Raw genomic sequence first — 57,671 nt, forward strand, 5'->3', positions numbered from 1 at the left:
CGTTTTGAGTCGCTTTAGCGTCTCAAGGGATGCGAATAATACACCCTTTATTTTTCGAGTCAACACTTTGTTTTAAACTTTCTTTTTAGAAGATTTAAAACCGAAGTTTTATTTAACTCTCTGAGCAGTTCGTGCCTCGCTATGCGTTGTCCGCTGCGCGTCGCCATATCCCGTCTCAGTGGGGTCGCATTATAGGGAGCGGCGGATTTTACGCAAGCGTTATTTGCATAAAATAGTAATTAAAATTAAGTCCCAAGCAAGCGCACACGATAAACACAAGTTACCCACAAAACCCTGTTGATAACTCTTGTTTTTACATAGCTAAACCATACTAAAGCTATTAATTAAAACCTTAAAAATGCAAAAAGCACCTTATTTAGGTGCTTCTCAAAAGTAATAGTTATTAGAATCTAGGGTCTGTTTATCTTTCAAGGTTAAATTTGCAGCAGCCTGTTTGGTATTCAGGCAAGGCAGAGCCTATGTAGTGTGGTTACTCCCCATAAATAGGCGATAACGTAGCATTAATGCCAAACAGGCGCTGCCCAAAGGGTTCTTCCTAGGGGCTATTTACTCTTTGTTACTCGGTTTTTACTTAGCCCACTAGGTTACAAATCTCGCGCCGCGATTAAACACCCCCTAGTTTGAACAAATTTTAATCCGCAAAGAGCAACAGACCCTAGTATAAAAGACTATATAACTTGCGACGATACTTAGCTGCGAGTGCGTCGCCATCAGGTAAAGAGGCAATAATGGCTAAAAAGCTTGGTTTTGCTTCGTTGAAGTTCAGATCTTTTTGTAGAACTGTAAACAGTACATCCAATGCTTCTTCTTTTCTGCCTGCTTCATTAAGTAAAATACTGAGCTCTTCTTTTAATTCTAAGTCATTTGGATACTTTTCTACTTGTTGTTGCTTTTCTTTAATCTCTGGTGAATCTTTTGCTTCAAGCGCGGCTTCGCATTTTGCTTTTATATTATTAAAGTAAGCATCTTGCTCTTGTGCATCTATTGTATTTATAAGCGCTTGCGCTTCATCTACCTTGTGAATTTGAATACATATGTCTGCTAGCACTAACTTGATACGTGCATTACCGCTGTCTATTTCATAAGCTTGCTTTGCATAATTAAATGCAGCATTTAAATCTGACTTTAATAACGCTTGCTTTGCTTGCTCTAATAGTAAGTCTTGTTGCGCAGGTAAATGCTTTGCTAGGGATTCGCGTATTTGCGCTTCGCTTTGAACACCTGCAAGTAAATCTACTGGTGCGGAGTCTTTTAATAATACAAGCGTAGGCAGTGTTTGCAGACCAACTTGTTGCGCAAGTTGAGAAGCGAGTGCTTGTTCTGCATCGCAATCTAAGTTTGCTACTACTATATAGCTTGCATATTCTGCTGCTACTTTATCTAAAATTGCAGCCTGTCCAATGCAGTCAGGACTTTGAGGAGAGAAAAAGTTAAGCAACACCAATTTTTGTTGTGATGTTTCACCGAGTACTTGTTGAAGGTTTTGCGCATTAATACTAACTATGTTGCTCATTGAATTGATTGCCATATTCGTCTATTTAGGTTTTTATATGGTGGTGAACATAATAATTACAAGTCATATACCTAAATCACTCGGTATACATATTCAACAATAAGGGAAAATATGAAATTAACTTACCTAAGTGCAATACTTTTATTAGCAAGCCCATTAGTACAAGCAAATGGACTCGATTTGAATTTAAGCAAAGCCATGCCAGCTATTGAAAAGTTTTACCTCGACTTACACCAATCCCCAGAGCTTTCTTATCACGAACAAAAAACAGGTAAAAAGATAGCAGATAGATTAACTCAGCTGGGTTTTAAAGTAACAAGTAATGTAGGTGGCTTTGGTGTAGTTGGTATTTATAAAAATGGTGAGGGGCCGACAGTAATGATCCGCACTGATACTGATGGCTTACCTATTATTGAGCAAACAGGAAAATCCTATGCCTCAAAAGTCAAAGTAATAGATGAGCACGGTGCAAAAGTAGGTGTAATGCACGGCTGTGGCCACGATATCCACATGAGCTCTTTTATTGGAACTGCAGAGCAGTTAATTGCTCATAAAAAACAGTGGCAAGGTACATTAATGATGGTTGCACAGCCTGCAGAAGAAGTAGGTGGGGGTGCTAAAGCGATGTTAAGCGAAGGACTATTTAGTAAATTTGCAAAACCTGATCATATAATTGCTTTACATGTAAGCGCTAGCGTCCCCGCTGGTAAGGTATCAATGAAAAATGAATACACGATGGCAAGTGTAGATTCTGTCGATATTACAATTATAGGTAAAGGTGGTCATGGTGCTTATCCGCATACAACTATAGACCCAGTGGTTATAGCTGCACGCACTGTACTTGCTTTGCAAACAATCACAAGCCGAGAGCTTTCACCGCTTGAGCCTTCTGTTATTACAGTGGGGTCTATTCATGGTGGTTCAAAACATAATGTGATTTCGGATGAAGTAAAACTACAACTCACTCTTAGAAGCTATAACCCCGATGTAAGAAGCGCTCAAATAGCTGCTATCAAACGTATTACAGCTGGGATAGCACAAAGCGCTGGATTGGATGAATCAAACTACCCTGTAGTATATGTACATGAAGATGAATCGATTCCATCTACTTATAATAACCCTGCACAAACAGACATTGTTAGAAATTCTATTGCCAGCGCAATTGGCGATACTAATGTACTTGAAACACAAGCTGTAATGGCGGGTGAAGATTTTGGCCTATACGGGCGCACCGATGAAAATATCCCTATCACCCTCTTTTGGCTAGGAGGCGTAAACCAAGCACAATATGCCGATTCAATAAAAACAGGTGAGGTACTCCCTTCTCTACACTCTAGTAAATTTGCACCAGATTATAAAGTTGCTATTCCTACTGGAATAAAAGCAATGAGTAACGCTGCTGTTGCTTTATTTAATAAGTAACCTGAATTCTGGATAATAAATCTATCTCAAACAGAGTTCAGGTTAAGTAATATGGTTTAATAAAAAAGCTCTGTTGCTAACTAGCAACAGAGCTTTTTTTATAACTCGACTTTTTAAAGGTCGCTTTTCCACCTCGTTTAGCAAAACGTTTTTTAGGTGAGCTTTTTGGTAACTTCGCAAATGCATTGCTATCGCAGTTTGCTGCTAATTGAACAAACCCATTTAGGTCAGCAAGTAAAGGCTGTAAAAATTGCTGATAACTCATTGCCTGCTGTGCAATATCACCTAAGCTCGACTCCCACTTTGCGGTTAAATCAGGACTCGCTAAACCTTGTGGTAATACGCTAATAAGAGCAAGTCCCGTTTCGGTCGCTCTAATTGACTTACCTTCACGTTTTAAAAAACGCCGCTTAAATAGCAACTCGATTATTCCCGCACGTGTTGCCTCCGTACCTAAACCATCAGTGTCTTTTAATACTTTTTTAATTTGTGGATCTTTAACATAACGGCTAATGCCCGTCATCGCAGCCAATAATGTGGCATCGGTAAAATAAGCTGGGGGTGATGTATGCTTTTCGACTACTTCGCCTTTATCACAAAAAAGAGGCATACCTTTTGTTAAAGGAGGTAGCGAGGCTTCATCTTTTAATTCAGATTTACCCATTAACACCTTAAAACCCAAGCTTACATCTTGCTTTGCATTTGCCTTAAAAAGCCCACCAGCAATAATTACCTCAGCTTTAGTTTCGTTATATATATAGTCGGGATAAAACTGAATTAAGTAATGACGGCTTATTAATTGATATACTTTTACTTCGTCACCGCTCAAACTCGCTGACTTTAACTGCTTAGCCGTAGGCACAATGGCATGATGGGCAGCTACTTTTGAATCGTTAAAACATTTACTACCCTTTTTCACATCTGCCCCGTTTACTAATTCACTGCTTTGCCCCCCATTTGCACTTATTGCCTTTAAAATAGCAGATGCATCTTGATGGTGATCTTTAGGTAAATAACGATTATCTGAGCGTGGGTAAGTAATTAGTTTATGACGTTCGTAAAGTATTTGGCAAATATCCAATACTTTTTGAGCTGGCATACCAAATGTTTTAGCGGCATCTATTTGCAGAGCAGATAAATTATAAGGTAATGGAGCACTTTGCTTTTTTTGTTTTTGGTCGAGTAAAGTAAGCTCAGCACTTTGCTTTGTAATACGTGAAGCAACATTTTCTGCAAGAGCTTTGTTAAGTATTCGCCCTTCTTCATCTTGATGTGGCTCACATGCTTTGCTTGGAACCCACTTAGCTATGAATGGTTGATTATCAGGAGTAAGCAAATGCGCCAATACATCGTAAAAAGGCTTAGATACAAAGTTCGCTATTTCGTTATCTCTATTAACAACAAGACCTAAAATAGGGGTTTGTACTCGCCCTACCGAAAGTACATTACCAAACCCTGCTTTTTGCCCTGCTAACGTATATGCACGCGTTAAATTCATACCAAATAGCCAATCAGCACGAGAGCGCGCTAAAGCAGATACACTTAACGGAATAAAATCTCGATTAGAACGCATAGTACCCAGTGATTTTTTTACTGCGGACAAATTTAAATCACTAATGAGTAAACGTTGCGTACTTTGCTTTTTAGCCTGACTTATTTTGGCTTCTTCTATTACTTGATCGACTAGTAGCTGGCCTTCACGGTCTGGATCGCCAGCGTGAATAAGTTGCGAGGCCTGTTTAATTAATTTTTTTAAAACAGTGAGCTGTTTGCGAGTTTTGGTTTTGGCTTTTAACTTCCACTGTTCAGGTATTATAGGTAAGTGTTCAAACTGCCATTTTTTAAAGCGCTCATCATAGTCATCGGGTTCTGCTTGTTCTAGCAAATGCCCAATACACCACGATACACAATCGCCATTAGCGACTTCTATATAACCATCATGTTTTTTATGTGGTTTTGGTAAGGCATCAGCAATTGCTCTGCCTAGTGATGGTTTTTCTGCAATGTAGAGTTTCATGGGAGTCGCTCACTCACTGTTTATATAAACAGTAGTTTAGCACAGCTATTTTGAAGGTGGGGAGTTTTCTATTTTTGACTTTACACTACCTTGCTTAGTGAAAAGGATAATTAAAGGTAAATAGCATACAACCACCGTGGCAATATTGATAAATGGCATTAGGGTCTGATAAATAACGGTACTGTAAGCTAAATCCCACAAATGGCGGTCAACTAATCGGAATAGTTGTAATATAGGTGCGCCAATAACAACTAGTTGCCCAATAACACATTGCCATAAATAAACTTTATCCTTTATACCCCAGTAAGCTATAAGTGCCATCCAAATAATATCTGTGATCGCCCAAACTAAATAACGATAAATATAAATGTCATCAAACACTCGTAGGCTTGAAGCAGTTAGGTTACCAAAGAGGAAAAAAGCTGCGGTAAGTAATACAAATCGAAAGGCTAGGCGATCTTTAAATACAAAAAATATAAAAATAGCCGGACTTAGCATTAAAACCCAGCTTTTGCTTAAAATACTAACAATATATAAAAACCATTCAGGCAAAATACTCTGCCCTATTTTGTTTTTTTATCGTCATCAGTACCATCACCATTACCCGGCATGTCGCAATATTTATTGATTATTTTCACAGGCACTCCATTACATATGTTAAGGAAATGTACTGTAAGCTAAAATGACGAAATTGCCAAGATACTTAAGGCAATTAAGTACCTTAAATAAAAACAAACATAGTGAAATATAACACAAGCAATAACTTAGCGCACATCAATAGGAGCAGACTCTTTAGCCTTACCTTGCAGGATTGATATTTCTACTCGACGGTTTCTTCGGCGATCTTCATTTGAATCGTTTGGAACAAGTGGACGAGTATCAGCTCGCCCCACTACCATCATGCGGTTTTTATCAAACCCTTGCACCGTTTGCAGCTCGCTTGCTACAGCTACAGCTCGCTTTGACGATAAGTCCCAATTATTAATATATAGCTCATTCGATACCTGAAAATCGTCGGTATGGCCAGATACAGTTATTTCGCCAGGTACATCTTTTAACAGTACACCAATATCTTGAATTATGGGTTTAAACTTAGGTTGTAAAAATGCACTACCCGAAGGAAATGAACCATTCTCTCTAATACGAATAATTATTTGCTGCCCTAAAGATTCAAGCTCAATTGCACCATCTATTATTTGCTTTTCAAGCTGCTGCGCGATTTTTTTAACGAGCTCGTTAGTTTGTTCCTGATCGGCCGCTGAAGTTGCTTGCTCTGACGATTGCTCTTGAGAAGTACTACGAGATTCGCCACCACGTTTGTCCCCGCGTTGTTCTTGCCTGCCGCCAGCTGAGCTTTCATCTCCAGCCTGAAACTCTAACATTTGTTGAGTCATTTCGACTGTTTGCTGCTGAATGGTTTCTATTGGGGTTGGCTCTGGTTTGCCTGGGGTAAACTCCATAGCAATAACAGAGGTACCTTTAGGGATATCTTTTACTTCAATTTTATTCTGCACACCAAAAGCAAACTTCATAGAGCCCGCAATTTGTTTAAACTTAAGTACATCCATTTCTGAAAACGCAAGCAAGAGTACAAAAAAGCACATTAACAGTGACATTAAATCGGCAAACGTTCCCATCCATGCTGGTAGGCCTGGTGGTGGGCATTTGCACTCTTGATCAGACATAATTACTCCTCGGTATCTACTTTGCGTTTAGATTCAGCTAAGTAATTTTTCAAAATACCTTCGATAACTTTTGGATTTTGGCCATCTTGTATACCTAAAATAGCATCTAAAATTAAACGCTGATTCATAGCTTCTTCGTCTTTACGCAGTTCAAGTTTTACCTGAATAGGAATTGCCACAACATTGGCTAAAAAAGCACCATATAAAGTTGTTAAAAGCGCTACCGCCATTGCCGGGCCAATTGCTTTTGGGTCATCCATGTTAGATAACATTGCAACTAAGCCAATTAGAGTACCAATCATTCCCATTGCTGGTGCAATATCGGCTAATGACTTAAATAAGCCTGCGCCCATTTCATGTCGAGTAGTGGTTAAAGAGATATCTTTTTGAAGTGTGGCGCGAACAACATCTGCGTCATGGCCATCAACAAGCATGTCGACGCCTTTGCGCATAAATGGATTTGGGATTTCAGCTTCTTCGAGTGCTAAAAACCCCCCTTTACGAGCTGAATCAGCAAGTTCTACTGCTTTTTCAATAAGCTCTTCTGGCGTTTCAATTTTAAACATAAACGCTTTAGCAACAACTTTACCTATACCCAAAAACTGCGACATGGTGAAATTTGATAAAACAATGAAAAGTGAACCACCAAATACAATTACACTAGAAGGAGCATCGGCAAACATAGCCATTTCACCGCTACTACTCATAAACATAGACATGACAATTAAGCCAATTGCGCCTAGGATCCCGATTATGGTTGCTAAATCCACATTTCCTCCAGAAGTTTCATGCTTAATGGCCTTATCATAAACTTTTATTATTAACTGCTTATCGGCAACATATTGAATTGCTTAAGCCATTTTTATAAATAAACATAAAAAGCAGCCTTTAGCACTATTTTAGATCAAGTTATAAGGGCTACCTAATTATCAATTGATTTATTAAACTAACAGACCGCTATTAAGGCTTTATTAATACACTTGAAATATAATTTAACGTTATAAAGGTAAAAAACCAATATCATCCTTTGACCTAGTTTAGCATTCCCCCTAAAATTGACCCCTAAATTTATTATGTAAGCTGAAATAAAGATGGCGACTAAAAAACCTGAAAACTTAAGTTTCGAACAAGCACTAGAAGAATTATCTACAATCGTTAGTGACATGGAACAAGGTGACTTATCGCTTGAGCAATCGTTAAAGCAATTTGAGCGTGGAATTGCATTAGCAAGTGCTTCATCAGGTAAATTACAGCAAGCAGAACAAAAAGTATCAATTTTGATGGGGAATGGCGAAAAGTCAGTTCTTACGAATTTTGATAATGATATGGAATAGCTGTGAGCATAAATAATTATATCGAACGTGCTCAAAAAGATGTAGTAGCGACCTTACAACAGCATTTTAAACAGCCTCTCGATACTGAAGAAACAGTCAAGAACGCCACCCAGTATGGATTATTTAATGGCGGTAAAAGATTACGTCCATTTTTAGTTTATGCCACAGGTAAAATGCTCGGTGCAAACCAGCAAGACTTACATGTACTTGCAGCTGCAATTGAGTGTATCCATAGCTATTCGCTAGTTCATGATGATTTGCCCGCTATGGACGATGACGACTTACGCCGTGGCCGCCCTACTTGCCATATAGAATTTGGCGAGGCAAATGCAATTTTAGCCGGTGATGCCCTACAAACACTCGCCTTTGAGCTTATTGCGAATCACAAATTTACATGCTCGTCGCAAACACAAGTAAAAATGATTGCTACGCTTGCCAACGCATCAGGCCTTGAGGGCATGGTAGGCGGACAAGGTCTTGACATAGCAGCAACAGATAAAGTAATTACCGTACAAGAGCTTGAGCGAATACATAAGCTAAAAACCGGAGCTTTAATTAATTGTGCAATTACACTTGGTGCACTGTGCAGTGAAAAGGCAGATCAACAAACCTTAGAAAATTTAAGCATTTTTGGGTATGCTATAGGGCTGGCGTTTCAAGTACACGACGACATTTTAGATGTTGAAGGCGATACGGTTACTTTAGGTAAACCACAAGGCTCCGATATTGCCGCGAATAAAGCGACATATCCGGCGTTATTAGGTATGCTAGGCGCTAAAGAAAAGGCGCAAAATTTAATACAACAAGCCCATGAAGCGTTGGCAAATATAGATGCTGACACAGCACTTCTTGCGTCGCTAGCAAATTACCTAATTGAGCGTGACCACTAATTTTTGCTCATACGTATTGCAATTAGCACTGACATTATTACTCAACATTAATTATTCGTAAAAGCTTTGAATGAATTAATGTTAGCGAAGGATATATATAAAACCATGACACTTGATAGTAACAAGTATCCATTACTTAATTTGGTTGACGAGCCAGCCCAATTGCGTGACTTAGCGCAAGACAAACTCCCTGCATTTAGCAATGAGCTGCGCGATTATTTACTCAACTCAGTATCGCAAAGTAGCGGTCATCTAGCGTCTGGTTTAGGGACGGTTGAACTAACCGTTGCGCTACATTATGTTTATAACACTCCAGACGATCGCCTAGTTTGGGATGTGGGTCACCAAGCTTATCCACATAAAATCCTTACAGGTCGTCGCGACCAAATGCACACTATTCGCCAAAAAGACGGTTTGCACCCTTTTCCTTTTCGCGATGAAAGCCAATACGATACGTTTAGCGTAGGTCATTCAAGCACCTCTATTTCAGCTGCCTTAGGTATGTCTATTGCCGCCCAAAAAGAAGGCAAAGGTCGAAAATCTGTAGCCATTATTGGTGACGGAGCTATCACCGCAGGCATGGCATTTGAAGCGATGAATCATTTAGGCGATGTAAAATCAGACATGCTTATTATTTTAAATGATAACGAAATGTCGATTTCAGAAAATGTTGGCGCATTAACAAATCACTTTGCCCGAATTTTATCAGGTAGCTTTTATACTAACATTCGTGAAGGCAGTAAAAAGTTACTCTCAGGTGTGCCTCCGGTAAAGCAACTTGCCAGTAAAATGGAAGAGCACATTAAGGGCATGATGATCCCGGGGACCTTCTTTGAAGAATTAGGCCTAAATTACATAGGCCCAATTGATGGTCACGATGTAAACATGCTTGTAGATACATTGCGTAATATGCGTAATTTAAAAGGCCCACAGCTTTTACATATAAAAACGCAAAAAGGTAAGGGCTACAAACCGGCTGAAGCCGATCCTATTGGCTACCATGGAGTACCAAAATTCGATCCGAGCACAACTAGCCTGCCTAAATCTAAACCTAGCGCTGCTACTTTTTCAAAAGTTTTCGGCGATTGGTTATGCGACATGGCAAAGCAAGACAGCAAGTTAATGGCTATTACGCCAGCAATGCGCGAAGGCTCTGGCATGGTACGTTTTTCTAAAGAGTTTCCAGATCAATACTTTGATGTGGCCATTGCAGAGCAGCATGCTGTTACTTTAGCAGCTGGTTTTGCTTGTGAAGGTTTAAAACCAGTTGTTGCTATTTACTCGAGCTTTTTACAACGTGCGTATGACCAATTAATACATGATGTTGCACTGCAAAACTTACCTGTATTATTTGCCATTGACCGCGCTGGTATTGTTGGAGCCGATGGTGAAACTCACCAAGGTGCGTACGATTTAAGCTTTATGCGCTGTATTCCAAATATGGTAATTATGGCACCAAGCGACACCAACGAATGCCGCCAAATGCTATACACCGGTTATAAAGAAAACTGCCCTGTTGCAGTTCGTTACCCTCGAGGTAGCGCAGGTACTGCAGACATTGAAAGCACTATGCAACTGCTCGAAATAGGTAAGGCAGATACAATTAAGAAAGGCAGTAAAATTGCCATTTTATCGTTCGGTACATTACTTGAAAACGCCCAGCTTGCAGCTAACGAATTAGATGCAACGCTTGTTAATATGCGTTTTATTAAACCACTTGATACTGCACTTTTAAATGAGCTTGCTACTAGCCACGATACCTTTGTTACGCTTGAAGATAACGCGATTGCTGGCGGTGCCGGCTCTGCAGTTAATGAATACTTGGCAACGCAAAAAGCTGATATTAATATCCTTAACTTAGGTATTCCTGATGAGTTTATTAAACACGGCACGCAAGATGAAATGCACGATGAAATGGGATTAGGCGAGCAAGGAATATTAAACACTATTAAGGCGTTTATCGCTTAAGCTATTTACTTAGTTTATTAAAAAGGAGCCTCAAGGCTCCTTTTTTTGTTTTTAATTTTAACTTTTTTGCATCCAGTTTCATTTTATAGCCGTTATTGATATGAGGTTAACATGTAAATAATCAGTGCCGCTTAGTCTATGCCTTATGAGCAAGCGCGTTATTTACCTACATTTGATGGAATATTTAAAAGGTAAAAATGATGAATAAAGCTAATTTAACAACTCATTCAACACAAAAAAACACACTTAAACACACGCTTAGTTTTTCAGCTTTAACACTTGCAGTATTAATCGGCATTACAGGCTGTAGCTCAGACGATGGTGAAAACGGCGTAGATGGTATTGCAGGCACCGATGGACAAAACGGTACCGACGGTACAAATGGCAACCCTGGTTTTGCATCAGCCACATTAATTTTGGCAAACAATGGCGAGAGCAATACAGGCACTATCGATTTAATTAACCAAAACGCCTCTAAACTAAAAACCTTTAATACAACAGCTAACGAAGGCGTTGCATTTGATAGCTTAGGTAATTTATTGCAAGCAAGCGACAGCGAAAATGGCAGTATTAAAACTATTTGCCAGCTTGCAAATCGTAGTGACGGCGCAACCTATACAGCTAATACAGATCGCGAAATAACAGGTACTAACACAACACTGGTAAACCCTAAAGGAATAGCTGTAGCACAAAAGAGTGGCCTTGTTTTTATTGCTGACTTTGGCGCTATGCAAGTAACGACTTTTGGCGCTACAGCCGCGGGCGATGCAGCGCCTTTAGGCACAACTATTACAGAAGCGGCGCCGTGGGATGTTGATTATGATGAATCTAACGACCGCCTTTATGTAGCACTAACAAATGGTGATGTAGCCGTTTATGATAATTTTGTTGGTGGTGAATTTGCCGCAATGCCAAGCCGCACAATTACTCCAAGTAATAATGATGGCACGCAAATATCTGTAAATATTCACGGCATTGTTTATGACTCAAATACTAATAAACTTGTTTTGTCTGATGTAGGCAGTGCCTCAGACGCAACCGATGGTTCGTTATTTGTAATTAATAATGCTTCAACTGCAGAGGGCTTAGTAAGCGTTGCACGAAGTATTGCCGGTCCAGCAACAATGCTTGGTAACCCAGTTGATATTAGCCTTGAAGGTAGTGACTTACGTGTAGCTGAAAAATCAAATGATGCTGTTCTTGTGTTCAGCAATATATTTTCAGGTGAAAGCGGCGATATCACTCCTGATTTAGTTACCTCAACAATTAAACCTGAGTCAATTACTAAACTGGGTATACAAAATGAGATGGCTGATATTTCAGATAGTGATACCGCTAATATGGCGCTGCTAGGTGTTGCTGTAAGTAGTAATCCGGGCACTGCAGGTGAAACAACTGGGCAAATTAGTCGATTAAGTTCACAACTTAACACAGAAATTGGCAACTATAATGCAAGTCAAACTATCGAAAGTGTAACTTTTGATAAAGCGGGTAATAGTTATACAACGTTCGATAACAGTACAACCTCAATTGGCGGTATTGTTATTTCAAATAAAGTGGCAATAAACAGAGATGGGCAAACTTATAATACGAACCAAGACAGCATTATTACTGGTTCGAATACAGGCCTTATATCTCCTAAAGGTCTTGATGTGGCTTCTGATAGCGGTATGATTTTAGTTGCAGAAAATAATGCAGATACTCCAAGTATTTCAATATTTTCAACTTGCACCACAGGGGATGCAAGCCCATTAATGACGCTTACGTTTGCAAACGATGCTCGCCCTTGGGATGTTGATTACGATGCAAACACTGATCGAGCTTTTGTAGCACTAACAAATGGAACCGTTGCTGTATTTGACGAAGTTAAAAGCAAACTAATGGCTGGTAGTACTAATATTGCAGTTGAGGATAGGCTTATAACGCCAGCAAATGCAGGTACAGCAGTAGCAGCACCAAGCAACATGCACGGCATCGACTACGACTCGCTAAGTGGCTCGCTAATACTCTCTGATGTTGGTAGCGCAGCAGTTGCTGACGATGGCAAAATATACGTATTGAATAACGTAGCAACTGCATCGGGCTTGGTAAACATAAGTACCACTATTAGCGGTCCAAATACCCTACTGGGTAACCCTGTTGATATTATGTATACCGGAACAGATTTATACGTAGCTGAGAAGTCAAATAATGTGGTTATGCGATTTAATAATATTTTAAGCAGTGCAGGCGGTGATATAAGCGCCGATACCAGTACGGCATTTACAGCCCCTGAGTCGATTGCAATATTACCAGCTTGGCTTAACAAATAGAGTTAACCTCACCATGCCTGACCAATAACCTTGGTCGGGCATTATCGCATCCACACTTTTATATCTGCCAAGCCATTACTTTGTAAAATACCTAATTGCTGATCAACATTAGAGTTTTGTTCAAACTCAAATGCATCGAGCTGATCATCAAACGTAATATTAGCCACACCATCACCACCGCGCTTTTTAACTTGATGCAGTGCTATATCTGCTAAGTTAATAGAGGTTTCCCAGCTAATTACCTGTCCGCCTAGTAAAGGTAATGGATAAAATGACCAACCAATTGATGCCGTGATATTAGTTGTTTTTCCATTTGGTAATTGGAACGAATTAGCAGCTATTACTTTACAAAGTTCTGAGGCATAGCTATCTATTTTATTGCATTTAAAGTCACGTAATAATAATAAAAACTCATCACCACTCCAACGTGCCACATAGTCAGAGCCCTGCGTACGCGAATTTAACAATGCAGCCATTTGCTGTAAGCAGCTATCACCTGCAATTGGGCCATACGCATCGTTAATACGGCTGAAGTTATCAAAGTTAATAATTACCAGCACCAGTGACTTACCTTGTGCCTGCAGCGACTGTGAATTACGTTGAAAGTGCTCAATATCTTTAGGGAGTTGATCAAACAAAAAGCGGCGGCTACGTAGCCCTGTTAGCTCATCTGAGTGACTCACTAATTTAAGCTGTGAATTCACTTGGCCTAATTTATCATTAGCTTGGCGAAGCTCTAAGGTACGCTCAGTGATTAAGCCCTCTAATGCTTCTTGTTTTCTGCGTTCTTGTGCTCTAAACACCCAAAAAATGAGATAAAAAAGCAAAATAAAACCACTGGTAATTAAAAGCCTAAAGTAAATTGTTTCGTCAAAGCGCTCAGGCACTACAAAACCGTATTCTACATCTTGCGCTTTAGCCCAGTCTTCACCTTGGCGCTTAGCTTCTAATTGAAACAAAAACGAGCCAGGAGGCAAGTTAGTATAAATAGCTTCACGTCGCGTATTTGCATAGCGCCAGTCACTATCTAAGCCACTTAGTTTATATCTAAATTCAATGCTGTTTGGTGCATAGTAATCAATAGCTGTGTAAGTTAGCGTTATATCACGCTCGTCTGTTTCTAATGATGGTTTTTTACCAAGCGCAGCGGTAGTTAAATGACGAAGTGGCGTTATTATTGTCTCTATTGTTGGCTTTAATGCAAGCACACCAAATAGCTCTACATTTTTAGGTATTTCAACAACACCTTGTAAGCTTGGGTACCAAATAGAATTTCCGGTGTCTGCTACCGCATCATGCCCAAGTCCACTACAACATTGATTCGCTTTACCATCAAGTTGACGGTCAAAAGATGAAATTACTTCTTCAACTTTTAGGCTTTTTATTTCTGTTTTAAATTGCTCTACAGGCATTCTGTAAACACCTTTCATGGTGCTTACCCAAACATGCTTTAACTTTTCATCATATTCTAGGCTAAATATAGAACCATACGGTAAACCATTAGCTGCATCGAGCTGACGCCATTGCCCTTGCGTACTTCTGTAAAAAAGCCCGTCGTTAAGAGAGCCGATTAAAATACCCACGCCATCTATATGTAGCACGCTAGTTACGTATGCGCTTTCAAGTGTTGTTTGGTCGCCAATTTTTTCAATGCCACGGTCTGTAAAGTAATATGCGCCCTTACTAGTACCAATAACACCAAAGTTTGTTTTATCTAATACGTAGGTAATAAACTTACTACCTAAAAAAGCGTTATAGGCAAAAGGCGTTAAACCAGCATAATTTAATCGATATAAACCGCGTCCGGTACCAATCCAAAAGCCGCCTTTACTAGAGCGACTTATTGCAAATACCGGATTATCGCGAAGTGCTCGACCAGGGACGGTGTAAAGTGTCTTGTTTTCAAAAACAAATAAGCCGCGCCCTGTGGCTATATATAATCGCTCACCATCAAATTGTAGATCGTGTACTGATGCGTATCCATATTTACTACTTGGGACTAAATTAATAAAACTTTTATCTAAATCGAAATAACCAATGCCGCTTTTATTCGCAACCCACAGTTTACCATCGGGTGCTTGGCTAATAGCCATAACAGATTCGGTCATATTTGAAACTGCTGAATGCCTTTCGACTCGCCCTTCATGAGCAAGCCACAAGCCTTCACTAAAGCTTGCTAACCAAACGTTATTTTTATCATCTCTAAAAATATCAGCAAACCATATACTTTGATCGAGTTGGCTAGGCTCTACCCATTGCCACTCACCGGTTTTATCTCTGAATAATAAGCGTCCATAGGTCGAAACCCACAAGCCACCATCGGTATCACTCATAAACTTATAAACGGCTGAGTTATTTGCATTAGGTAGAGGAAAAGGTCTTAGCTCGTCATCTAAATCTAAAAAGTATGCACCTAGCTCAGAAGCTATATACAAATTACCATTTAAAAATGATAAATCGTGCACTATGGTTTGCGCTAGGCGCTCTGGTAAAGATATTTTTGCGGTAAGCTCTAAACGTAGTTTAGAAAAATCTGATGAGTTTTTTGTAAGGCGTAATAAATGACGATCATTAACCAGCCAAATGCCTTCAGGAGAGAGTGCCATTTGGCTAACAGAGCCAACTATTTGTGTGATCACAGTAGCATTAACAATAGGTAGAGGACCATTTACTTCAGTGCGTAAATCAACTTGCCCTCTATCTACATAGTATAAGCCGTTGGCCGCAATCCATATGCTACCTTTAGAGTCCTCAAGAATATCCCTTACTGGACCTTTAATATTAAATTCTTGTGCTGCAAATGTGGCTGGGTTAATAACTACCAAGCCACTTTTAGTGCCTACCCATAACAAACCACTAGAATCGACTAAAAGCTTATTAACACCATTACTAGGCAAGAATGGACTATTTTGCGTGTTGTAATTTGTAAATGTTGTACCATCAAAACGGCTTAAACCAAATTGCGTACCAAGCCACATATAGCCTTGCTGATCTTGCACAACACTTTTAAGTGATTGCGACGGTAGGCCATCTTTTATATTCCATTGCTTAACTACGTAATCAGTAATTGAAGCCCAACTTGGCGTCGCGCACAACATAAGTACACAAACCAGTAAAAATCGCATCATATTGCTGCCACCTAGTTAAACAAATCAAATATAAAAATTAAAAGGGCAGTAAACCCACTTTTATTAACGCTTGTAAACATATAAGCGAAAAAATACCCGCAAGTATATCGTCGGCCATTATACCTAAACCGCCATGCACTCGTTTGTCTAGCATACGGATTGGGCCGGGTTTTGCTATATCAAAAAAGCGAAATAACAAAAAACCTACGAGTAATGTTTGCCAGTTAAGTGCTGCGCCAATCATAGTGATGTAATAACCCGCCACTTCATCCCATACAATAGCAGGATGATCGTGCACGCCTAAATCATCAGCCGTTTTACCGCACGCCCATATACCAAATATACTGATCACAACGGCAAATACAATTTGCAGCCATAACGGATAATACATGGTCATAAAAATGAATGGCAAGGCAGCAAATGTACCAAATGTACCGGGCGCTTTAGGGGCAAGCCCAGTCCCAAAGCCCAGACCAAAAAACTGATGTGGACGCTTTAAATTAAACTTGCGGTTATTGTTCAAACCAGCTCCTTTGCAAAGTGCTCAAAACCCTGCGGTTCAAAATCAAACTTTTCACCGTTGTGTAAAAGCTCAATTTGGCCATCGCCACTTTTAACTTGGCCAATGCATGTTGCATCTACACCATACTGGCGTAGCTTTATTTCTAACATACTCTTATTGCTATCAGGGACCGTAAAAATTAATTCGTAATCATCACCGTAACTGAGAATAAATGGCAGCTGCTGATTAAAATCAAGGCTTGCTTGCATCGCATCTGAAGTTGGAATACTTTCAATATTCACCACTGCACTTACTTGTGACATATCGAGTATATGACTTAAATCAGCGATTAAGCCGTCCGACACATCGATAGCCGATGATGCAAGGCCTCGTAATACCTGCCCTGCAGCAACACGTGGGGTTGGAAAGTCAAAGCGTTTATTTACGTACTTTAAATGCTCTGGCTCAATACTTATACCTTGTTTGCGAGACTCAATTGCAAGTCCAGCGTCACCTAGCGGACCCGTAACATAAATCCAATCACCCACTTTTGCGCCACTACGACGAAGTGCAGTACCTTCGGGTACAGTCCCTTTCGCACAAATAGTGATGGTTAGTGGGCCCTGAGTTGTATCGCCACCTATAATCTGCACATTAAAATATTCAGCAATTTCATGCATGCCATCAGTAAACTCTTCAATCCACTGTGGGTCAATACTTGGCAAAGTTAACGCAACTGAAACCCAAGTTGGCTCAGCACCCATGGCCGCTAAATCACTTAAATTAACAGCAAGCGCTCTGTGACCTAATGCACGAGGGGAAATATCATCAAAAAAGTGTACGCCAGCAACAAGAGTGTCTGTTGTAACGGCAAGTTGGCAGTTTTGTGGAACGGTTACTAAAGCGCAATCATCCCCTATACCTAGGTTTACATCACGACGGGTGATACCGCGACCTTTAAAGTAGCGGTTAATTAATTCAAATTCCTTCATACACAAAAAAGCCGGCCTATGCCGGCTCCCCTCTTTAACGGTTTACTTACTTGCGTAAATGCTTAACAGCTTTATCAAGTACACCGTTTACAAATTTATGGCTGTCTTCAGCGCCAAAAATTTTGGCCAGCTCAATACCTTCGTTAATAGCAACTTTATAAGGTACGTCTTCACGGAACTTAAGCTCATAGCTGCTTAAACGTAAAATTGCACGCTCAACCATATCTAAGTCATCAAACGGACGTGTTAAATGTGGTGATACAGCTTCGTCTAGTTGCTTGTAATTTACAGCAACACCCGTCGCTAGATCTTTAAAGTATTCAACATCAATTTTAGTAACGTCTGTTTCGATCAACATTTGTTGTTCGATATCGGCAATTAAATTGCCACTTATTTGCCAAGAATAAACGGCTTGGAGTGCTAAGATACGTGCTTTACGTCTTGCTGCTGGTTTCACAAAAATTCCTTAAACTTAAATTTTATCTAACACATTAACCATTTCAAGCGCGCCTAAAGCAGCTTCGCCGCCTTTATTGCCCATTTTGGTGCCAGCACGCTCAATTGCTTGTTCAATGCTTTCTGTGGTTAATACGCCAAATGCAACCGGGATATCATACTCAAGTGATACTTGCGCAAGACCTTTGTTTGATTCGCCAGCAACTAGGTCAAAGTGTGGTGTACCACCTCTGATCACTACGCCTAATGCGATGATTGCATCATACTCTTTTTTTGCCGCAACGCGTTTAGCCGCTAAAGGTAATTCTACCGCGCCTGGCACATAAATAACGGTAATGTCGTCATCTGATACGCCACCTGTGCGTTTTAGCTCATCAACAGCACCTGCAAGGAGGCTGCTACCAATAAAGTCATTAAAACGAGAAATGACAATGGCAAATTTTTTGCCTGGAGCGTACTTATTACCTTCAATAATTTTCATTTGATAACCCTAAAAATAAGTTCAAGCGGTTGCGATTGCGCAAAAATTGCTGCGCATCATACCATAAAAATAAAATAATAGCCTAGTTTAAGCGTGATGCTTATTGTGGCTCAACGTAATCAACAACTTCTAAATGAAAGCCCGAAAGTGCATGGTACTTTTTAGGGCGACTCATTAATCGCATTTGTTTAATTCCAAGATCGGCAAGTATTTGCGAACCTACGCCAACAGTACGAGATGTACCTTTGAATTTACGTGGCGTAACGCTTTCGCCAGCATCAGCTGCTGCAAATGCTTTCACAGTTGCCTCTAACTCTTCAGTGCTTTCTTGCTTACCTAAAATAACTAAAGCACCTTCATTTTTAGCGATATAAGCCATTGCTTCAGAAAGGCCCCAGCTACGGTCAGCACTTCTGTCTGAAAGTAGAATATCGTTAAAGGTACTTTGTAAATGTACACGTACATTTGTCGGCTCTTGATCTTTTATATCGCCTTTGAGCAATACGTAATGTAATTGGCCGTCAATTGTGTCTTTGTAAGTAACTAAATCAAATTCACCATGAACAGTTGGTAACTTACATTTTGCTACTTGCTCAATTGTTGTTTCGTTTAAGTTGCGGTATTCGATTAAATCAGCAATGGTGCCAATTTTAATATCGTGCTCTTTCGCAAAAACTTCTAAATCAGGGCGACGTGCCATAGTGCCGTCAGCATTAAGTATTTCAACAATAACAGATGATGCTTCAAGTCCAGCTAAACGCGCTAAATCACAGCCAGCTTCAGTGTGTCCTGCGCGAGTTAATACGCCACCAGGTTGCGCCATAATAGGAAAAATATGTCCAGGCTGAACAATATCACTTGGGACTGCGCCTTTAGCTATAGCCGCTTGCACTGTACGCGCTCTATCTGCTGCTGAAATACCGGTTGTAACACCTTTTGATGCTTCTATCGACATTGTAAAGTTAGTCGAAAATGCTGCACCATTGTTTTTAACCATTAACGGTAAATCAAGTTGCTCGCAACGCTCTTGCGTCATGGTTAAACAAATTAAACCACGGCCATGGGTAGCCATGAAATTAATCGCTTCTGCGCTAATATGCTCAGCAGCTATTATTAAATCGCCTTCGTTTTCTCTATCTTCATCATCCATTAAAATAACCATTTTACCGGCTTTAATATCGTCGATGATTTCTTGCGCGCTGTGTAAATTCATAAATTTGCTCGTGTAAGTTGTCAGTTTCGTTATTTAATAAAACCCGCTTTAGCGAGTAAGCTCATCGAAATATCAGAGCCCGTTGGTTGCTCTGCACCCTTTATAAGGCGCTCTAAATAACGTGCAATTTGATCGACTTCTAAATTAACTTGGGTACCTACTTTAAAATGAGCAATTGTGGTTTGCTCACTCGTGTGTGGGACAATTGTTAATTTGAATTTATTACCCTCTACAGCGTTTACTGTCAGGCTTATACCATCAATACATACCGAACCTTTGTACGGAATGTATTTCATTAAATTTTCGTCAGTTGTAAGCCAATATTCTGTTGCTCTGGCGTTTGCTGTAATACTTGTAATTGTTGCGATACCATCAACATGGCCAGACACTAAATGACCGCCTAAACGAGAAACAGGTTGCATGGCTTTTTCAAGATTCACCGTTTGTCCTAAAGCATAGTGAGCAAAACCGGTCAAACTAATCGTCTCATTAGATAAATCCGCACTAAAACCATCAATATGTTTATCAACTACAGTTAAGCAAACACCATTAGTTGCAATGCTGTCACCTAACTTTACGTCTGTCATATCAAGATCAGTACTTTGGATACGAATGGCTAAGTCGCCTTGTTTTTTTTGTAATAAAGCAATTTTGCCTGTGGCTTCTATTATCCCAGTAAACATAGCACTACTCTTTTTATTAAGTGATTTTAATGAGTTTTGACGCGGTGATACGTAAATCGTCACCAATGCGCGCACATTCATTAAATGTTAAATCAACGGTGTTTTGCATACTCGTCAATTCAGGAAAATTAACTAAACTTTTTGCATCATGGCCCATTAGTTTAGGCGCTAAATAAAAAACAAACTCGTCAACTAAATTAAGCTCTGTCATTTTACCAGCAAGTGTTGCGCCAGCTTCAAGCCAAACATTATTAAACTGCAGTTGCCCAAGTTTTTCTAAAACGGCTTGTAAATCAACTTTACCGTTACTTTCACTGACTTCAATATGCTTTACAAAATGCGGCCATTGCAATGATTTATCAACCTTAGTCGTAAATATTATTACATCACTTTGGATTTCAAATAAAGCAAGGTCAGGTGTTAAACGGTTTTGAGAGTCAATTATAACACGCACGGGCTGGCGAAGCGGCAAATCAGTAGGCAGTGTGCAAGGCAGCTCACTTAGTCGCACATTAAGTTTAGCATCGTCTACTAGCACTGTATCGGCACCGGTTAAAATAGCGCAGCTTTTCGCTCGGTATAATTGTACGTCTTGTCGAGCAGCAGGGCTTGTGATCCACTTACTTTGCCCATTTTTAAGCGCTGTTTTACCATCAATACTCGCTGCCATTTTGCAAATCACATAAGGTAAGCCTTGTTCCATACGCTTAAAAAAGCCAACGTTAAGTGCGCGAGCTTGTGATTCGAGTAACCCGTAAGCAACGTCAATACCCGCGTCGCTCAGTATTTTAAGGCCTTTGCCAGCAACTTGTGGATTTGTATCAACCATAGCAGCAATTACTTTTACCACACCGGCAGCTTTTAAGCCTTCGGCGCACGGTGGCGTACGGCCATAATGACTACACGGTTCAAGCGTTACATAAGCCGTTGCACCTTGTGCATTTTTTCCAGCGACAGCCAGTGCATTTACTTCTGCATGACCTTGACCAGCTAATTGATGGAACCCCTCACCAATTATTTGATTATTTTTAACTAAAACACAGCCAACATTAGGGTTAGGTGTGGTAGTAAACCGACCTTTTTTGGCAAGCTCTATGGCGCGTGCCATATACATTTCATCATGTTCAGTAAAAGGAACTTGGCTTTGCATTGTTACTCCCCTAAGCGGGCAATTTCTTCGCCAAATTCGCGTATATCTTCAAACGAGCGATAAACAGAGGCAAATCTTACATACGCTACTTTATCGAGCTTTTTGAGGGCTTCCATAATGCATTCACCCACCAAATGACTTGAAATTTCTCGCTCACCCGTTGCGCGTAGTTGCGATTTTATTATATTCACTACTTCGTCTACTTGCTCTGTGCTCACTGGACGTTTTTCGAGTGCGCGATTTAAGCCATTTAATAATTTATCTTCGTTAAATGGTTCGCGGCTGCCGTCTTGTTTAATAACACGAGGCATAACCAGTTCAGCGCCTTCAAATGTAGTAAAGCGCTCATGGCAGTCGTTGCACTCACGGCGCCGGCGAACTTGATGGCCTCCACCAACAAGGCGTGAGTCAATAACTTTAGTATCTTTTGCGGTACAAAATGGACAATGCATAGCTCGGTACTTCCGTTTTAAAACAAAAAAGGCCGCTATTTAGCGGCCTTTAATCTTAGCAAAAAAATAGGGTCTGTTGACCTTTCAGGATTAAATTTGTTCTATCTAGGGGCGATTTAATCGCGGCGCGAGGTTTGTAACCTAGTGGGCTAAGTATAAATCGAGCAAAGCTTCCGCGTCCTGCTCACGCCCCTTACCTACATCCATGTAGGCAACAAAGAGCAAATCGCCCCTAGGACGAACCCGAGGGCAGTGCATGTTTGGCATTTATGCTGCGTTATCGCCTATTTGTGTGGAGTAACCACACTACATAGACTCTGCCTTGCCTAAAAACCAAACATACTACTGCAAATTAAACCTCGAAAGATAAACAGGCCCCTAGCCTATGTGATCTAAATTACTGCTGCTTATGCAATTAAGCGTATACAGGTAATTTTGCACAAATTGCTTTAACTTTTTCTTTAACTTGCGCCTGTACAGATTCATCAGTGATGTTATCTAGTACGTCACAAATCCAGCCAGCAAGCTCTTTTGATTCTTCTTCTTTGAAACCACGACGAGTGATTGCAGGAGAACCAATACGCAAACCAGATGTTACAAACGGAGAACGTGGATCGTTTGGCACTGAGTTTTTGTTAACTGTGATGTTAGCGTTACCAAGGGCTGCATCTGCATCTTTACCAGTAATATCTTTATCGATTAAATCGAGTAGGAATAAGTGGTTTTCAGTTTTGTCAGATACGATTTTGTAGCCGCGCTCTTGCATTACAGCAACCATTGCTTTTGCGTTTTTAACAACTTGTGTTTGGTATACTTTAAATTCTGGTTGAAGCGCTTCTTTAAATGCCACTGCTTTTGCTGCAATAACATGACATAAAGGACCACCTTGGCCACCAGGGAAAACTGCGCTGTTAAGCTTTTTATAGATTGCTTCATCGCCACATGCAGAGATAATTAAACCACCACGAGGACCAGCAAGTGTTTTATGCGTAGTTGTAGTTACAACATGTGCATGAGGAACTGGGCTTGGGTAAACGCCTGCCGCAATTAAACCTGCAACGTGAGCCATATCAACAAACAGGTAAGCACCTACTTTGTCAGCAATTTCACGGAATTTAGCCCAATCAACAATACCTGAGTACGCTGAGAAACCACCAATAATCATTTTTGGTTTATGCTCAAGTGCTAGTGCTTCAACCTGTGCGTAATCAATTTCGCCCGTTGTTTCATCTAGTCCGTATTGAATTGCATTGTAAAGCTTACCAGAGAAGCTTACGTGTGATCCGTGAGTTAAGTGACCACCATGAGCTAAGCTCATACCAAGTACAGTGTCGCCTGCTTCTAATAGCGCTAGAAAAACAGCAGCATTAGCTTGCGAACCAGCATGTGGTTGTACGTTTGCGTAGTCAGAACCAAATAACTCGTTAGCACGGTCAATTGCTAATTGCTCAACAACATCAACGTGCTCACAACCGCCATAATAACGTTTGCCAGGGTAACCTTCTGCGTATTTATTTGTAAGCTGTGAACCCTGCGCTTCTAGTACGCGTGGGCTACAGTAGTTTTCTGAAGCGATTAGTTCAATGTGCTCTTCTTGGCGAGCAGTTTCTTTGTTTATCGCGTCAAATAACTCTGGATCAAAATCCGAAATATTCATGCTACGTTCTAACATTGGGGTCTCCTAGGGCAACGTGTATGGTGTTTTTTAGAGGCTTTATTGTACGCTTTAAACGACTCTTTGCCTACGCTCTTAAGTTGAGGATATTTAAACAGGGATTGAAACTATTTCACAGACTTTTTAAGATGATATTTTCTTATAAAACCATAACGATTTTAAATGAATGCTATTTCCTACATTTAATTAGTAAATGCAACTCACTAGATTTAAAAGCCTAAAGTTATAAAAAAAGGCGGCTTAACCGCCTTTTTGAATTAATTAACTTAGCCAAGTTTAGCAAGTATTTCTGTACGTAATGCGTCGTAATCGGCCTTTATATCGCTTGCTAGGCATGGTTTTGCTAGTGCGTCGCTAAGTCGTTTTGGCATACCTAATTCAATATTTAAAATACCCTCTACGCTTTCTTTAAACTTAGCAGGGTGAGCTGTGGCTAAAAAGATGCCCGCTGCACCAGGCGCTCGATTTTCAACAAGACCTTGGTACGCAATAGCAGTGTGAGGCTCTGCAACATAACCCGTTTGTTGAATTTTTTTCATCACCGATTGCGTGTCTTCCTCGTTTACGCTAGTTGAATAAAAATTATCGTAGCTAAACCAGTTATTATCTAACATTGTTTGCACACGCGGCCAGTTGTTTGGCTTACTTACATCCATTGCATTTGAAAGCGACTCAAGTGTTGCGTTTGGCGTCCAGGTTTTATCAAGCATAAAGCGCGGCACAGTATCATTTTGGTTGGTTGTTGCACTTAATTTACCTACAGGTAAGCCAATAACCGCACCAATCATTGCAGCACATACATTACCAAAGTTGCCACTTGGCACTGATATATGCGCTGTTGCGCGTTTTTCTTTTGGTAGTTGTGCAATGGCCTCAAAGTAATAACAAACCTGAGCAACTAAACGGCTAATATTAATTGAATTAGCAGAATTAAGCCCAAGTGTTGATTTAACTTCTTCATCTAAAAAGGCATTTTTAACCAACTCTTGGCAATCATCAAAACTGCCATCAACTGCGTAACAATGAATATTGTTACCTAACGTAGTAAATAGCTTTTGCTGAGCAAGTGAAATTTTGCCTTTAGGATATAAGATGACAACATCGATATTCGGCTTGTTATAAAAAGCATGTGCAACGGCTGCACCAGTATCGCCCGATGTTGCGGTTAAAATAGTTACTTTTTCATCTTTATTAAATTGCGCTAAACACTCAGCCATAAAGCGACCACCAAAGTCTTTAAACGCAAGCGTAGGACCATGAAACAACTCTAAGCAGTATGTATTCTCTTCAACTTCCACCAGCTTAACTGGAAAGTTAAATGCATTTTTAACCATTTGTGCCACAGTGTCGCTAGGCAGCTCATCACCAATTAGGTGAGATAATATTTTGCCACTGCGTGTAACAAAGTCCATATCAAGCAAAGCATCAACATCGGACAGTGGGGCAAGGGATTCAGGGAAGAACACACCTTGATTACGACCCAAACCTGTTTTTACGGCTTCAACGAACGACACTTTTTGTGAGCTATCTTTTAAATTATGTAATTGCATGACTACCTATCCTATAAAACTGTTAATTGACGCGTGCCGTCGTTATCTAATTTACAAATGTGGCAAAAGCCTTGCTCGTTAATGTAATTTGCCTCTAACCACTGCGCGCATTGCTTTGCAGCTTCAAGTGTTTTACATACACTAAACAAGGTAGGTCCTGCGCCCGAAATACTCACTATTTCAGCGCCCAACGCTGGTAAGCTTGCTTTGGCTTCACTAAAACCTTTAATAAGCGGTGCGCGGTAAGGTTCTGCTATTTCATCTTTCATTATGCTCAGTGCATCGTCAAAACGATTAGTCAACAGTAAGCTACTAAATGCCGATAAACGCTGTGCAAACTCAACACTTGCATGCATGCTCAACTCTTTTGGTAAAACCGAGCGCGCTTTAGCAGTGTTGAGTGAAAAACCAGGGAACGCAGCAACGTAGTACCAATTTTCATCAACAGGCAGTGCAATCGATTTATCAGGGATTAAATCACCTGTTAATTGCAAACCACCTAAATAGCATGGCGTGATGTTGTCGTAATGACGACCACCGCTCACTACAGCTTCAAAGTCAGCCATAAGCTCAATAAGCTCAACCTGACTTAAGTTAGTTTGCGCAAACTTATCAAGGGCAGCAAAGGTAGCCACGACCGAGCATGCACTAGAACCAAGTCCAGATCCAATTGGTAAATTCTTTTTAAGCTCGAGCTTTACGCTTGGCATATCAGGCGCAACATGCGCTCTAAAATGTACTAAACACTGGTACGCTAAGTTTTCATTCGCATCACTTGGTAACTTGTGAGCGTAGTCGCCAGTACAAATAAATTCGTCACTTGGTGCTGCACTTACAACAGCTACATCGCCTAATAAACTACCATCAATTGGCGCAAGCGCTGCGCCAAGTGCATCAAAACCCACTGCAAAATTACCAATAGACGCCGGAGCATATACTTCAATCATAACGAGCTCCTAGCGCGATAGTGTTTTTAAAATATCAGCAAATACACCCGCTGCTGTTACTTCAGAGCCGGCACCATAACCACGAATTACAAACGGACGTGGCTGGTAGTATTGGCTTAAAATAGCAAGCGCGTTTTCGCCATCGCGAATTACATTAAGCGCATGCTTTTCATCAACAGCCTCAATACCTACTTTACAGTGACCTTCTTTAATTGTACCTACATAACGAAGTACCTTTCCTTCGCTCGCAGCACTTTGAATGCGGTCATTAAAATCAGCATCTAGGCTTGGTAGTTTTGCCATAAACTCATCAACGCTATCACCTTGTGCAAAACCTTGTGGTAATACTGACTCAACTTCAATATCGCTTAGCTCCAACTTCATACCGGCTTCGCGAGCAATGATCAGTAACTTACGTGCTACATCGGTACCCGATAAATCATCACGAGGATCTGGCTCAGTAAAACCGCTTTCTTTAGCTTTAATAGTTGCCTCAGAAAGTGATAAACCATCTTGAAGTGCACCAAACATATACGAAAGTGAGCCTGATAAAATACCGCTAAACTCTAGTAACTCATCACCGGCACCAAATAATGACTGCAAGTTATCGATTACTGGTAAACCTGCACCAACGTTAGTTTCGTATAAAAATTTACGATTATTCTTTTGCGTAGCAGCTATTAAATCTTGGTAATACGTGTATGAGCTTGTTGTCGCTTTTTTATTAGCTGCAACCACATGAAAACCTGCATTTAAAAAGTCTACATACTGCGCAGCAAGTGCATCTGAAGATGTACAATCTACTAATACCGGATTCACTAAGTGGTTTTGCTTAACAAATTGCTCTACTAATTTTAAATCAAATGCTTGCTCAGATGAGGCCAATTTTTGCTGCCAATCACTAAAAGCGATGCCTTCGTTATCAAGGTGTAATTGACGAGAGTTAGCAACACCATACAAGTTAAGTTTAATATTACGCTTTTCAAGCCAAGCTTGCTGACGTTCAAGCTGATTAATAAGCTCTTGCCCTACTAAGCCACAACCTAGTAAAAACACATCAATTGACGGCACATGCGTGAAAAAGTTTTCATGGCATATTTTTACAGCGTCATTACATAACTCACCATCAATTACCGCAGAAATAGCACTTTCTGTAGAATCCTGTGCAATTGCCACAATATTTACTTGCGCTTGTGCAAGCGATGCAAAAAACTTAGCCGCTAAGCCTCGGTGTGCGCGCATGTTGTCGCCCACTAAAGTAACAATGGCTAAATTACGTTGTACTTGTACAGGCTCAATAAGCCCTGCTTGTAATTCAAGCTCAAATGCAGTTTGTAGCGCATCGAGTGCAAGTGCTAGGTCTGTTTCGTGCACACAAAAACTAATACTAAATTCACATGATGATTGCGTGATCAATACAATTGATACGTTATCGTGAGCAAGCGCGTTAAATACCTTAGACGCCATGCCTACTTTACCTTTCATGCCTGGGCCTGAAACAGTTAACATTGCAAGGTCTTGTAAGCTAGAAAGCGCTTTTACGGGCTCATCAGATGAATAATCGTTACCAATTAATGAGCCTTGTGCGTCTGGGTTATGCGTATTTTTAATTTCACATGGCACGCCTGCTTTAGCACACGGTAAAATTGTTTTTGGGTGAAGTACTTTTGCACCAAAGTAAGAAAGCTCCATCGCTTCTTTATAAGATAAAAAATCTACTTTAGTGGCTTTTTTAATATAGCGAGGATCAGCGCTATATACGCCATCAACGTCAGTCCAAATTTGGCAAATCTCAGCTTCTAAACATGCCGCAGCAATAGCTGCTGAGTAATCTGAGCCATTACGGCCAAGCGTTGTAAGCTCACCTTTATCATTACTCGCCGTAAAACCAGGCATAATATAAATAGTTGCAGGGCTTTCTTTAAGCACAGCTTGAAAGCGAGCTTTACTTGCCACTAAATCAGCTTCTGCATCAATGTAGCCACCTGTTGAAGCAATACAGCTTGTTGCTTCTAAGTACCTTGCATCTTGTGAGCTCAATAAAGCCTGCATTAAAGAAACGCTAACGCGCTCTCCAAAGCTAATTACAAATGCGCGAACTTGATCAGGGCAACACTGTATAAGCGACACGCCATCTAATTTATTTTTAAGTTCCCTTAGGTCTGGCCAGCTTGTAACTACTACGCCACTTTTTTCAACGTCAGCTTTTAAGCCCTCACAACGACTCGCTAATGCTTGCCATTGCTGCGAAAAATCTAAGCCTTGCTCTGCAGCACTTGCAAGTGCAACTAGCGAATCGGTCATTCCACCTGGAGCAGAAAGCACCAATAACATTTCATCTTTTAACTGTGCTTTAACTAACTGAGCTACCTGTTGTAAGCATGCATAATCGGCAAGTGAAGACCCACCAAATTTTAAAACTCGCATTGTTTATGTTCCTCATCCCATAAAACGAAAAAAGGCCTGTGTTCTAAGTGAACACAGGCCTTTAAATTTGTTGCACCGACCTATGCCACTATCCAGTAAGAATGATGGTTGTAATAATAATGGTCAGTACGCGATTAATTGTTTTCATATGTTAAGACTGCCTTAACAAAGGCTATGCTGTCAACCCTAAATTAAAAGATAAAACAGCCTTTTTTAACATGAAAAAACCTAATGAATGCCAAATTTATGCAATATTTCATTCAAGCTTGATTTATTAATAGGTTTATCAATAAAATCAATTGCGCCAAGTTGGGCGACTCGTTGCTTCATTTTCTCCTGTATATCAGCAGAAATAACCAACACAAAGCACTCTATTTTTTCTGTTTTTATAGTTTCAAGTACTTGTATACCATCAACCTCTGGCATGGTGAGGTCTAGGCACAGTAAATCAAAGTTTTGTGCTCTTAAAAGATCGAGGGCGTTTGCTCCATTTATAGCTTGTTGTATATCTGCGTCTATACACTCATTTAAACACCGCACGACTTGTTTACGAGCAACAGCAGAATCATCACAGACTAATATCGAAAATTTCATCATGTTTACTACTACACAACCATCAAAGTTATTAAAAGACCATCTTTCTTTGCACTCAGGACACTTTAACACGCATCTAAATACTTAGCGCATTAATAATTCAATGCAATGATAAATATAGAATTAACTCATTTAAATATGATTAACGAAACTAAATTCTAATCAAACTTACAAAACTTAACGTCTAACAAATTTACTAATTCATAGCTGAGTTTAATTACATTAATACTACATACCGACTTAATTCGATTTATCTTATTAAATTTTAACTTTTTTATTTATTTTTAGAGGTTTATTGACTAACTTTTAAATTACAATAGTAACGTTACAAAAATAACAAAGGATGAACAAGTCACTCATGTTACAAAAAAGCCTTTCTAAGAAGCTGCTAACAAGCGTTTTATCCGTTTATTTTTTGCTTACCTTCGTAGTGACTTGCGGACAGGTGCTTGCTGAATATCTCAATACTAAAGACTATATACGTGATGAATTAAGTACATTACAAAAAACCTTTAGTCGTAGCTTAACACGTGCAATTTGGGAGCTTAATACCAAGCAAACAATTACAACAGCAGAAGGTTTACTCGCCATTCCCATGATTGAAGGGATTATTGTTCGAGACGACAGCGGCGAAATTATTTCACAGTTAGGGCGCTCGCTCGACATACATAAGCTATATAACCAACAGTTAGTACAAGAAGAAGCTATTTTAGAAGACGCGAAATCCGGTCTGTTTGGTTACACCTTTCCACTTATTTTTGAATTTTCTGGCCGTGCTACCCAAGTGGGCGACGTTACCTTGTTCTCTAGCCGAGAAGTTGTTTTAAGCCGAATTATGGTATCAATCTACTTTTTGATTGGTAATGCGATGATTAAAACTACCTTTTTAATCATTTTATTTTTAATGGCATTTAGAAAGCTTCTTACAGATCCCTTAGCTGAGCTTACTGAGCAACTAGAAAACCTAGAATTAGATGAGCTAGAAGGACAACACATAGAAATAGAAACAGAGGAGCATAACGAACTAAAAGTAATGGAGCAGTCGTTTAACAAACTAATAGATAAAGTGGTTCAGTACAGAAAAGAGCTTGAGCACACCCAAAAAGAACTTATTATTAGTAACGAAAAGCTCGATCATCACAACATACAACTTGAGCAAGACGTAGCCCGTAAAACATCAAACTTAAGCCAAGCAATGATGGAATTACAACAGCAAAAATACGAACTTGAGAAGCAAAAAATTGTGCTCACTGAAGAAATAGACTTACGCCGCAGCACAGAGCAAGAGCTAATTACAAAACAAACTGAATCTCAGCGTTATATAGAGGAATTAAGCCTTGCACAGGAACGTTTATTGGGCACAGAGAAGATGGCCGCACTAGGCGGGCTTGTGGCGGGTATTACGCATGATATTAACACCCCTATTGGGATAGGTGTAACGGCAATATCGTTTTTGCAAGAACGCTTAAATAAACTCGAAAGTGCTTATAGTGAAAAAACACTTTCACCAAAAGCACTAGAAGAATTTATTAACGAAGCAAAACAAAGTACAAGCTTGTTAACCACTAACTTAGATAGAGCCTCAGAGCTTATTGCTAGCTTTAAGCAAATAGCGGTCGATCAGGCCAGTGAAGCTGTAAGAACTATTAACTTTAAAGATTACACTAACGAAGTAATACGCTCACTGCATCCAAAACTAAAAAAGACATCCCATACAGTAAAATTAGAATGCCCTGATGATTTAGTTTTAAATTTACCGGCAGGCGCCATCAGCCAAATTTTTACTAACTTAATTATGAATTCACTCATTCATGGCTTTGAAGGTAAAAGCAACGGTGTGATGGATATCAAAATAAGCGCAGATGACACTAACTTAACGATTGATTACAAAGATGACGGTAACGGAGTTACCAGTGAGCAATTGAAAAAATTGTTTGACCCATTCTTTACGACTAAACGCGATGAGGGCGGAAGCGGATTAGGTACCCATATAATGTTTAACTTAGTTAAACAAACTCTTAGTGGATCTATTGATGCAACGAGTGAACCTGGTAAAGGTCTGCGTTACTATATTCAATTTCCAAAGAACATGGCTAAGCCAATGCCTATTTTTGATAAATATGAATAAAAAAGTATAGGCATTAAATTATTAGGGCGTGTTGTTCTTTGGTGGTTGAATTTGCAGCAATATGTTTGGTTTTTAGGCAAGGCAGAGCCTATGTAGTGTGGTTATTCCCCATAAGTAGGCGATAACGCAGCATAAATACCAAACATGCGCTGCCCTTTGAGCTCGATCTAGGGACGATTAACTCTTTGTTGCCTACATGGATGTAGGTAAGGGGCGTGAGCAGGACGCGGAAGCTTTGCTCGGTTTTTACTTATTCTTACATGGATGTAAGCCAGTAGAATAACGCAGGAGCAGTTACCGAGCCCACTAGGTTACAAACCTAGCGCCGCGATTTAATCTTCCTTGGATTGAACAAATTTCAATCCATAAAGTTCAACACGCCCTAGTAACAAATCAGTCATTTCGAGATGCTGTTTTTATTGCTATGATTGGACAAATTTTTCAAATGGATCAATTCCCCTATGTGGTTTAGTAACCTTATTTGTTACCGCTTTAAGCAAGACGTTTCATACACCCAAGAAGATTTTGATAAAGCATTAGAGCAAGATTTATTTCGCCCATGTACTGGTCAAGAGCTTGCAACATTTGGTTGGACGAAAGCGTTTGGAAAGCATGGCGAAACACTATCGCATTTTTCTCAAAAAAGTATTTTAGTTTGCGCAAAACGTGAAGAAAAAGTACTCCCAGCTTCTGTTATCAACGAACTAGTTGCTGAGAAAATTGATCAGATAGAAGCCGAAGAAAACCGCCCTGTTAAAAAGAAAGAAAAAGACGAATTAAAAGAAAACATTCTTCATACTCTTCTACCCCAGGCATTTAAAAAGTCGAGCTTACAATTTGCCTTTATTGACCAAGAAAATGGCTGGGTGGTTGTAAATAGTGGCAGCTTTAATAAAGCTGAAGAGCTACTCGCACTACTTCGTAAATCGTTAGGAACGCTCCCAGTTGTACCTGCGTTTGCTAACTACGACCTAGATGTATTCTTAACTGATTGGTTAACTAACTTTAGTACACCAGAAGGCTTTGCTATTGGCTCTGACGCTGAGCTTGAAGAAGCTGACGACAGCGGTGCACAAGTAAAACTAAAAGGCCATGATCTGGCATGTGATGAGGTTAAATCGCACTTAGAAAGTGGTAAACGCGTAACTAAACTGGCACTTGATTGGCAAGAACGCCTTAAGTTTATGCTGCAAAACGATGGCTCTATCAAGCGTTTAAGTTACTCTGAAACTCTAAAAGAAGAGAACGCAGATATTCCTAAAGAAGATATGGCTTTAAAACTTGATGCTGACTTTATTTTAGCTTCTGAGGAAATAAAGCAATTACTTGAAGAACTAACCGCTGGCTTAGGTGACGTTGAAGATTTAGAAAAAGCGTAAATACCACAACCTACATAAATATTTAAGCGCTTTGAAGCATTTAATAGATTCATATATAAGCAGGTTGGTATAACAGACAAAAATCCGATAGCAGTTTACTGCTATCGGATTTTTTAATGGAATTTTTAGAAGCACTTATTTATATATTTGTTATCCGCGAACAGAATTTAGCTAACGTTCGGCGTATTAAAACCTAAGGTAATCATCTTTCAAGTAAGAGCTTACAGCAAGGTTCAAAGGAAAGTTATGTAGAGTGATATGAGATTATCTGTATTCACTTCAAGCCGGAATGCACAAAAACTGAAGTTTTGATTTTAATTGAAATCATTAACTTATTTGTGCAGATAACTTATTTTAGCTTTTAGCGTCTTCAACTTTAGGTTGGCGATATATTTTTATAATGTGGTATAAATTTACAAGCGACAATAAGCCGTTGGTAAAAATAACAGGTACTGCGCCAATGGCAACACCGTATGCAGTAAATACAATACAACCAAACATGTTATACCAACGCAGTTTTACTACATCTGTCATTGTTAACGATGCAACCAATAAAGCTGATGCAATATAGCCTAAATATTCCCAACTCAATTGTTCTCTCCTAGCCTTTAGGTTAGCATTACATGTACTGCTAACTTATGGCACTTATAAGTATTGCAAAGTTACAACAAAATAAAAAAGCTAACTTGCTTAAAAACCTGAAAAAGTTTGCCGGAAAATACCAGCAAATTCTTAAATCATTACACGGGAAATGAAGGTAAAATAATACTATTAGCAAAGCTAATAATATTAGTAGCAAGTTAGCGTAAATTCTTAGTGTCTTAATGCTAACGTCATTAAGATGTAATAAATAGGACAAATGTCCGAAGAGCACATTGATGTTTCAATACCATTTTTCTAGTTACCTTGTTGATCAGCTTTTAACCTTTGCCGGTAGTAGCTATCAACAATCAAAAAAAGAAGTTCTGATCCATCAAGATCAGCCTTTAAGCAAGCTTGTGCTTGTACGCAGTGGCACTGTGTCGTTTAGTTACGACGTAGGTAATGGACGACGCCTGCTGTTAGGACAATTGGATTGTAACAACACCCTTATTGGTGAAATAGAAGCGCTAAATAATAATCCGTGTATTTATACGGTAACGTGCTTTAGCGATGTAACTTATAATCTTATTGAATTAAGACATTGGCGTGCTCTGCTGCTTGAAAAACCAGAACTGAGTTTATACACCGCACAAACTATTGCGGCTAAATTTCAGGAAAACCAAAAAATCAATTTAGATAAACTACTACTACCATTGAGCTACAACATAGCCAAAGATTGCTTACTAAGGGCCGAGAACAACAACCCTACGCTACTTAGAGCCTATCCAACTGTAAATGCTGAAGCCGAACGCTTTGCTACCACTGAGCGAGCTTACAGACGTGTTGTTACAGAACTTGTCGAAAAAGGCTTGGTACTTAGAAGTAACGATGGCTTACAAGCAGTCGATATACCAAAGCTAAGTGAATACGTAGATAGCTTTGCTCAACTTTAAGTTATTTAAAATTTACCCATAAAAAAAGGCCTTAACGGCCTTTTTTTATTTATACAAATTACTGATTACTTCTCTAGCAAAATGTCATGAATTTTCACAAGATCAGATTTACCTGCAATAATTTCATCCGGTGTTAAACCCGATAGTTCATGCGGGAACACTAACCACTCTTCAGACTCATGAATATAATAATCTGGAACAGTGTCTACTTTTGAGTTTTTTGGCTTGTAGTACGGACATGCAATACGAATATCACGTGGCAAGTTTAAGCGCATAAGCTCTGAAAGCTTTTCTTTTAATGCAACAATACTACGACCAGAGTCAAATACATCATCAACAATTAATAATGAGTCGCCTGCATTTGCGTTCTCAACAATGTAATGCAAACCGTGGACTTTAATTTCTTTAGATTGTTTACCAATACCGTAATAAGACGATGTACGTACTGCAATGTGGTCAGTCTCAATGCCTTTATAATCGTAATATTCTTGAACAGCAATACCGATCGGTGCACCACCTCGCCAAATACCAATAATAAAATCAGGACGAAAGCCATCTTGGTATACTTGTGCCGCTACGCGGAACGAATCTTCAAGCAGCTGTTGAGCTGTGATGTAGCACTTATCTGACATAATTAGAAACCCCAGTGGTGGATATAAGATTTGAGCGCAGCTTAGAGTTAAGCAAAAATTAAACTCAAACAGGTATTGGCGACGGATTTTACCGCAAATGAAATAAAATTGCTTGCCTGTAAATTAAAAAATAGGCACCCAAAGGTGCCTATTTTTAGTGTAAAAAGCATAATTTAGTAAATATTATGCTTTTTCTTGTAGGGTACGAGCAACCGTACGCATACCTTGAGTTGTTGCGCCCGCTGCCCATTGGCTTGTACTGCCCATGTTAAAAGCAGCAGCTAAATCTATGTGCACCCAGCCTTTGCCATCGTTTGGTACAAAGCGTGATAAAAAGCCTGCAGCATTCGATGCACCGCCGTAACCGCCACCCTTTTGTGCACGGCTATTTGCCGTATCAGCATAAGGAGATGGGCAGTTTTGTTGATGCCATTTTTCAAGAGGAAGTGGCCAAGCAGCTTCCATTTCTTGAGATGCAAAACTTTCAACTTCACGTGCAAGTTCTTTATCAAGTGCAAATAATGCATTGTACTCTTGGCCAACAGCAACAAGCGCTGCTCCAGTTAGCGTTGCTGCATCAATGATAAGTGGAGCGCCAGTCTCTCCTGCTGCCATTAAGCCATCAGCAAGTACTAAGCGACCTTCAGCATCCGTGTTTACAATTTCAACTGTTGTGCCATTTTTATAAGTAAGAATGTCACCTAATTTGTATGCATGACCTGAAATTAAGTTTTCAGCACAACATAAAAACAGCTTAATACGTTTTTCAATACCACGGTTAATAGCCAATGCTAAACCTGCTGTTACTGTTGCAGCGCCGCCCATGTCGCACTTCATACCAAGCATACCTTCGCTTGATTTAATTGAGTAACCACCTGAGTCAAACGTAATACCTTTACCTACAAGCGCAGCACTTACTGGTGCATTTTCGTCGCCTGTTGGGTTGTAATCAAGCTCAAGCAATACTGGTGGGCGAACACTACCGCGACCAACTGCATGAATACCAATCCACTGTTGTTCTAGTAACGCATCACCTTTAATAATTTGGTAACTTACATGTTCAGGCGCTAATGATTGAATAAACTCGGCTGCTTTTTCAGCTAGGCTTTCTGGGTATATGTCATCGGCAGTACCGTTAACCATTTCACGTGCCCAAATTGCTGACGTTTTTAAGTGAGCAAGTTCTTTAATATCTGATTGTGCGTTATCAACAAACTCAACACCGTTTAATGATTTTGGTGTTACGAAGCCTTGGTAAAAAGCCCACTGGCTTTCTGTACACCAAGTATCACCTGCTAATTCAACATTTTTAACGCCTTGGCTTGCAATAGTACGGCCTGCTTTTTGAACATTTTTTAATGTGTCTTGCTCAGATAAATGAACAGTTGCACCGCGCTCGTTAAAAGACAATGACGCATTATCGCCCCAATGACTCGCTGCTGCTTGTTCGCTTAGTTGAACAACAAATTTTTCACTCATGTTAGAATTCCCTTGCACTTAAATGTGCCACCGAGTTTACTATAGAGCGCTTAAGTTCCCAACAGCTTGAGATAAATAACATAAATCGCACTGCTGAGCAGTGTTTACGCTTTGGAAGTTATTATGAAGTACACGCCAGCGCTGCAACCAGCCATATTATTAAAGCGCTACAAACGCTTTTTAGCTGATTTACAATTAAGTGATGGCAGCGAATTTACCGCCCACTGTGCAAATACAGGTAAAATGACGGGATGCGCTGAGCCAGGCTTTACTGCTTTTTATTCAACAAGCGATAACGCAAAACGAAAATACCCGCATTCATTAGAACTTACGCAAAATAACTTATCGCAGCTTATTTGTGTAAATACAGCGGTGGCTAATAAAGTAGTTGAAGAAGCAATAAACAATAATGTGATAAGCGAGCTACTCGACTACAGTCAATTGCAAAGCGAAGTTAAGTACGGCAGCGAAAACAGTCGTATCGACTTTTTACTCACAGACGAAAATAAGCCCAATTGTTATGTAGAAGTTAAATCAGTCACATTATTAAGCGAAGATACACCACAAAGCGGGCAAGGCTACTTTCCTGATGCGCAAACACTGCGTGGACAAAAACATATCCGCGAACTAATAGAAATGATCGAACAAGGCCACCGAGCAGTATTACTGTTCGCTGTTTTGCATGAGGGAATAAATACCGTAAGTGCAGCTGCGCATATTGATAAAAAATACGCCACGTTATTAAACCAAGCAATAATAGCCGGTGTTGAAGTATTAGCATACAAAGCCAAAATTTCAGCTAATGGAGTCTTACTTCATAAAAGAATAGCATTTATAGAATAGTGTAATAAACCAACGGATTGAACTAAGCGTAATTTACAAAGTACTCCAATTATAGAAAGTGGTAAAAAGTGAATTATTAAAATTAACTTGTTTTTAAAGCTTTTGCCCATATAACAAGGCAAGTTTTAGAAAGCGAATATGTGAATTAATTAAAAGTGTAAATAAACTATTAATACACTTTTTTACTCAGTAAGCATGGTTGAAGCTAATTCGATTAATTAAAAATAAATTTGCCTAGGGTATAAGATTCTGTTATTTATACCGCCGGCTAATGCTGAGGCATTAAATTAAGGATTTAGGAGAGAGTTATGCCAGACCAAAAGAAACATGGTTTATTGGCTCAAGCCGGTTTAGAACCATACCAAGAAAAACCAGGCGAAGAGTACATGAATGATGCACAACGTGCTCATTTTAGAGCAATTTTAGAGACTTGGCGTAACGATTTACGTAACGAAGTTGATCGTACTAAATCGCACATGCAAGACGAAGCTGCTAACTTTCCTGACCCAGTTGACCGCGCTGCACAAGAAGAAGAATTCTCTTTAGAACTTCGTACTCGTGACCGCGAACGTAAATTAATCAAAAAAATTGAAAAAACAATTAATTTGATTAAAGAAGATGATTTTGGCTTTTGTGAGTCTTGTGGCATCGAAATTGGCATACGTCGCTTAGAAGCACGTCCTACTGCCGATTTATGCGTAGACTGTAAAACACTTGCAGAAATCAAAGAAAAGCAATCTGGACGCGGCTAATTAAAACTTATTAGTTAGTTATGTCTCCTACAGCCGTTACTGCGCCTATGCGTAAATATCGCGGTCGTTTTGCGCCGTCTCCTTCTGGGCCATTACATTTTGGCTCACTTGTAGCGGCTGTGGGTAGCTATTTAGATGCAAAAGCTAATCAAGGAAAATGGTTAGTTCGTATTGAAGACATTGACACTACGCGCGTGGTTAAAAACGCCGACTCCGATATTCTAAATACCTTACAAGCCTACGCCCTTTATTGGGATGAACCTGTTGTATACCAAACACAGCGCCTGTCTTTATATCAAGATATTACCCACTCACTTTTAGAGCAAAACCTTGTTTATGGTTGCACCTGTACTCGCAAGCAGATAAAAGCCATTGGCGGTATTTATCAGGGGCATTGCAAAGCACTTAATCATCATACTCAATCCGGCGCGCTTCGTTTAGTTCAGCAACATCCAACGACTCAATTTAGTGATTTAATTCAAGGTGATATATCGGTAAATAGTGCATTATCCCACGAAGATTACTTAATTAAACGCAGTGACGGTTTATTTGCATATCAACTTGTTGTGGTCGTCGATGATATCGATCAAAGCATAAATCGAATTGTAAGAGGCGCAGATTTAATTGAACCAACAGCTCGGCAAATTAGTTTGTTTAAACAACTCGACAGCCCTGTACCTGAATTTGCTCATTTACCTTTAGCGGTTGCCAAACCCGGTTTTAAACTATCTAAACAAAATTATGCCCCCGCCATTTGTAAGCAAAATCCAAAGCCTGCTTTAATTAGCGCTTTTGAATTTTTAGGGCTACCTGTTATAGCTGATTTAAGCGACTTAAATATAGAACAATTAATCGATTGGGGAATTAAAAACTTTAGCTTAAAACAGGTCCCCCAAGTATCCGAAATACAAATTTCTCAACATCCACATAGCCAGAAAGTCCAATTTACACATTTAAGTAAATAAAATAGCTAAAAACGGCTTAATTTCAACACATCAACTTAATTTTTAAACCCTGCTGGTATATGATAGCCGCCTAAATATATGCTAATTACGTCAAACAGCTTGTACTGGGTTATAACCGCCCTATTTGCTGTAACTTTTGATTGCGATGCAGAGTCAATCACACCTTCTAGGAGACAGACTATTATTTCCAAGCTTTTTCAATTTTGCCGACAAATAATCGGCCCGAATACCAGTGCCGAAAGCGCTTCTGTAAGCAGTGAACCTATTGTTGTCACTCGTGGTGAGCATGGTATTTCTCGCAAACAATTTAGCCCAAATGCAATCAAAGTATTATACCGCTTAAAAGACGGTGGCTACGATGCCTACCTTGTTGGTGGTTGTATTCGCGATATATTGTTAGGCCAACAGCCAAAAGATTTTGACGTAGTTACTAATGCAACTCCAGATCAGGTAAAAAAACTATTTAGAAACTGTCGCCTGATAGGTCGTCGCTTTCGTCTAGCACACATTGTATTTGGCCGTGAAATTATCGAAGTGGCAACAATGCGTGGCCACCACGAAGCGCAAGAAGACAAAAATCAAATAAGCCAATCAAGCAATGAGGGCCAACTACTACGTGATAACGTATTTGGCAGTATTGAAGAAGATGCAGAGCGCCGCGACTTTTCAATCAACGCACTTTATTACTCAATTAAAGATTTTAGTATTCACGATTACGCCAACGGTTTAGCGGCAATTAAAGCTAAACAAATCGAGCTTATTGGCGACCCTGAAACGCGTTACCGCGAAGACCCTGTTCGTATGTTACGTGCAGTACGTTTTGCCACTAAGCTTGATATGAGCATTGCGCCTAAAAGTGAAAAGCCAATTAGCGAGCTTGCAAGCTTGCTTGACAACATTCCGCCAGCACGTTTATTTGAAGAAATTCTTAAGCTATTTTTAAACGGCAAGGCCGAAGTTAACTTTTTAATGCTGCGTAAATACGGCTTATTCCGCTCACTTTTTCCTGAACTTGATAAAATTTTAGATAAAAACCCAAGTGGCTTAGAGCACACGCTTATTCAGCAAATGTTTCAAAATACCGACAAGCGTATTAATGCCGATAAAAAAGTAACACCGGCGTTTATTTTTGCTGCCCTACTTTGGTTCCCACTGCTTGAGCGCACTAAAAAAATTCAAAGCCAAGAGCAATTATCTGAATACGATGCTTTCGCACAAGCAATGAATAAAGTACTAAGCGATAATTCACAGCATATAGCTGTTCCTAAGCGCTTTACTTTAGGTGCTCGCGATATTTGGCATATTCAGCACCGCTTAGATAAACGTGCTGGCCAACGTGCATACAGGCTAACGCAACAGCCTCGCTTTAAAGCCGCTTACGACTTTTTATTATTACGCGTAGATGCAGGCGAAACACAGCATACAGAGCTTGCTCAGTGGTGGACACAATACTTAAGTAAAGATATAAACGGCCAAAAAGAGATGGTTAAAAGCTTAGGGCATCAAGGTGGCCCTAAGCCGCGAAAGCGCCGTCGCCCTACTAAAAAGCCAACTGAGTAATAACATGCATTGTGTTTATTTGGGTTTAGGTGCCAACCTAAACTCACCAAAAGAGCAGCTTGATAACGCGATAATTGCGCTTAAAAAGCTGCCTAATTGTGAATTTGTAAACGTATCGCATTACTATGCAAGTAAGCCTATGGGCCCACAAGATCAACCAGACTATATCAATGCCGTAGCCTGTATTAAAACGACCCTTGATCCAGAGCAATTACTTGATTTAACACAAAGCATTGAGCTTGAGCATGGTCGAGTAAGAAAAGCTGAGCGTTGGGGTCCACGCACACTTGATATCGATACCCTATTATTTGATGATCAAATTATAAATACGGCGCGCTTAACCGTGCCTCATTATGGTTTGAGTGATCGCGAGTTTGTGGTTTACCCACTATTAGAGCTTGCACCTGAACTTATTTTACCTAGCGGCATTGCATTAAAAACCATTGCAAATAACTTACCGCTCAACGACTTACAACAATTACCTCTGTAATTAACCTAGGCTTTTGCCTGCGAGGATATTATGTCTAAAATAACCGTTTCTACTTTAAATAAAATGAAAGCAGAAAATAACAAAATTACTGCATTAACAGCCTACGACGCTAGTTTTGCAAAGTTATTTCATGATAACGGCGTTGAAGTTATTTTAGTGGGCGACTCATTGGGCATGGTACTACAAGGCGGCGATGACACCCTTGGCGTAACAAATCAAGATATTGCATATCATACCCGCTGTGTACGCGCTGGTAGCCGCGAATTATTTGTAATTGCTGACTTACCTTTTATGACCTACTCAAGCGTTAGTGATACCTGTAAAAATGCAGCTGAGCTTATGCGCGCTGGCGCAAACATGATTAAACTTGAAGGCGGAGAGTGGCTTTACGAGAGCATTAAAGCACTCACTCAACAAGGTATCCCAGTTTGCGGGCATTTAGGCCTTACACCACAGTCAGTTCATGTATTTGGTGGCTTTAAAATACAAGGTCGCGAAGAAGATAAAGCACAAAAAATGATTGATGATGCGAAAGCACTTGAAGCTGCTGGCGCGCAATTATTAGTACTTGAGTGTATTCCAAGTGCCCTGGCAAAACGCATTACAGACGCTTTAAGTATCCCAACTATTGGTATTGGTGCAGGCAGCTTAACTGACGGCCAAATACTGGTAATGCATGACCTGGTTGGTATTTCGGCAGGTTACATTCCTAAATTTTCTAAAAACTTTTTGCTCGAAACAGGCAATATGCCTGCAGCCGTTCAAAAGTATTGTACAGATGTTAAAAGTGGCGCATTTCCAAGCGCTGAACATGAGTTTAAATAATGCAATCAATAACTGAAATCAGATCGTTACGTAGTCAAATTAAAGCATGGCGCCAAGCAGGTCTTAGCGTGGCGCTTGTGCCAACAATGGGCAACTTGCACCGTGGGCATTTTTCGCTAGTAGAAAAAGCAAAAAACTTGGCCGACAAAGTCGTTGTAAGTATTTTTGTAAACCCAATGCAATTTGGTGCTAACGAAGATTTAGATAACTATCCTCGTACGCTAAACGAAGACAAACAAGGCCTTGCTGAACTAGGCACTGATATTGTATTTACCCCAAGTGTAGAAACAATCTACCCTAACGGACTGGGTGCACAAAGCTTTGTAGATGTACCTGACATTTCATTAGGCTATTGCGGTGGCTCACGTCCAGGTCACTTTAGAGGTGTTGCAACAATCGTAACTAAGTTATTTAACTTAGTGCAACCAGATTACGCCTGCTTTGGTGAAAAAGATTTTCAGCAACTACAAGTAATCAAAACTATGGCACGCGACTTATCAATTCCGGTTGAAGTCATTGGTGTACCTACAATGCGAGAAGTTTCTGGCCTTGCTATGAGCTCACGTAATGGTTACTTATCTGATGATCAAAAGGCGACTGCAACCGTATTATTTAAAGCCCTTAATACGTGCGCTGAGCAACTTAAAAGTGGCGAGAAAGACTTTGTAAAACTTGAAAGCTTAGCTAAACAAAGTTTAGAGAAAGCAGGCCTAAAACCAGACTATTTTGAGATTGCTCAACGAGATACATTAAAAACTGCTACAATCGAAGATACTCAATTTGTTATTTTAGCCGCAGCCTATTTTGGTGGTGTTAGATTGATCGACAATATCCAAGTCGAAATTTAATATTATTGCGACTCCATTTTAAGGATAAGAAGCATGCACACTTTAATAAAAACAAGCGTAGTCGCCCTTACTTTTGCACTATTAGCAGGTTGTCAAAACCAAGTTGAAAACCCTGAAATGAATCAGTGTGCTCAACAAAACTACCAGTGTGAAAGTAGTTGTGAACAGCAAACAACTGCTGAGGGCTTAAAGCAACAAGTATGCTCTGGCAAATGTGTTGAGAGCTATAATCAATGTAAAGCACAAGCCGAAAAATTAGGTAATATTTAATTCCTTAAAGTTTTTAGTTTTAGGCACAAAAAAACCGCTCAATGAGCGGTTTTTTATTGCTTATAGTTTATTAATTTAAACCAAGCTTCTTAAGTTCTGTTTCTACTAGCTTTGCAGAAAGTGGTACATAACCATCTTTTTCTACAATTTGCTGACCATCTTTTGAAAGTACCATTTTTAAGAATTGCGCTTCCATTGGAGACAACGGCTTGTTTGGGTGCTTATTCACATAAAGGTATAAAAAGCGAGATAATGGATATTTACCTTGTGCAACGTTATCAAGTGTTGCATCAACAAAGTTATCGCCTTTTTTAGCTAGCGGTACTGTACGTACGCCCGATGTTTTATAACCAATACCTGAGTAACCAATTGCATTTAATGAAGATGAAATTGACTGTACTACTGATGCAGAACCCGGTTGCTCATTTACGTTATTACGGAAATCACCTTTACAAAGTGCTTTCTTTTTAAAGTAACCATACGTACCTGATACTGAGTTGCGTCCGTAAAGTTGCACATCTTTAGCTGCCCAATCACCTGTTAGACCAACATCGCTCCAACGGTTAACTTGTTCTGGTGCGCCACATTTACGAGTAGATGAAAAGATAGCATCTACTTGGTCAATACGAAGACCTTCAATTGGGTTATCTTTATGTACAAATACGGCAAGTGCATCAATAGCTACGCGAACTTCTGTTGGCTTGTAACCGTAACGTTTTTCGAACGCTTCGATTTCTTTAGATTTCATTTTACGGCTCATTGGACCTAGGTTAGCAGTACCTTCGGTAAGTGCCGGTGGAGCAGTAGAAGAACCTGCTGCTTGAATCTGAATATTTACATTTGGGTAAATACGTTTGTACTCTTCAGCCCAAAACGTCATCATGTTGGCTAAAGTGTCAGAACCTACTGATGAAAAGTTGCCTGAAACACCACTAATTTTTTGATACTCAGGAATATTTTGGTCTAGAGCAACTGCTTGTGCAGATACGAAAGTTGTAACAGCCACACCCATTGCGGCAACTAAGTTTTTAAATTTCATGTAGAGTTCTCCGGTTTGTTCGTTCCATTTTCTAACTGCTGCCCACTCTAAAGTGAGTACATGACAGTTACATTACTCTTAAATGACACTTTTATGACTTGACCTATTAGCTTAATTATTTAGTCAGCGAAACTATCTTATCTATTGAAAATTCAAAAGAAAAACACGATCCTTTGTTAACTTCACTGCGAATATTTAATTTACTATCATGGCGAGTTAACACATGTTTTGTTATAGCGAGACCTAAGCCTGAGCCACCTGTTGTTCTACTGCGAGCTTTATCAACACGATAAAAACGCTCAGTTAATCGGTTAATATGCTCAGGCGCAATACCATCACCATTATCGGTAACACTAAAACACGCTTTATTGTTTTTGCGCTGCCAGCATACTTCTACTTTACCGCTTGGTTTTGTGTAATGAATCGCGTTGAATACTAAATTAGAAAACGCACTACGCAGTTCATCCTCAGAGCCTTTAATATCAAGGGTTTTATCAATATCAAACATAAGTTCGTGGCCTTTGTCTTGATTAATTGAGTTTGCTTCAGTGTGAATATAACCAAGTAATTGCGGTACATTTATAGCTTTATCGTTGTCTTGGCGCCGTGCACCTTCAATACGCGAAAGCGATAATAATTGGCTGACTAAGCTATCCATGCGCTTACATTGTTCAAGCATGGTATTTTGCGCTTTGTTCCACATTGCTGGCGGCGGCATCATGTCGCCATCCATCATCTCAAGATACCCTGTAACTACTGTAAGCGGTGTACGTAGTTCATGCGACACATTGGCTACAAAGTCTTTACGCATCTGTTCAAGCTGTTTTAAGCGCGTTACATCACGCACAACAACCATAAGTTGCGTACTTGCATATGGCATTACCCTAAACTCAAGCACCTGCTCAATACTATGACCATTATCCAGCTCAAGCGCATCGTCAAATTCGCCTTTGTGCATGTATTTAGCAAACTTAGGTTCGCGAATTAAATTATCAAGGCGCTGACCATGATCCGTAGGCCACTGCAAACCAAGCACTTTAAGGGCTAGTTGATTACACCACACAATACTTAAATCATTTTGTAATACCACAACCGCATCAGGTACCGCTTCAGCCCCATCGCGAAAGCGACGAATTAAATCTGCAAGCTCATTACGTTTTTTACGATTACGGTGCTGGAGATGGTAAATACCTTCAAACACTTGCTCCCATGCACCCTCACCCTCTGGTGGATTAAAGCTGCGTTGATTAAGTAGCCAATCGCTCAAACGATAAAGTTGATGGTAGTGCCAAATAAGGAGGGAAAAAGATCCTAAAAATAAAAGCAAAAATGGCGCGCCAACCAGCACACCAATTAATAGTAAGGGTAAAAAATAGATAAACAGGCGCTTTACTAACGCCTGCTTATTAACAACTCGATACATACACTCACTTTACCTTAGAGTAGTAATACATGCGTATTTTACACATTAGCTAAGCTTTAAGCTGATCACAGCTTACTTGAAAAACGATACCCAGCGCCACGTACTGTTTGCACCAAACGGTCATGTCCAAGTGGGCCAATTGCTTTACGCAGGCGACGAATGTGAACATCAACAGTGCGATCTTCTACGTAAACGTTAGTTCCCCACACATGATCAAGCAGTTGTTCACGGCTATAAACACGCTCTGGGTGAGTCATAAAAAAGTGCAGTAATCTAAATTCGGTTGGCCCCATATCAAGCTCGTTACCTTCTGAGGTAACACGATGAGAAATAGGGTCTAAACGCAGGCCATGTACTTCAATAGCTTCTTCTAATGAGGTTGGCGATACACGACGAATAACCGCTTTAATACGTGCCATAAGCTCTTTAGGAGAAAACGGCTTGGTGACGTAATCATCTGCACCTACTTCAAGGCCGCGTACTTTGTCTTCTTCTTCGCCGCGAGCTGTAAGCATAATAATTGGGATTTGGCGGGTGTGTTCGTTTTGCTTAAACTTTTTAGCAATTTGAATACCGCTTCCACCTGGTAACATCCAATCAAGTAAAACCATATCTGGGTAAGGTTCAACCATAGCTGCAATAGCAGAGTCGTAATCTTCTGCTTCAATTGCTTGAAATCCATTTTGCTCTAAAACAAAAACCAACATCTCCCTGATAGGAGCTTCGTCATCTACGACTAGTACTTTACGTGACATTCCAATTTATCTCTTACGCTATCGAATTAGTTTTCATTATTATGACTAAGTATGACATTTTTATGAAAGTGTAACGTGTAAATTAAAATGGTGGTAAAAAAAACACAAATTAGTGACAAAAAACCTCATTAACGTCATATTTTTAAAACCTTTTTAATATTTAACGTAATAAAAAGAGATTTACGATAAATTTATGTAATAGCTAACTTTTTAAAATTATCTTTTTTGTATCGCTATTTAAACCACTAAACAATATTAAACTAGCTGGGATCATTGTTTTACTAACCAAGACATTTTTACAGATCGATCGTTTAAAAGTAGCTTTAAAGCCCTTTTAAAATCAACAAACCCGCCTGTATAACAAACAATACGTTCAAAAATAGATCTAAATTTTACTAAGCTCCAAATAAAGGATCAGATTTTTACCAAGCCGATCAACCCTCAGATCAGAGTTGTACCTAGTCAAAGCCATAAGTTGTTGATTGTTTATACAAATAAATAACGATCAAATTATCTCAGAACCCATATATAGCATTAAAGTGTATTTGGCTTAGTAAAATAATGATCCGAAAAAGGCTGTGTTAGTAAATGCGTGATCCCAAAATTCCGCATTGGTAATGCAGTGATCTGATCAAAAAACCGTAATCTGTAATATAAAAAGGGCTGACATTAAAAAAGCCAGTAACAAAGTTACTGGCTTAGGGCCTGTTGACCTTTCAGGATTAAAATTTGTTCTATCTAGGGGCGATTTAATCGCGGCGTGGGGTTTGTAACCTAGCGGGCTAAGTAAAAACCGAGCAAAGCTTCCGCGTCCTGCTCACGCCCCTTACCTACATCCATGTAGGCAACAAAGAGTAAATTGCCCCTAGGCAGAACCCTTCGGGCAGCGCATGTTTGGCATTTATTCCACGTTATCGCCTATTTATGGGGAATAACCACACTGCATAGGCTCTGCCTTGCCTAAATACCAAACATACTGCTGCAAATTCAACCTCGAAAGATAAACAGGCCCTAATAATGATCAATTATAAATTGATCTATTATCTAATTTTAGGGTCTAGTTCGCCGCTTAAGTATTTAAGGTGCATTTCATCAAGTGAAATTGGCTTAATTTTACTAGCCTGACCAGAAGTACCAAACGAGTTATAGCGTGCAACGCAAATCTCTGTCATTGCTTTTGTAGCTTCAGCTAGGTATTTACGTGGATCAAAGTTAGATGGGTTAAGCGCCATATGACGGCGAATTGCACCGGTAGATGCTAAACGTAAATCGGTATCAATATTTACCTTGCGAACACCAAACTTAATGCCTTCAACAATCTGCTCAACTGGCACACCATAAGTTTCTGGAATTTCGCCACCGTACTGATTAATAATTTCTAACCATTCTTGAGGAACTGAAGATGAGCCATGCATCACTAAGTGCGTGTTAGGAATACGGGCATGAATCGCTTTAATGCGATCAATCGCTAAAATGTCATCTGTTGGTGGGCGAGTAAATTTATAAGCACCGTGTGAAGTACCGCAAGCAATTGCAAGTGCATCAACGTGTGTTTTATTTACAAAATCAGCCGCTTCTTCAGGGTCTGTTAGCATTTGATCAGTTGTTAATAACCCTTCTGCGCCAACGCCATCTTCTTCGCCAGCTTCACCTGTTTCAAGTGAACCAAGTACACCTAGCTCGCCTTCAACCGATACGCCACAGGCATGCGCCATCGCAACAGTTTCGCGCGTTACTTCTACATTGTATTCGTAGCTTGAAGGGGTTTTTCCGTCGCTCATTAACGAGCCATCCATCATTACTGATGAAAAACCAAGCTGAATTGAACGCTGACACACACCTGGCGATGTGCCGTGATCTTGATGCATTACAACTGGGATATGTGGCCATTCTTCAACGGCTGCTAAAATCATATGACGAATAAATGGAGCACCAGCATAAGCACGTGCACCAGCTGATCCCTGAACGATTACTGGGCTGTTTGTTTTGTCAGCCGCTTCCATTATTGCGCGCATTTGCTCTTGATTGTTAACATTAAAAGCAGGTACGCCGTAACCATGCTCTGCTGCATGATCTAAAAGTTGTCGCATACTGATTAAAGCCATTGGGTATTCTCCAATTTATCGACAGTAGTTCCCTACCATCTAGTTTGAACGGATGTGTTAGTTTGGCGTTATAACAACGCCACGAAAAACCACTGCTTTGCAGTAATATTCCGTCTAAATTAACGACTAAATTAGGGTGAGAGGTATTTAGTAATTAATTGTCGGTGAGGGCTATTACCCCCTCACCTTACGCCACTAAAATTACTTAGCGCGCGACTCTAGCATTTCAACTGCTGGAAGTTTTTTGCCTTCTAAAAACTCTAAGAACGCACCACCACCAGTAGAAATATAAGATACTTTATCGGCAATGCCGTATTTATCGATTGCGGCTAAGGTATCACCACCACCCGCAATTGAAAACGCATTTGAGTTAGCAATTGCTTGTGCAATAGCACGAGTACCATTACCAAACTGGTCAAACTCGAACACGCCAACTGGACCATTCCATACAACAGTGCCTGCATTTGCAATAATTTTTGCAAGCTTGCTCGCTGTATCAGGGCCAATATCAAAAATCATATCATTGCTTGTTACTTCGCTTACATCTTTAAGTGTAGCTACAGCAGATTCAGAAAACTCATTACCAACCACTACGTCAGTCGGTACCGGAATTTCACCATTATTAGCAATCGCTGCTGCACATAAACGGTTCGCTTCATCCATTAAATCAGGTTCGTAAAGCGATTTACCAACTGGGCTACCTGATGCAGCAATAAAGGTATTTGCAATACCGCCGCCGGTAACTAATTGGTCAACAATTTTAGAAAGTGAATCTAAAACGGTAAGCTTAGTAGATACTTTAGAACCACCAACAATCGCTACTAATGGACGCGCTGGATTATCAAGTGCTTTGCCTAACGCTTCGAGCTCAGCCGATAACAGCGGACCTGCACATGCAACATCGGCAAATAAGCCAACGCCATGGGTAGACGCTTGTGCACGGTGAGCCGTACCAAATGCATCCATTACATATACATCACACAGTGCTGCTAGTTGCTTAGATAGCGCTTCGTTGTTTTTCTTCTCGCCTTTGTTAAAGCGCACATTTTCAAAAACAACCACTTCGTTATCAGCAATATCAACACCGTTTAAGTAATCTTTTTCTAAACGTACAGTTTGCTCTAGGGCATCGTTTAAGTAATCAGCTACAGGTGCAAGCGAAAACGCTTCATCGTATTCCCCTTCCGTAGGACGGCCAAGGTGTGACATAACCATTACTTTAGCGCCTTTCTCAAGGGCTAGTTTAATAGTAGGTAGTGCTGCACGAATACGCGCATCTGACGTCACTTTACCTGCTTTAACTGGTACATTTAAATCTTCACGAATTAATACGCGTTTGCCGTTTAAATCTAAATCTGCCATTTTTATGACCGACATGAACATCTCCTTAGTTAACGATACTGAACCTGAAAAATACGTTTAAAATTATTATATTAATAAATTACTTATTCACTGCCATCATAGCACGCGCTGTGTCGAGCATACGATTAGCAAAACCCCATTCGTTATCACACCATACTAATAACTTTATCAGTCGTTTGTGACTAACACGTGTTTGTGTGCCATCAATAATACAAGAATGTGGGTCGTGATTAAAATCAACCGATACAAGCGGCTCTTCGGTATAACTTAAAATACCTTCTAAGCGGTCTTTTGCTTGTGCTTTAAGTGCGTTATTTACTGCATTTAAATCTACATCGGTATTAACCGTAACACTTAAATCCATTGCCGTGACATTTATAGTCGGTACACGTACGGCGATGGCTTCAAAACGGCCTTTAAATTTAGGTAAAATACGGTCTATACCACGGGCGAGCTTTGTATCAACTGGAATAATTGATTGGCTTGCAGCGCGAGTACGGCGTAAATCATGATGATAACCATCAATCACTTGTTGATCGTTCATCGACGCATGAATCGTTGTAATAGCGCCCGACTCAATACCAAATGCATCATCTAATACTTTAATAACCGGCACAACACAGTTAGTTGTACACGAGCCGTTAGAGACAATTGTGTGCTCGCTTTTAAGCTCATCGTCGTTAATGCCATACACAATCGTAGCATCAACATCGTTATCGGCCGGATGCGAAAACAACACCTTTTTAGCGCCTGCGTTAATATGTAACTGCGCATGTTCACGCGAGTGATAAACACCCGTACATTCAAGTACAACGTCTACATCGAGCGTTTGCCAAGGTAATTCAATTGGGTTTTCTTCACAAAAAAGTGCAATGGTATCGCCTGCAACACTAATGGTGTCTTCACCAAGTTTTACAGGAAAAGAAAAACGACCGTGGGATGTGTCGTATTTTAATAAATGAGCAATAGCTTCAGGATCAGCAAGTTCGTTAATCGCAACAATTTTTATATCGTCGCTCAAACTAGACTCGTATAACGCGCGGACAATATTTCGACCAATACGACCAAAACCATTAATTGCAAGTTTGATTGCCATGAAATATAAAATCCACTCTTTTAGCGTGCAGATAAAGGCAATACGCCTTTTAGATGTCTGTATTGTAATCGACCTTGCATCTGATTATAAGAGGGAAGCATTAGAAACTTTAAATTAACGTTGAAGAGCTTAGGCATTGCAAGCTCTTCGATGGCTCTGACTTTTAAAATTAAGTTTTTTATACTAAATTTTTCAAAGCGTTAATTATATCTTCTGGCTCAGAACGAGTACGATAATCAACATCAACATAGCGCCAAGTCACTTTACCTTGTTTATCTAAAACAAAGGTGGCAGGGATCGGTAAAACACTACTATTGCCATTGTTAACCGACTCTAAATCTAGGCCTCGGTCTACTCGCATATGCTCGAGTAAAAATGTGGGCACTTGCCATGCTACGCCGTAGCTTGCTGCTACATCGGCATTTTGATCACTCAGCACTAAAAAATCCATGTTACTTATATCGCTTTCGCTCATTGAGCCATCGGGTACTTGCGGGCTAATAGCCACCAATTGTGCGCCTAAAGCATGAATTTCAGGTAAACGTGACTGCAGTGCTTTCAGTTGTAAATTACAGTACGGACACCAACTACCACGATAAAAAGTAATAACCACAGGTCCGTGTGCAAGTAGTTCTTCTAATAAAACTTGCTCACCTTTTTGATTCGGCAGCTCAAAGCGTGGGGCACTTTGAGCTAAATTAAGTGCATTTGCACCCTCTTGAAAGGATTTTGCTTGAGCAATACTTTCATCAACACCTTTCATAAAATCAGGATTACCTTTTCGCCCAGCGGCTACTTTTGCCTCGGTTTGTGCTTTTAATGTGTTGCTTTCATCGCTCATAGTATCGCTACCTTCAAATTAATCAAAAACTTAAAGCCAGCTTACATTATGAAAATGTATTTGAAATGAAAATTTTAACTTAATCATTTACCTCTAAATCAAACACCACGTTTATTGATGATTTAAATGTAATAGTTTCTTGTAAATACCTGCCTTGCTCGAATGGATTTCTAGTAACTTTAGAGCCGGTCACAACTATTCTCTCAAAATCATCTACGCCATAACCATAACTTGAACGGTTAGAATTTGAATTAATACTGTAAATTTTTCCAATCTCTGCGCCAAATGCTTTGGCAAGCTTACCCCCTTTAACTATAGCGTTATCTATTGCGCCTTGTGTTGCTTCAGCTTCTAACTGCGAGGCTTTTGAAGACATAAGCTCAATATTCGTCAGTTCATTAATTTTTACACTTAGTGCAAAATCGATAAAATCATTCACTTTTTCAATATTTCTTAATGTTACTTTAAGTGTTCTTGTTGCTACATATCCTGCATTAATTGCTGTACCGCTCTCGACATTAAACATATCGTCATCATTATGAGTTAACAGGCTTGTAGCAGAAACATCAGTCTCCTTAACACCATACTTGCTTAAACCTTTAAGTAACAAATTTACTCGGTCATCAACATCACGTTTTGCATCAAGTGATTTGTCTTTAAAGCTTATTACTTCAAAAGAAATCTTAGCCATATCGGGCTTTGCTAATACCTCTGCAGTCCCCTGCACTGCAATATGGCGATTAGCAGGCAAACTTGAATTAGCAAAAGTGATGAGTGGGAATAAGGTTAAGAAAATGGCAGTGATGAGTTTCATGATCGTCCTTGAAGTGATTAGTTAGATAATGATTACGTAACTGTACCTATAGTTATACGGATAACAATAAAAGTAAACTACTCTTTATTGTTGGCGGGAGTTTATCTCGCGCGGCATAAAGCCCCGCCTTCAGCCAACCTACATCAACTCGCCTACTTTTAACTCTTTGCCACGGCTTATTTGATGGCACTGGGCTAGCAGTAACTCGGCAGTGGCTTGTGCATCGGTCAGTGCGTGATGGCAATGATAGCTTGGTAACTCATAACGTGTGCGGCAAGCATTAAGGGTTAAATCATCTTGTTTTATTTCAGTTGAATGATGGAGTAAGCGCTTTTGCTCAATATGCAGTGTGTCGAGTATCAGTTTAGGCCGTATAGTTATATTGGCATTTTTAAGCGCTATTTTTAAAAACCCCCAGTCGAGCATGGCATTATGAAACACTAAAATACAGTCGCTAAAATGGTTACTTAATTGCATTAATATACTGTTTAGGCTTAGCCCCTTTGCTATAACATCATCGCTAATCCCATGAAAAACAGGACTTTGCTCAAGGCTTTTTACGTCTTTATTTATAAGGTGCTGCGACTCGCTCATTTTTATACATTGGTTATCTATTATCACCCACGCTAGTGATACAATTTCGTGCTGTTTTGCATCAAGGCCAGTTAGCTCTAAATCAATCACTAAGTAACGTTGTTGTAAGGCATTTTTACCTAGTAATTTACGGCGCTTTAAATACCGAGTGAGCAGCTTTTTTACCATGTTAGTAATCCATCATTATAAACTGCCGCGAGCAAACTTAAACGCGGCGGCTTGCTGCGCTTGTTTAACAAGGTAAAACGCTTCTTTTAGTTGATGGCGCTCTAGTGAGTTTAATTTATTAGGGTTAATGCAATTACTCGGTAAGCCCTCTTCGTTTATTTGTGTACTCAAACGAAGCTGCGTTAAGAACCGCCAGCAGTCTTTTAGGTTGTATATATCTTCTTTGCTGATCAGTTTATGTTTTAGTAGTGCGTCCAACCGCTCTTGTGTGTTGGCGCGCCTAATACCCGCTTTTAAAGCGTATAACCGCACTATGTCATTTATAATTACGACACCGCGTTTTTTTAAATCTATGTATTTATTATTTTGATCTGTTTTTTCTGTTTTAAATTTATTAAATAAACCAATTGGCACGCTGTTGCTGCTTATGTCGGTTGCCATTGCGGCATAGAATAAGTCGTTACGCGATATACGAATTAGTTGCTCGCAAAAAGCCGTGTATAAAGCGTTTGAACCTTCAATAAATCGCAGGTCAAAAAATATCTTACAGTTAAGCATTGCATTGGGTGTGGGGCTTTTTATCCATTTAAAAAAGCGCTCGCTCCAGTCGTTTACGCTCATACGGCACTCATCACTGCTTGCCATAATATTACCTGGGCAACGCCTAATGCCGCACTCAACTAAATTCTCGCATACAAACTCCCCCATACTTTTAAAGTAAGCGTGTTGCTCGGTGGTTAAGTCGTTAGGGAGTAATAAGCCGTTATCTTGATCTGAATGCAGGGTTTGTTCTTCGCGTGCTTGCGAGCCAAAGCAAATAAAACTAAAGCTGGTTGGCGCTGCGCCATGCTCTTCTTGAAATAAGTGAATCAGGCGCGATGTAAGCGCATCGGTTAAACCACTGAGTAATTTACCAATTAGCGATATGTCGTCAATATTGTACGAAAAGCCACGCAAAAGTTCGGGGATTTCTTTTGCGTAGCGTTTTAAATCAGTAACAGTGTGCGCTTTATATATGCGCCCAATAAGCTGTACGGGGTCACTTTTTTGTTGGCGCAGTAAATCGGTGCTGGTTATCATCCCTATCGGGTTATGGTTTTCGTCAAGCACGGGCAAATGGTGAATATTGTATTTAAGCATTAAGTGCAGCGCCGAAAACACCCGGTTATTTTCAAATATAAACTTAGGTTTTGCGGTCATAATACTGCTTACTGCGTCTTGTGGATCTACCTCGTCGGCAAGTACTCGGTTGCGTAAATCGCGGTCGGTCACAACCCCTACTAAGTGCGCGTGCTGCGTTATCATTATTGACGATACGCCATGCTCTTTCATTTTTTTAGCACTTTGCCTAATACTTGCATCGGGCGTAAGCGTAATTGCTGTGCGCGTCATCAGCTCTGATATTTTACGTTCCGACCAGCTATCGTTTTTACTTTTATAATGTGATGACAACAACCGGTTAGCATGAGCGCGTACAAAGTATTGCTCAAACGATTTATATTCTCTGCGTAAAAAATCAAAATGCGTTTGAGAAAGCATATACACTATCCCCTCTTTTTGTACTTCTAACCTATTTTGAATTGCCTCACCGGTTAACAGCGACGGAAAACCAAAATAGTCACCTTGCGCTAAGCGCGTAACAACATCGCCCTTGCCATCAACTAGGTCGTACAAACCAGAGCGAATTAAAAATAGTTTAGGGTTTTCACTTTGTAACCACTGAGTTTGGTTTTCGCGGGTAAGGTAAATAATATCAAGATGATTTACAAAGTATTCGCATGCGCTGCTATCAAGCATAGTAAAAGGCGCTTGCAAACAAACGTATTGGGCTATTTCTTGTTGTTCTACACTCATTGTATTCGCTCTTTAAATGGTGATGTACCAATCTAATGTACTTATTTATTAAACAAATAAAAAGCCCGACTAAAGTCGGGCTTTGGGTGCTTTATATTTTTTTACTATATCTATAAATGTTGCCTAGTGATCGTGCGCTTCAGCTGACCCTTTAGGGTTACGAATACCTTCTACCATTTCTTGAATTTCAATAGGTGTAGCTTGAGTAAATTTAAGAACAACTGCAGCTACTACAAAGTTAATAATCATACCAATTAAGCCAATACCTTCAGGCGAAATACCTAAAAACCAATGTTCAGGATTATTAAGCTCAGGGCTTACAAACTTGAAGAAGATGATATACGCAGCGGTAAAGCCAATACCCGTTACCATGCCTGCAATTGCGCCCTCTCGGTTCATTGTTTTAGAGAATATACCCATAATAATTGCTGGGAAGAAACTCGCTGCCGCCAAGCCGAATGCAAATGCCACTACCGATGCCACAAATCCAGGCGGGTTAATACCAAAGTATGCGGAGATAACAATAGCGATCATGGCTGCCAACCTCGCTGCAAGTAACTCTTGCTTGTCGGTAATATCGGGCTTGAGGGTTCGCTTGAGTAAATCGTGCGAAACGGAGGTCGAAATAACCAGTAGTAAACCTGCTGTTGTAGACAGTGCAGCGGCAATACCACCGGCAGCTACAAGTGCGATTACCCATGCTGGTAAATTAGCAATTTCTGGATTTGCTAATACCATAATGTCGCGGTCTACATTTACTTCGTTAGCACTGTTCGGATCGGTGATTTTACCCGCCGTGTAGAACATTTTGCCATCGCCGTTTTTATCATCAAATGTAATTAAACCTGTGCGTTCCCAGTTTTTAATCCATCCTGGTGCTTCTGCGTAAGCTGTACCGCTACCGTCTTTACCATTAATAGTATCAACCATGTTTACGCGAGCAAAGGCTGCAACCGCAGGTGCTGTAGTATAAACAATCGCGATGAACACAAGAGTCCATGCAGCAGAAATACGTGTGTCTTTTACGCGAGGTACAGTGAAAAAGCGTACAATTACATGTGGTAAACCAGCAGTACCTACCATTAACGCACCAGTAATAGCGAACACGTCAATCATGCTCTTAGAGCCTTCGGTATATTGCGCAAAACCAAGTTCAGCGCTTAAGCCATCTAGTTTATCAAGTACGTATACGCCGTCGCTGCCAATTAATGTGGCACCAAAACCGGTCTGTGGGAAGAAGTGACCCGTCATCATCATCGAGATAAAAATGGCTGGTACAAGGTATGCAAATACAAGTACACAATACTGCGCTACTTGTGTGTAGGTAATGCCTTTCATGCCGCCAAGTACCGCATAAAAGAATACAATCACCATGCCAATGTAAACACCGGTTTCAATTTCTACTTCTAAAAAGCGTGAAAATACCACGCCTACGCCACGCATTTGCCCTGCTATATAAGTGAAACAAATGAATATGGCACAAAAAATAGCAACTAAACGCGCGGTACGTGAATAGTAACGGTCGCCAATAAAGTCTGGCACAGTAAACTTGCCGAATTTACGTAAGTAAGGCGCTAAACACATGGCTAATAGTACATAACCACCTGTCCACCCCATTAAGTAAACACTGCCATCGTAACCTGCAAACGAAATAATACCCGCCATTGAAATAAACGACGCGGCGCTCATCCAATCGGCAGCTGTTGCCATACCATTAGCAAGAGGAGGTACGCCGCCGCCCGCTACATAAAACTCTTTGGTTGAACCCGCTCGGGCCCATATTGCTATGCCGATATAAAGCGCAAAGCTTAAACCAACAATTAAAAACGTGAGTGTTTGAACATCCATTGCTTAGCTCCTATTCGTCTACGCCGTATTTTTTATCTAACGTATTCATTTTGAAAACGTACACAAAAATCAAAGCAACAAAGGTATAAATCGCGCCTTGCTGGGCGAACCAGAAGCCAAGTTTAAACCCAAAAAAACGTACTTCATTAAGTACATCAACCAGTAATATGCCAAAGCCAAAAGACACGACAAACCACACTGCTAACAGTTTAAATAACAGCGAAATGTTTTCTGCCCAATAAGCTTTTGCTTGTTCTTCATCTTTAAAAGCCATTTTTGTTTTCCCCTTTAAGCACCGCAATATCGCGATGAGTGGTTTTTTATCTTCGCTTACCAATTTAGCAACGCTGGTTACATATTGAATTGAGACCATAGTCGTAACAGCTTGTTAACGTTTACGTAAACTGTATTTATCATTCAAGCGTGTTTTATATATTTTTATATTATTTCAATTACTTAGGCTTTTTTTGTAAACTGGCTTTATGATTAAATTGATAAGTTGGTCATTAATGCGACATTAGTCTAATGCTCAAGGGCGTTTTATTTTTACTGTTAATATTCAATAAGATATAAATAAAATAAAAGTTTTATTTTAAATTCAACCCTCACACTTAACCTCAGTTCTGGTATTGTGTTAATCCCTCATAGGGATGA

At 39.9% G+C, this 57,671-nt stretch carries 50 protein-coding genes; 16 read left to right on the forward strand and 34 right to left on the reverse strand.

All coding sequences use genetic code 11. The annotated features are described in order from the left end of the window. Positions 1–676 precede the first annotated feature (676 nt). On the reverse strand, positions 677–1,534 hold the full coding sequence (locus H5157_RS16875; protein WP_182725120.1) for a tetratricopeptide repeat protein: 858 nt from the start codon (positions 1,532–1,534) through the stop codon (positions 677–679). Between the two features lie 111 nt (positions 1,535–1,645). Here H5157_RS16875 and H5157_RS16880 point away from each other — a divergent pair, with 111 nt between their 5' ends. Beyond that, positions 1,646–2,956: a M20 family metallopeptidase gene (locus H5157_RS16880; RefSeq protein WP_182725121.1), complete on the forward strand. Its 1,311-nt coding sequence runs from the start codon at positions 1,646–1,648 to the stop codon at positions 2,954–2,956. Between the two features lie 76 nt (positions 2,957–3,032). On the opposite strand, the gene H5157_RS16885 is transcribed toward H5157_RS16880, so the two are convergent. From H5157_RS16885 to pomA, 4 genes are all read right to left on the reverse strand, one after another. Next, positions 3,033–4,973: a DNA topoisomerase III gene (locus tag H5157_RS16885; protein ID WP_182725122.1), complete on the reverse strand. Its 1,941-nt coding sequence runs from the start codon at positions 4,971–4,973 to the stop codon at positions 3,033–3,035. Positions 4,974–5,018: 45 nt separating this feature from the next. Beyond that, complete coding sequence (locus tag H5157_RS16890) at positions 5,019–5,525, reverse strand: hypothetical protein (protein WP_182725123.1); 507 nt, start codon at positions 5,523–5,525, stop codon at positions 5,019–5,021. 212 nt (positions 5,526–5,737) lie between these two features. Further along, entirely contained in the window at positions 5,738–6,658 is a 921-nt protein-coding gene (locus H5157_RS16895; RefSeq protein ID WP_024597196.1) for a flagellar motor protein MotB, read from the reverse strand. A gap of 2 nt (positions 6,659–6,660) precedes the next feature. Next, positions 6,661–7,428: a flagellar motor protein PomA gene (pomA, locus tag H5157_RS16900; protein ID WP_024597197.1), complete on the reverse strand. Its 768-nt coding sequence runs from the start codon at positions 7,426–7,428 to the stop codon at positions 6,661–6,663. 321 nt (positions 7,429–7,749) lie between these two features. Here pomA and H5157_RS16905 point away from each other — a divergent pair, with 321 nt between their 5' ends. From H5157_RS16905 to H5157_RS16920, 4 genes are all read left to right on the forward strand, one after another. Next, positions 7,750–7,992 (forward strand): exodeoxyribonuclease VII small subunit, encoded by a 243-nt coding sequence (locus H5157_RS16905; protein ID WP_002961738.1) that lies wholly within the window; start codon positions 7,750–7,752, stop codon positions 7,990–7,992. Between the two features lie 2 nt (positions 7,993–7,994). After that, positions 7,995–8,882, forward strand: a complete 888-nt coding sequence (gene ispA, locus H5157_RS16910; protein WP_182725124.1) for a (2E,6E)-farnesyl diphosphate synthase — start codon at positions 7,995–7,997, stop codon at positions 8,880–8,882. Positions 8,883–8,987: 105 nt separating this feature from the next. Continuing rightward, on the forward strand, positions 8,988–10,850 hold the full coding sequence (gene dxs / locus H5157_RS16915; protein WP_182725125.1) for a 1-deoxy-D-xylulose-5-phosphate synthase: 1,863 nt from the start codon (positions 8,988–8,990) through the stop codon (positions 10,848–10,850). A gap of 200 nt (positions 10,851–11,050) precedes the next feature. Then, on the forward strand, positions 11,051–13,162 hold the full coding sequence (locus H5157_RS16920; protein ID WP_154903652.1) for a hypothetical protein: 2,112 nt from the start codon (positions 11,051–11,053) through the stop codon (positions 13,160–13,162). A gap of 41 nt (positions 13,163–13,203) precedes the next feature. Here the strand turns inward: H5157_RS16920 and H5157_RS16925 are convergent, their stop codons facing one another. From H5157_RS16925 to H5157_RS16990, 14 genes are all read right to left on the reverse strand, one after another. Continuing rightward, positions 13,204–16,290: a ligand-binding sensor domain-containing diguanylate cyclase gene (locus tag H5157_RS16925; protein ID WP_182725126.1), complete on the reverse strand. Its 3,087-nt coding sequence runs from the start codon at positions 16,288–16,290 to the stop codon at positions 13,204–13,206. Between the two features lie 37 nt (positions 16,291–16,327). Next, the gene (locus H5157_RS16930; protein WP_182196916.1) at positions 16,328–16,813 is read right to left on the reverse strand and encodes a phosphatidylglycerophosphatase A; all 486 of its coding nucleotides are present in this window, start codon (positions 16,811–16,813) and stop codon (positions 16,328–16,330) included. Continuing rightward, positions 16,810–17,784 carry a thiamine-phosphate kinase gene (gene thiL, locus H5157_RS16935; RefSeq protein WP_024596289.1) on the reverse strand — a complete coding sequence of 325 codons (975 nt, stop codon included), beginning with the start codon at positions 17,782–17,784 and terminating at the stop codon, positions 16,810–16,812. Before thiL ends, H5157_RS16930 begins: the two co-directional genes overlap by 4 nt. A gap of 46 nt (positions 17,785–17,830) precedes the next feature. After that, positions 17,831–18,241 carry a transcription antitermination factor NusB gene (gene nusB / locus H5157_RS16940; protein ID WP_002961751.1) on the reverse strand — a complete coding sequence of 137 codons (411 nt, stop codon included), beginning with the start codon at positions 18,239–18,241 and terminating at the stop codon, positions 17,831–17,833. A 15-nt stretch (positions 18,242–18,256) separates the two neighbouring features. Beyond that, positions 18,257–18,721 (reverse strand): 6,7-dimethyl-8-ribityllumazine synthase, encoded by a 465-nt coding sequence (ribE, locus tag H5157_RS16945; protein ID WP_002961753.1) that lies wholly within the window; start codon positions 18,719–18,721, stop codon positions 18,257–18,259. A 100-nt stretch (positions 18,722–18,821) separates the two neighbouring features. Then, entirely contained in the window at positions 18,822–19,934 is a 1,113-nt protein-coding gene (gene ribBA, locus H5157_RS16950) for a bifunctional 3,4-dihydroxy-2-butanone-4-phosphate synthase/GTP cyclohydrolase II (RefSeq protein ID WP_024603846.1), read from the reverse strand. Positions 19,935–19,963: 29 nt separating this feature from the next. Further along, the gene (locus tag H5157_RS16955; RefSeq protein WP_024596291.1) at positions 19,964–20,617 is read right to left on the reverse strand and encodes a riboflavin synthase; all 654 of its coding nucleotides are present in this window, start codon (positions 20,615–20,617) and stop codon (positions 19,964–19,966) included. A 16-nt stretch (positions 20,618–20,633) separates the two neighbouring features. After that, positions 20,634–21,767 carry a bifunctional diaminohydroxyphosphoribosylaminopyrimidine deaminase/5-amino-6-(5-phosphoribosylamino)uracil reductase RibD gene (ribD, locus tag H5157_RS16960; RefSeq protein WP_024596292.1) on the reverse strand — a complete coding sequence of 378 codons (1,134 nt, stop codon included), beginning with the start codon at positions 21,765–21,767 and terminating at the stop codon, positions 20,634–20,636. 2 nt (positions 21,768–21,769) lie between these two features. Beyond that, entirely contained in the window at positions 21,770–22,219 is a 450-nt protein-coding gene (nrdR, locus tag H5157_RS16965) for a transcriptional regulator NrdR (protein WP_002961761.1), read from the reverse strand. A gap of 415 nt (positions 22,220–22,634) precedes the next feature. Further along, the gene (gene glyA / locus H5157_RS16970; protein WP_002961763.1) at positions 22,635–23,891 is read right to left on the reverse strand and encodes a serine hydroxymethyltransferase; all 1,257 of its coding nucleotides are present in this window, start codon (positions 23,889–23,891) and stop codon (positions 22,635–22,637) included. A gap of 269 nt (positions 23,892–24,160) precedes the next feature. Next, on the reverse strand, positions 24,161–25,444 hold the full coding sequence (thrC, locus tag H5157_RS16975; RefSeq protein ID WP_182725127.1) for a threonine synthase: 1,284 nt from the start codon (positions 25,442–25,444) through the stop codon (positions 24,161–24,163). An 11-nt stretch (positions 25,445–25,455) separates the two neighbouring features. Then, a complete protein-coding gene (gene thrB, locus H5157_RS16980) occupies positions 25,456–26,391 on the reverse strand; it encodes a homoserine kinase (RefSeq protein ID WP_024596294.1) in 936 nt (311 codons plus the stop codon). A 9-nt stretch (positions 26,392–26,400) separates the two neighbouring features. After that, positions 26,401–28,818, reverse strand: coding sequence for a bifunctional aspartate kinase/homoserine dehydrogenase I (gene thrA, locus H5157_RS16985; RefSeq protein ID WP_182725128.1), 2,418 nt, complete (start codon positions 28,816–28,818; stop codon positions 26,401–26,403). Positions 28,819–29,046: 228 nt separating this feature from the next. Next, complete coding sequence (locus tag H5157_RS16990) at positions 29,047–29,415, reverse strand: response regulator (RefSeq protein WP_024596295.1); 369 nt, start codon at positions 29,413–29,415, stop codon at positions 29,047–29,049. Positions 29,416–29,770: 355 nt separating this feature from the next. On the opposite strand from H5157_RS16990, the gene H5157_RS16995 reads away from it, so the two are divergent. Together H5157_RS16995 and rdgC are read left to right on the forward strand one after the other, a co-directional pair. Next, positions 29,771–31,540, forward strand: coding sequence for a sensor histidine kinase (locus H5157_RS16995; RefSeq protein WP_182725129.1), 1,770 nt, complete (start codon positions 29,771–29,773; stop codon positions 31,538–31,540). A 461-nt stretch (positions 31,541–32,001) separates the two neighbouring features. Beyond that, positions 32,002–32,919, forward strand: coding sequence for a recombination-associated protein RdgC (gene rdgC, locus H5157_RS17000; protein WP_002962662.1), 918 nt, complete (start codon positions 32,002–32,004; stop codon positions 32,917–32,919). A 354-nt stretch (positions 32,920–33,273) separates the two neighbouring features. On the opposite strand, the gene H5157_RS17005 is transcribed toward rdgC, so the two are convergent. Continuing rightward, positions 33,274–33,510: a YgjV family protein gene (locus tag H5157_RS17005; protein WP_002962663.1), complete on the reverse strand. Its 237-nt coding sequence runs from the start codon at positions 33,508–33,510 to the stop codon at positions 33,274–33,276. Between the two features lie 287 nt (positions 33,511–33,797). Here H5157_RS17005 and H5157_RS17010 point away from each other — a divergent pair, with 287 nt between their 5' ends. After that, on the forward strand, positions 33,798–34,454 hold the full coding sequence (locus H5157_RS17010; protein WP_002962665.1) for a Crp/Fnr family transcriptional regulator: 657 nt from the start codon (positions 33,798–33,800) through the stop codon (positions 34,452–34,454). Between the two features lie 65 nt (positions 34,455–34,519). Here H5157_RS17010 and H5157_RS17015 read toward each other — a convergent pair whose 3' ends face one another. After that, positions 34,520–35,086 (reverse strand): phosphoribosyltransferase, encoded by a 567-nt coding sequence (locus H5157_RS17015; protein WP_002962666.1) that lies wholly within the window; start codon positions 35,084–35,086, stop codon positions 34,520–34,522. Between the two features lie 183 nt (positions 35,087–35,269). Then, positions 35,270–36,565 carry an aminopeptidase PepB gene (pepB, locus tag H5157_RS17020; protein ID WP_002962668.1) on the reverse strand — a complete coding sequence of 432 codons (1,296 nt, stop codon included), beginning with the start codon at positions 36,563–36,565 and terminating at the stop codon, positions 35,270–35,272. 123 nt (positions 36,566–36,688) lie between these two features. Here pepB and sfsA point away from each other — a divergent pair, with 123 nt between their 5' ends. The 8 genes from sfsA (at position 36,689) to H5157_RS17060 (ending at position 43,118) form a co-directional block, all read left to right on the forward strand. Next, positions 36,689–37,408 (forward strand): DNA/RNA nuclease SfsA, encoded by a 720-nt coding sequence (gene sfsA, locus H5157_RS17025; RefSeq protein ID WP_182725130.1) that lies wholly within the window; start codon positions 36,689–36,691, stop codon positions 37,406–37,408. Between the two features lie 308 nt (positions 37,409–37,716). Beyond that, positions 37,717–38,160: an RNA polymerase-binding protein DksA gene (dksA, locus tag H5157_RS17030; protein WP_002962671.1), complete on the forward strand. Its 444-nt coding sequence runs from the start codon at positions 37,717–37,719 to the stop codon at positions 38,158–38,160. A gap of 20 nt (positions 38,161–38,180) precedes the next feature. Continuing rightward, a complete protein-coding gene (gene gluQRS, locus H5157_RS17035; RefSeq protein ID WP_024597170.1) occupies positions 38,181–39,125 on the forward strand; it encodes a tRNA glutamyl-Q(34) synthetase GluQRS in 945 nt (314 codons plus the stop codon). 78 nt (positions 39,126–39,203) lie between these two features. Continuing rightward, on the forward strand, positions 39,204–40,685 hold the full coding sequence (gene pcnB / locus H5157_RS17040) for a polynucleotide adenylyltransferase PcnB (RefSeq protein ID WP_220488901.1): 1,482 nt from the start codon (positions 39,204–39,206) through the stop codon (positions 40,683–40,685). Between the two features lie 4 nt (positions 40,686–40,689). Then, positions 40,690–41,175, forward strand: a complete 486-nt coding sequence (folK, locus tag H5157_RS17045; protein WP_002962677.1) for a 2-amino-4-hydroxy-6-hydroxymethyldihydropteridine diphosphokinase — start codon at positions 40,690–40,692, stop codon at positions 41,173–41,175. 30 nt (positions 41,176–41,205) lie between these two features. After that, positions 41,206–42,000, forward strand: coding sequence for a 3-methyl-2-oxobutanoate hydroxymethyltransferase (gene panB / locus H5157_RS17050; RefSeq protein ID WP_002962679.1), 795 nt, complete (start codon positions 41,206–41,208; stop codon positions 41,998–42,000). Then, positions 42,000–42,848, forward strand: a complete 849-nt coding sequence (gene panC / locus H5157_RS17055) for a pantoate--beta-alanine ligase (RefSeq protein WP_024597167.1) — start codon at positions 42,000–42,002, stop codon at positions 42,846–42,848. Before panB ends, panC begins: the two co-directional genes overlap by 1 nt. Positions 42,849–42,881: 33 nt before the next feature. Further along, positions 42,882–43,118, forward strand: coding sequence for a hypothetical protein (locus H5157_RS17060; protein ID WP_024597166.1), 237 nt, complete (start codon positions 42,882–42,884; stop codon positions 43,116–43,118). Positions 43,119–43,188: 70 nt separating this feature from the next. On the opposite strand, the gene H5157_RS17065 is transcribed toward H5157_RS17060, so the two are convergent. The 12 genes from H5157_RS17065 to H5157_RS17120 all read right to left on the reverse strand — a co-directional run bounded on the left by H5157_RS17065 (position 43,189) and on the right by H5157_RS17120 (position 57,291). Continuing rightward, positions 43,189–44,157 (reverse strand): PstS family phosphate ABC transporter substrate-binding protein, encoded by a 969-nt coding sequence (locus H5157_RS17065; RefSeq protein ID WP_002962686.1) that lies wholly within the window; start codon positions 44,155–44,157, stop codon positions 43,189–43,191. Positions 44,158–44,272: 115 nt separating this feature from the next. Continuing rightward, a complete protein-coding gene (gene phoR / locus H5157_RS17070) occupies positions 44,273–45,580 on the reverse strand; it encodes a phosphate regulon sensor histidine kinase PhoR (RefSeq protein ID WP_182725131.1) in 1,308 nt (435 codons plus the stop codon). A 65-nt stretch (positions 45,581–45,645) separates the two neighbouring features. Further along, positions 45,646–46,335, reverse strand: coding sequence for a phosphate regulon transcriptional regulator PhoB (gene phoB / locus H5157_RS17075; protein ID WP_006791869.1), 690 nt, complete (start codon positions 46,333–46,335; stop codon positions 45,646–45,648). 1,040 nt (positions 46,336–47,375) lie between these two features. Next, positions 47,376–48,440 carry a class II fructose-bisphosphate aldolase gene (gene fba, locus H5157_RS17080; protein WP_002961523.1) on the reverse strand — a complete coding sequence of 355 codons (1,065 nt, stop codon included), beginning with the start codon at positions 48,438–48,440 and terminating at the stop codon, positions 47,376–47,378. A gap of 201 nt (positions 48,441–48,641) precedes the next feature. Continuing rightward, positions 48,642–49,817: a phosphoglycerate kinase gene (locus tag H5157_RS17085; protein WP_182725132.1), complete on the reverse strand. Its 1,176-nt coding sequence runs from the start codon at positions 49,815–49,817 to the stop codon at positions 48,642–48,644. 64 nt (positions 49,818–49,881) lie between these two features. Next, entirely contained in the window at positions 49,882–50,898 is a 1,017-nt protein-coding gene (gene epd / locus H5157_RS17090; RefSeq protein ID WP_182725133.1) for an erythrose-4-phosphate dehydrogenase, read from the reverse strand. Positions 50,899–51,076: 178 nt separating this feature from the next. After that, complete coding sequence (locus H5157_RS17095; protein ID WP_182711872.1) at positions 51,077–51,739, reverse strand: peroxiredoxin-like family protein; 663 nt, start codon at positions 51,737–51,739, stop codon at positions 51,077–51,079. 79 nt (positions 51,740–51,818) lie between these two features. Next, positions 51,819–52,553, reverse strand: coding sequence for an SIMPL domain-containing protein (locus tag H5157_RS17100; protein WP_182692796.1), 735 nt, complete (start codon positions 52,551–52,553; stop codon positions 51,819–51,821). Positions 52,554–52,691: 138 nt separating this feature from the next. Next, a complete protein-coding gene (locus tag H5157_RS17105) occupies positions 52,692–53,315 on the reverse strand; it encodes a 3'-5' exonuclease (protein ID WP_182725134.1) in 624 nt (207 codons plus the stop codon). A 15-nt stretch (positions 53,316–53,330) separates the two neighbouring features. Further along, a complete protein-coding gene (locus tag H5157_RS17110; protein WP_182725135.1) occupies positions 53,331–55,169 on the reverse strand; it encodes a DUF294 nucleotidyltransferase-like domain-containing protein in 1,839 nt (612 codons plus the stop codon). A 123-nt stretch (positions 55,170–55,292) separates the two neighbouring features. Then, positions 55,293–57,017, reverse strand: a complete 1,725-nt coding sequence (locus H5157_RS17115) for a sodium:solute symporter family protein (protein WP_182725136.1) — start codon at positions 57,015–57,017, stop codon at positions 55,293–55,295. 10 nt (positions 57,018–57,027) lie between these two features. Then, a complete protein-coding gene (locus tag H5157_RS17120; protein ID WP_002961535.1) occupies positions 57,028–57,291 on the reverse strand; it encodes a DUF4212 domain-containing protein in 264 nt (87 codons plus the stop codon). Positions 57,292–57,671 lie beyond the last annotated feature (380 nt).

Source organism: Pseudoalteromonas sp. SG43-3, assembly GCF_014164385.1.
Classification (GTDB): Bacteria; Pseudomonadota; Gammaproteobacteria; order Enterobacterales; family Alteromonadaceae; genus Pseudoalteromonas; species Pseudoalteromonas distincta.

Coding starts and splice junctions, on each gene's coding strand:
- H5157_RS16875 (WP_182725120.1), bottom strand. CDS start 1,534: ATGAGCAACATAGTTAGTATTAATGCGCAAAACCTTCAACAAGTACTC.
- H5157_RS16880 (WP_182725121.1), top strand. CDS start 1,646: ATGAAATTAACTTACCTAAGTGCAATACTTTTATTAGCAAGCCCATTA.
- H5157_RS16885 (WP_182725122.1), bottom strand. CDS start 4,973: ATGAAACTCTACATTGCAGAAAAACCATCACTAGGCAGAGCAATTGCT.
- H5157_RS16895 (WP_024597196.1), bottom strand. CDS start 6,658: ATGTCTGATCAAGAGTGCAAATGCCCACCACCAGGCCTACCAGCATGG.
- H5157_RS16905 (WP_002961738.1), top strand. CDS start 7,750: ATGGCGACTAAAAAACCTGAAAACTTAAGTTTCGAACAAGCACTAGAA.
- dxs (WP_182725125.1), top strand. CDS start 8,988: ATGACACTTGATAGTAACAAGTATCCATTACTTAATTTGGTTGACGAG.
- H5157_RS16920 (WP_154903652.1), top strand. CDS start 11,051: ATGAATAAAGCTAATTTAACAACTCATTCAACACAAAAAAACACACTT.
- H5157_RS16925 (WP_182725126.1), bottom strand. CDS start 16,290: ATGATGCGATTTTTACTGGTTTGTGTACTTATGTTGTGCGCGACGCCA.
- thiL (WP_024596289.1), bottom strand. CDS start 17,784: ATGAAGGAATTTGAATTAATTAACCGCTACTTTAAAGGTCGCGGTATC.
- ribE (WP_002961753.1), bottom strand. CDS start 18,721: ATGAAAATTATTGAAGGTAATAAGTACGCTCCAGGCAAAAAATTTGCC.
- ribBA (WP_024603846.1), bottom strand. CDS start 19,934: ATGAATTTACACAGCGCGCAAGAAATCATCGACGATATTAAAGCCGGT.
- H5157_RS16955 (WP_024596291.1), bottom strand. CDS start 20,617: ATGTTTACTGGGATAATAGAAGCCACAGGCAAAATTGCTTTATTACAA.
- ribD (WP_024596292.1), bottom strand. CDS start 21,767: ATGCAAAGCCAAGTTCCTTTTACTGAACATGATGAAATGTATATGGCA.
- nrdR (WP_002961761.1), bottom strand. CDS start 22,219: ATGCATTGTCCATTTTGTACCGCAAAAGATACTAAAGTTATTGACTCA.
- glyA (WP_002961763.1), bottom strand. CDS start 23,891: ATGTTAGAACGTAGCATGAATATTTCGGATTTTGATCCAGAGTTATTT.
- thrC (WP_182725127.1), bottom strand. CDS start 25,444: ATGCAATTACATAATTTAAAAGATAGCTCACAAAAAGTGTCGTTCGTT.
- thrB (WP_024596294.1), bottom strand. CDS start 26,391: ATGATTGAAGTATATGCTCCGGCGTCTATTGGTAATTTTGCAGTGGGT.
- thrA (WP_182725128.1), bottom strand. CDS start 28,818: ATGCGAGTTTTAAAATTTGGTGGGTCTTCACTTGCCGATTATGCATGC.
- H5157_RS16990 (WP_024596295.1), bottom strand. CDS start 29,415: ATGATGAAATTTTCGATATTAGTCTGTGATGATTCTGCTGTTGCTCGT.
- H5157_RS16995 (WP_182725129.1), top strand. CDS start 29,771: ATGTTACAAAAAAGCCTTTCTAAGAAGCTGCTAACAAGCGTTTTATCC.
- rdgC (WP_002962662.1), top strand. CDS start 32,002: ATGTGGTTTAGTAACCTTATTTGTTACCGCTTTAAGCAAGACGTTTCA.
- H5157_RS17010 (WP_002962665.1), top strand. CDS start 33,798: ATGTTTCAATACCATTTTTCTAGTTACCTTGTTGATCAGCTTTTAACC.
- H5157_RS17015 (WP_002962666.1), bottom strand. CDS start 35,086: ATGTCAGATAAGTGCTACATCACAGCTCAACAGCTGCTTGAAGATTCG.
- pepB (WP_002962668.1), bottom strand. CDS start 36,565: ATGAGTGAAAAATTTGTTGTTCAACTAAGCGAACAAGCAGCAGCGAGT.
- sfsA (WP_182725130.1), top strand. CDS start 36,689: ATGAAGTACACGCCAGCGCTGCAACCAGCCATATTATTAAAGCGCTAC.
- dksA (WP_002962671.1), top strand. CDS start 37,717: ATGCCAGACCAAAAGAAACATGGTTTATTGGCTCAAGCCGGTTTAGAA.
- gluQRS (WP_024597170.1), top strand. CDS start 38,181: ATGTCTCCTACAGCCGTTACTGCGCCTATGCGTAAATATCGCGGTCGT.
- pcnB (WP_220488901.1), top strand. CDS start 39,204: ATGCTAATTACGTCAAACAGCTTGTACTGGGTTATAACCGCCCTATTT.
- folK (WP_002962677.1), top strand. CDS start 40,690: ATGCATTGTGTTTATTTGGGTTTAGGTGCCAACCTAAACTCACCAAAA.
- panB (WP_002962679.1), top strand. CDS start 41,206: ATGTCTAAAATAACCGTTTCTACTTTAAATAAAATGAAAGCAGAAAAT.
- panC (WP_024597167.1), top strand. CDS start 42,000: ATGCAATCAATAACTGAAATCAGATCGTTACGTAGTCAAATTAAAGCA.
- H5157_RS17060 (WP_024597166.1), top strand. CDS start 42,882: ATGCACACTTTAATAAAAACAAGCGTAGTCGCCCTTACTTTTGCACTA.
- H5157_RS17065 (WP_002962686.1), bottom strand. CDS start 44,157: ATGAAATTTAAAAACTTAGTTGCCGCAATGGGTGTGGCTGTTACAACT.
- phoR (WP_182725131.1), bottom strand. CDS start 45,580: ATGTATCGAGTTGTTAATAAGCAGGCGTTAGTAAAGCGCCTGTTTATC.
- phoB (WP_006791869.1), bottom strand. CDS start 46,335: ATGTCACGTAAAGTACTAGTCGTAGATGACGAAGCTCCTATCAGGGAG.
- fba (WP_002961523.1), bottom strand. CDS start 48,440: ATGGCTTTAATCAGTATGCGACAACTTTTAGATCATGCAGCAGAGCAT.
- H5157_RS17085 (WP_182725132.1), bottom strand. CDS start 49,817: ATGTCGGTCATAAAAATGGCAGATTTAGATTTAAACGGCAAACGCGTA.
- epd (WP_182725133.1), bottom strand. CDS start 50,898: ATGGCAATCAAACTTGCAATTAATGGTTTTGGTCGTATTGGTCGAAAT.
- H5157_RS17095 (WP_182711872.1), bottom strand. CDS start 51,739: ATGAGCGATGAAAGCAACACATTAAAAGCACAAACCGAGGCAAAAGTA.
- H5157_RS17100 (WP_182692796.1), bottom strand. CDS start 52,553: ATGAAACTCATCACTGCCATTTTCTTAACCTTATTCCCACTCATCACT.
- H5157_RS17105 (WP_182725134.1), bottom strand. CDS start 53,315: ATGGTAAAAAAGCTGCTCACTCGGTATTTAAAGCGCCGTAAATTACTA.
- H5157_RS17110 (WP_182725135.1), bottom strand. CDS start 55,169: ATGAGTGTAGAACAACAAGAAATAGCCCAATACGTTTGTTTGCAAGCG.
- H5157_RS17115 (WP_182725136.1), bottom strand. CDS start 57,017: ATGGATGTTCAAACACTCACGTTTTTAATTGTTGGTTTAAGCTTTGCG.
- H5157_RS17120 (WP_002961535.1), bottom strand. CDS start 57,291: ATGGCTTTTAAAGATGAAGAACAAGCAAAAGCTTATTGGGCAGAAAAC.